Origin of the sequence: Bacillus sp. MUM 13, assembly GCF_001866725.1 — a bacterium.
Taxonomy (GTDB): domain Bacteria; phylum Bacillota; class Bacilli; order Bacillales; family DSM-1321; genus Peribacillus.
Genome location: NZ_MLYQ01000004.1, coordinates 57,672 through 109,819, shown reverse-complemented (window position 1 = coordinate 109,819; position 52,148 = coordinate 57,672). Strand labels below are relative to the sequence as shown.

Below are 52,148 nucleotides of genomic sequence, written 5' to 3'. Positions count from 1 at the left end.
ATAACCAAAAAGGAAGCTGATATGATTCAGCTTCCTTTTTGGTTATTCCTCTATTCTTTTTTCTCCCATCAGCCTTTTATGAATCCATATGGCCGCCTGTGATCCATCACCCATGGAAATGGTTACCTGTTCGGAATGTGCTATTAAATCTCCGCCAGACCAAATGCCGGTAACACTTGTTTCTTTCGTTCTGGGATTCGTTGCGATATGCTGGCTTTCATTGAGCTGCACGCCTGCCTGAATTGCCAGTTCGTTATTCATCTTGTTGCCGCTAAAGCCTGTAAACCCTCTTTCAGCAAGGATTGTCCCGCCGTCCTCAATTGTTACTCCATTAAAGTTTCCTTCATCATCGATGAGTACTTTGGAAATTTTTTTCCAAATAGTAGGGATGCCATTTTTTTTCAGTTTTATTTCAAGACCATCATCTATTTGCTTTTGATCGTGATTGATAAAAACGATGTCATCCGTAAAATAGGTTAAGGTAAGGGCAGCTTCTGCGCCAGTATTTCCTCCGCCCAATACTATCGTTTTTTTATCGGCCACTTCATATCCGTCGCAATCAGGACATACATAGACTGAACGCCCAAGACAGGGGCCAAGATTTTCAAGCTGGGGAAGGCGGTCTATAAGGCCGGTGGCAAGAAAAACGGTTTTGGTTTGGAACGTGCCCTGGATTTCTGCAGTGACTGTAAAATAATCCTTATGATTTTCCAATTTTATGGCTTTGTCTTTTAAAAATTCAACACCGTATTTTTCTGCGTGCCTTTTTCCGAGGTCGCGAAGTTCATTCCCGCTGACCCCATCCGGCCAGCCTAAAATATTATGATACCCTCTGCATATGCTGGAACGGCCATGGCCGGAATCAATGACAAGAATATTATGCTTATATCGTCCTAGCTGTATAGCAGCCTGCAGACCGGCTATGCCTCCGCCAATAATTATGCAATCGTAATTTTTCAAAATTTCACCGCCTATGGATTTAATTGTTTGGCAACATCTAAACAAAATATACCACCGAAGGTCTTGATATAAACTTTCATAGAAGAGGTTAGCGTAAGGGTTAAAAGGGAAAGAAAGTTATGGGGAAGGACCGGAAGATTAAGACTTGTTTGCTGTTTGCTTGTATGCGCATACAATTCAAAAAAAGAGAGACTGTTATTTGTCTCCCTAAAGGTGTTGTATAAAAACATGATGTTATGTTCATGATTCATCATCAATTGAAATCCATTGCTCTGACCATTTCTCGATTTCCCGAATAATGGGTTCAATCGCAATACCTTTTTCTGTTAAAGAATACTCGATCCGGACAGGAGTTTCAGGGAATACTTCCCTCTTTACAATGCCTTCCTGCTCCAGGTCTTTAAGCCGTTCAGATAAAATTCTTCCGCTGATTGGAAATGAAGATTCGATATTGCAGAATCTTTGAGGCCCTTGCAAAAGCTGGCTAATAATCATTCCTGACCAACGTTTGCTGATTATTTGCATGCCTTTTTCAAATCGCGGACATATAGAAGCTATGTTCACAGTTATCACCTCTTGATTAATAGTATACCCTATTTGGTGAAAAAGTAACAATACAACTATTTGAAATAAACTTACTTGACGGAACGAAAAGAAAATACTATACTAACTTACATAAAGTAACCTGTTTATTACGAGTCAGCAGATTGCTTTATGTTAAAAGGGTTTTTCTTCCATTGGTAAAAAAGCAAAAAAAGCGGAAAATAAAATGCAGGGGGGAGAAACCATGGAATTTCATGACAACCGTCACACCCGGGCAGGACATGTGCATCTTGCTGTAAAAGATCTTCAAAACCTAAAGCACTTTTACAAGGAAGTAATTGGCCTGGATATTTTATCAGAAAATGAAAAGGCTGTATATTTTACTGCGGATGGAAGGGTCCCTCTTGTTATTCTTGAAGAAAAGAGGGAGGCAAGTCCCGCAGATAGCAGGGCCGCCGGTTTATACCATTTTGCCCTGCTGCTGCCGGCGCGCAGTGACTTGGCCTCAGTAATGAGACATTTGCTTGAATTCGGATATCCCCTGCGAGGCGCATCTGACCATCAATTTAGTGAAGCTCTTTATTTAGACGATCCTGAAGGCAATCAGATTGAAATATATTGTGACCGGCCGAAAGAAGAATGGGATTGGCAGGACGGAGAGCTTCCATTTGTCAGTGATCCGCTTGATGCTGAAGGCATTTTAAACGAAGGCCAAAATCAAAAATGGTCAGGGCTTCCAAATCAGACGGTTTTGGGCCATATCCATCTTTTTGTTCATGATTTAAATCTGGCAAAAGATTTTTATTGCGATGGATTAGGGTTTGATATTACAATTCCATTCCGCAATAATGCCCTGTTTGTTTCCAGTGGAGGGTATCATCATCACATCGGGCTGAATACTTGGAAGGGCCATGAAGCGCCTGCCCCGGATCCGGAAAGCTTAGGCATGCAATGGTATTCCATTATTTTTGCCGAAAGCGAGGAAAGAGAAGCCGCAATCAGCAGGCTGCAACTTGCCGGCTATGAGGTATGGAATGAGCATGGAATGCCTTTTACTAAAGATCCTTCTGGAAATGTTATAAAGCTTCTTGTCTGATTCTCAGGCAAAATCCTAGGTTTATTTCTGCTTTAAGCAGTAAAATAAAAAAGTCTTTTAAGACAAATAATGAAAAGGTAGGTATTCAACATGTCAACAGTTTTATACATCACTGCACACCCACATGATGAAACAACATCATTCAGCCTTGCTGCGGGTAAATCTTTTGTAGATTCATACCGCGAATCAAATCCTAACGATGAAGTGGTTCATTTGGATCTTTATAAAATGAATATTCCTCATATCGACGCTGATGTTTTCAGCGGATGGGGCAAGCTTCGTTCTGGTTCACAATTTGACCAGCTTTCAAGTGAAGAGCAGGCTAAAGTCAGCCGCCTTGCTGAATTGACTGATCAATTTGTTGCAGCTGATAAATACGTTTTCGTTACTCCATTGTGGAATTTTTCTTTCCCTCCAGTTATGAAGGCGTATCTTGATTCAATTTGTACTGCAGGAAAAACATTCAAATACACCGAGCAAGGTCCAGTAGGACTTCTTGGAGACAAAAAAGCACTTCATATCCAGGCTCGCGGAGGAGTTTATTCCGAAGGTCCTGCAGCTGATCTTGAAATGGGTCACAGATACATTCAAGTCATCATGAACTTCTTCGGTATCCCTTCATTTGAAGGCCTATTTATCGAAGGACATAACCAATTCCCTGACCGTGCTGAAGCAATTAAGCAAGAAGGAATTGAAAAAGCAAAACAATTAGGAAAAACATTTTAATAAGCAAAAACCGCACTGGGCTCTGCTCCGTGCGGTTTTTTTATAGAGAGAATTTATTCAAGGTTTGCAGAAACCCAATAAAGGGTACAAAATCATATCTTGAAATTTAAGGAGGAGGTAAGGATGGCAGAAGCTAAGAGAGTTGGACCTTATGTGTGGCTTGGAGTCGGAATTGCCGGGGGTTCTCTCTTATTGTCTAAAAGCAGCAGGGGTAAAGCTGTAAGCTTTTATAAGGGTATTAAAAATAAGGCAGTAAGCCTTTGGTCCCGGCAGCAGCCGCCCGTTCCCGATGTATTGCAAAAGTCTGGACATCCAGATCCTTATGACACAGAGGATAATAAGATGGTCGATGAAGGCGCCATGTACAGTGTAAATTATTATAATGAAAAGGTTCATCATTAACACTTCACAAAAACGTCTGTCAGGACGTTTTTTTTTTGATCCTTCCTGCAGATTACTGTCTCGTGAAATGAATGAAAGGGCAGTATATCCGCTGCATGCAAATGCGCCGCTGAAATAATGCATTATACAGCAGTTCTAAACAAAGAATAGCATCATACTGCCAGGCAGGTGATGTTAAGATATGGTATGGAAAATTTTTAAAGATGATATAAAAAGTGTGTTTGTAAATTGGGCGGCGTTAATCGTCATTGTTGGTGTTTTAGTGCTGCCATCTCTTTATGCATGGTTTAATATTGAATCTTCATGGGATCCTTACAGCAATACCAAAGGAATCTCTATAGGTATTGCGAATAATGACAGAGGCGCTTACTTAAATGGAAAGCATATCAACTTGGGTGAAAAAGTGGTTCAATCTTTAAAAAAGAACCATGCACTCGGATGGCAATTCACTAGTGAAAAGGATGCTAAAAGCAGAACGGAAAATGGGGAATATTATGCTTGTATTATTATTCCTTCAAATTTTTCCAGCCGTATGACCAGCGTGTTGACGGATCTGCCGGATAAACCTGTCATACAGTATTATGTTAATGAAAAAATAAATGCCGTCGCCCCGAAGATGACTTTTAAGGGAGCTAGCGGGATTGCAGAACAGGTGAGCAGGGAATTCGAAAGAACTGCAAGCACTATATTATTCAGTGTATTTAATGATTTGGGTAATGAGCTGAAGAGGGACCTGCCAATAATACAGCATGTGAAACAAATGGTATTTTGGCTGGAAGGCGAGCTGCCGCATATTCAGTATGCGGCTTCGATAGCTGAAAAGGATACAGTTAAAGCAAGGCAAATGATCTATACCGTTTCTGCGGGGCTTGAAGAGCTTTCACAAATCAATCTGGCTGGGGTAAATCTGAATCATGCAGCCGCAGATTATCTGGGTACTGTTAAGCGGGCTGTTGACCTTATCAAACCGCAGTTTAAAGAAAGTTTAAAAATACTATCTGCGAACTCGGACGGCTTAAGTTATAAATACGGTAAAATGCAGGATCAGTCTGTTTCATCTGAAGATAAACAAGAAATCATTCAATCAGCTGAATCTTTAACCAAAGCCCAATCTAACCAGATATCCGCATTGAAGAATATATTGGAACAGTTGAATAGCAGGAGCGGCGGGCAAAATCTGTCTCCTTTTATCATTAGATTGGATTCCATAATCAGCAATTACCATAATCAGGCACAGTTGCTGGTGGCCTCGAAAGCTGGAGATGCAAACGAGTTGAAAAGGCTGGAAACTCAAAATGGGCAATTGCTGTTTAGTCTGCTAAGTGATTTCGATAAAGCACTTTCACCTGAAATCACAATAGCCTCAAGGAATGCAAAGATACATGCAGATCAGTTAAGGAAAACGATTGATGAACAGCTCAGCGCCATTCCGGAAACTCAAGATCTTCTCCGAAAATCAATCAAGGCAGCTGCAACAAGTGTGAAAGATATAAAACAATTTCAAATGCAGCTCCCATCTATTGAACAGAACATAAGGAATATGGCAAATAGAATCAGGGAGTTTGAAAAAAATAATGATGTGAACCAAATCATTGGCCTTTTAATCAACGATGTGAAGAAGGAAAGCGACTTTTTTGCCCAGCCAGTTTTGCTTAAGGAACATAAAATGTTCCCCATCCCCAATTACGGCTCTGCCATGACACCTTTTTATACCACACTGTCACTATGGGTTGGAGGCTTGCTGCTTGTGTCTATTTTGGCGGTAGACACGGAGGTGCCAGGTGTAAAGCAATATCAGCTATATGCAGGGCGTTTCATGACTTTTTGGATATTGGGGCTTGGACAATCACTAATCGTGACAACAGGGAATATTCTATTCCTTCATATATATGCAAGTGATCCGTGGCTGTTTATATGGTCTGGAATGATCATTAGCTCGGTATTTGTGCTTATTGTTTATACGCTCGTTTCTCTTTTTGGAAATATTGGAAAGGCACTCAGTGTTATTTTGCTTGTTCTCCAAATTTCAGGCTCAGGAGGAACATTTCCAATACAAGTAACACCCATGTTCTTTCAGAAGATAAATCCCTTTTTGCCGTTTACGTATGCGATTGGCTTAATGCGGGAAGCGGTTGGAGGCAGTGTATGGAGGACGGTTTTCTTGGATTGTGCAATACTAATCCTGATTTTTTTCATGTTTGCAGCTGCAGGGGCGCTGTTAAAGAGACCCCTTCAGAAAATGGGTCAGTCGTTTAAAAGAAAGCTCAAAAAATCGAGGTTGATTGAACATTGATTTTTAAAAAGCCTGTTGCTGGCTAGTTCCAGAAACAGGTTTTGCCATTGACTGGATCAGCGTCTTTCTGTGGGACGAATCAGGAATGAAACAGCATAGGAGTATAAGCAAACATTTAGAACTTTTAAATTTTAAAAAATAAAAAACTCTTTATTGTACTTTGAAAAGTTAGGGATTAAGATGGATAAGTGGATTGTATTTAATAAAGTCAAAAAAATGAAAAGGAGTTGATACATTTGAGTAGTAGTTCATATGATCCTGAACCCAGTCAGCACGAGGAAGCCAATATTATCTTGGTTATGCATGATGTGATAGCTACAGGAGTATCAGCTCTTAAAAAGGTAGAATTGCTTCCTCATTAGAAGAGGAGGTTAATGAAATGATTGAAATTTATAAAACAAATGAATCTAGAAATCTTGAAAAAGTAAACGAAATTACAAAAGGCTGCTGGGTGAACATGGTGGCACCATCAGAAGCAGAAATTCAGAAGATTTGCCTGGAGCTCCAATTGCCGCTGGATTTCTTTAAAGATCCTCTTGATGATGAAGAACGCCCAAGAATCGAAAAGGAAGACAAAGATATTCTGATCATAGTCGATTATCCTTATATTACTCATGATGAATCAGGATTTCCTATATATGAAACAATTCCAATCGGAATGATTTTCACAAAGGATTGTTTCATAACTATTTCTTTAAAAGATACCCCGGTTTTAAGCAATTTTAAAAATAACAAAATCAAGACTTTTTATACACATAAAAAAACCAGGTTTGCCCTTCAAATCCTATTTGAAATATCCCTTTATTACCTGCGTTACCTCAAACAAATCAATAAGAAAACAAATGATGCGGAACGTGAGCTTCACCAATCAATGAAGAACAAGGAATTGTATACTTTCCTGGCACTTGAGAAAAGCCTTGTTTATTTCACAACATCCTTAAAGTCCAATAAGGTCGTACTAGATAAAATTCTGCGTTTTAATTATCTGACAATGTATGAAGAAGATAAAGAATTACTTGAGGATGTTATTATAGAAAATACTCAGGCCATTGAAATGGCAGAGGTTTATACATCAATCCTGAGCGGTATGATGGATGCTTTTGCATCAATTATTTCTAATAACGTGAATATAGCCATGAAATTCCTTACTTCAATTACCATCATCCTTACGCTTCCAACCATGGTGGCAAGCTTTTATGGTATGAATGTCGGGCTTCCATTTGCGCACAGCCCGTATTCCTTCATATTCACGCTGCTCCTTTCCGTAGGTTTGGCAGGAGGAACGGCCTTCATATTCTGGAAAAAGAAATATTTCTAAATTAAATCCGGCTTAAATATATAAAGCCTCACTAATTCCATTTCTTTTGGAAAAAGTGAGGCTTTTTATATGTTCATCTGGTTTGTGTGTGTTCTTTTGTTTTATTTTCACCTCAAAATAAGGAGGGATTTGCTACTTGTGAAGGCCTTCGAAGAGGGAAAGATAAGGACAGAAAAGGAGGGGGACTATGGACAATAATGATAAAATTCCAGCAGATAGCCTGTCAGATGACATCATAGATTTAATTAATTCGGCTTATAATGATGAAGGCAGTTCTCAGCAGGACAGCGATAAAAATGAAAAACCAGCCTTAAATTAAACCTTGAAAGCCCAATGAAGAGAATCAATGGGCTTTCAATATCAAGATTTTTTTTGCTTTTTCCCTGAAGAAGGTTTTGATATGCCTATTTCGCGATTTGTGGTGCCTTGTCCCTCAGGCTGTGACGAACCGAGACCAGCTCTAGATGGGTCTTGCTTTGTTTTATGATTCATGTTTTCACCTCCAGAACTTACTTTTCCATTTTGCTTTTCATTGTATACATATACTGTGACCAAATGGAAAGATTACAAAAGAGGAGGTGTTTTATTTGGCTAAAATTGGAGTTGAGCAATCCTTAGCTAATGTACAGCAGGCATTAGTTGAAAAAGGATATGATGTTGTGGCGCTTAATCAGGAATCCGATGCACAAGGCTGTGATTTTTGTGTTGTTACTGGCCTGGATTCGAATGTGATGGGCATGCAGGATACATCTATAAAAGGATCAGTGATAGATGCAAACGGACTATCTGCAGATGAAGTATGTGAGCAGATTGAGCAAAAAATGCAGTACTAAATAACAGGGATTTTGCATGGAAGCTGGATAGGGAAATCCAAATCCGAATGGTTTTTCGCATTTGGATTTCCCCTGGCTTCATTTTTTTGCTGAAGAGATTATTGGATCCACTGCTATTTCGACATTTCCTCTGACTGCCCTGGAAATCATACATGATTCTTCAGCTTTCTCAATAAGTCTTACCGCTTTTTCAACATCTCTGTCAGAAGTGCCGGCTGTCAATACAAGATTAGGACGGTGAATGATCTTTTTATATGTAAACACACCGTTTGTGACATCAACAATTCCTTCAGACTCCATCGTAAGGCTTTCTTTCTCAATTTTGCTCCTCTCAAGCATTGCTGCAAGTGTAATGATGTAACAGGTTGCCGCAGCGCCCAGCAGCATTTCATCAGGATTGGTGCCCTCGCCGGGTCCATCCATTTCAGGGGGTATTGATATCTTTGTTTGGAGATTTCCTGCCTGAATGCTTCCTGTGCCGTTTCTTAGTCCTGGCCAGCTGGCCTTTAAGTGAAAATGATGCTCTGCCATTCATATACCTCCCAATATTAACTTCATTAATAGTGTAAAACAATTGGCCTAAAAAGTATGCCGATTTGCTTTTAGAGTGATTTAAGCTGCAAACTGTAATAAAATGTTTGACAGGAGAGAAAAAAGGGTTATGTGTACAGAAGGGATTAACAATAAGTATGCAAAGAAATAGAGGGAAAGGGGAAAAAGAATGATACGCTTTGAGAATGTGACAAAGCATTACCGTGATGGAGATTATGCTGTCAAAAATCTGCACATGGAAATAAAGGAAGGGGAGCTTTTTGTAATCATTGGCCCGAGCGGAAGCGGAAAGACCACTACGCTGAAGATGATAAATAGGCTGATGGAGGCTTCTTCAGGGACCATTACAATTAACGGGAAAGAGATTTCAAATTACAATATTCATGAGCTGCGCTGGAATATCGGTTATGTTCTTCAGCAGATAGCCCTCTTTCCCCACTTGACGATTGCAGAAAACATAGCAGTTGTGCCAGAAATGAAGAAATGGGGGAAAGAAAAAATATCTTCACGCATTAATGAATTGCTTGATATGGTCGGTCTTGACCACAATACATATAAAAACCGAAAACCATCCGAATTGTCAGGTGGAGAACAGCAGCGGGTCGGTGTGATCCGTGCATTAGCTGCTGATCCTGAAATCCTTCTCATGGACGAGCCTTTCAGTGCTCTTGATCCCATAAGCAGGGAGAAACTGCAAAGTGATATCTTAAAGCTTCAGAAAAAAATCAAAAAGACCATCGTTTTTGTTACCCATGATATTGATGAGGCAATAAAAATGGCAGACCGGATTTGCTTAATGAATCACGGAGAAGCAGTTCAAATCGATACACCGCAGGATCTAATCAGTCATCCGGTCAATTCATTTGTCCGGGAATTTACTGGGGGCAGAGAACAAAAAGAAGAATCATTAAATAGCCCCATTGCTGATTTCCTTCATATTCTATCCGATGAAACTGAAACCAGCGGAAGTATTCCTTCAATAGCGTCCTCTTCTTCGCTCAGTGACCTGATCGGTTTGCTGGCGCATGAAGAAAAACTGGCGGTAGTGGAGGATGGGCGGGTCCTTGGCATTGCGGCGAGGCCGCATGTACTCCAATATATGTCAGGTCAGCTGGCGTCGAAGGGAGAAAAAGGATGAATACATTTACCCAAGTGCTTAATGACCGAAAAGGCGAATTGCTTCAAGCAATCCTTGAACACATTCAAATTTCATTCATTGCACTCTTGATCAGTATCATCATATCCATACCGCTTGGCGTATACCTTACACGGAAAGAAAAGCTGGCAGAATCCATTATTGGTGTTACGGCGGTGCTGCAGACCATACCATCCCTTGCTCTTCTGGGATTGCTGATACCTTTATTTGGAATAGGAAAGGTGCCGGCCATCATAGCTCTTGTAGTATACGCGTTATTGCCGATCATCCGAAATACATATACCGGTATCAAAGAAGTGGATCCTGCCCTTATTGAAGCGGCTGATGCCATGGGCATGAATACAGCAAGAAGGCTTGTGAAGGTAGAACTCCCCCTTGCCATGCCAGTCATTATGGCAGGAGTAAGGACAGCGATGGTTTTAATCATCGGTACGGCTACACTTGCAGCCCTGATTGGAGCAGGGGGGCTTGGTGATTTAATATTGCTCGGGATTGACAGGAATAACACTTCACTGATTATATTGGGCGCTGTTCCTGCGGCAATCCTGGCCATTTTATTTGACCGCGTCCTCCGTATTTTTGAGAGAATTTCATTTAAGAAATCTGCTTCCATTATTGGTGCAGCATTTGCGGCTGCCATTCTCTTATTGATCATCCCGTCAATCACAGAAAATAAAAAAGACTCGATTAGCATAGCGGGAAAATTGGGATCAGAGCCGGAAATTTTAATTAATATGTATAAGCTATTGATTGAGAAGGACACAGATCTTGAGGTAAACCTAAAACCCGGACTGGGAAAAACTCCTTTTGTGTTTAATGCGCTTAAATCCGGGAACGCTGATATTTATCCAGAGTTCACCGGAACGGCCATTTCTACCTTTCTGAAAGAAACAGCAGTAAGTACAGACAGCAAAGAGGTATATGATCAGGCAAGAGAGGGCATGGCGAAAAAATACAGCATGGAATTCCTTAAGCCTATGTCCTATAACAATACGTATGCATTAGCTGTGCCTGAAAGCTTTGCGAAAAAATACAATCTTACTAAAATCTCTGATCTTAGGGCCATCCAGGATAAAATAAAAGCCGGGTTTACATTGGAATTCAAGGACAGGGATGACGGATACAAAGGAATTAAAAAACGATATAAGGTGGATTTCCCGGAAGTCAGAACCATGGAGCCTAAGCTTAGGTACCAGGCTGTCAAATCCGGGGACATCAATTTAGTTGATGCTTATTCAACGGATAGTGAGCTTCGGCAATACAGGCTTAAGGTTCTTGAAGATGACAAACATCTGTTTCCTCCCTACCAGGGTGCTCCGCTCATGAAAAAAAGCCTTGCTGAACAATATCCCGGCATAAAAAAAGCTTTGAACAAGCTTTCTGGAAAAATATCAGATGATGATATGCGTGTGATGAACTATCAAGTTAATGTGGAAAATAAAAGTGCGTTACAGGTAGCCAAGACATATCTGAAAAGCCATGGGATTTTGAAGTAATAAAAATGCTTTAGCAAATATCCTTTCAATTTAAGCCTCTCTTCTTAGGTTTGAACAGAAGAGAGAGCTTATTTTTTGATTGATAAATAAATATGTTTGACAGACTGTTCCTAATCAATTATCTTTAAATCAAGATATTTTTATTGAAAGTAATTTTAGTGTATGAATATTAATGTATTTTAATAAGAAGGAGCTGTGTGAATATGGAATTAAAGGGAATTCACCATGTCTCAGCCATAACAGCAAATGCTGCCGGAAATTTTGAGTTTTACACAAAAACATTGGGAATGAGATTAATAAAGAAAACTGTAAATCAGGATGATGTTAGTGTCTATCATTTATTTTATGGTGATGAAATTGGTACGCCTGGAACAGAATTGACATTCTTTGAGCTGCCGCGTGCAGCTCGGACATATGAAGGAAATAACAGCATTTCTGAAATTTCCCTGCGGACTGCGAGTGACGCGGCACTTGAGTATTGGAAAAAAAGATTTCAGGAAAAAAATGTTGAACATGGGGAAATCGAAATCCGTTATAACCGTAAAGCTTTGCCTTTCAGGGATTTTGAGGGCCAAAGACTTGTTTTGATTTCAGAAGAAAATGAGAATGGTGAAAGTGGAACACCATGGAAAAACAGTCCTGTTCCCGCTGAATTCAGCATTCTGGGCTTGGGCCCAGTTTCTCTTACAGTTCCTGACCTGGAACCGACACATAAGGTTTTGACAGATTTGCTGGGATTTCGCAGAGAGGGCAGCTATCTTTCCAAAAATCATGGTCAGAGTGAAATCGCCGTCTATGCAGCGGGAATAGGAGGCCCTGGAACTGAAATTCATTTGGAAGAAAGAAAGGACCTGCAAAGAGAACGCTTAGGAAGAGGCGGCGTCCATCATGTTGCCTTTCGGACAGCTGACCAGGCCGAACTGCAGGAATGGATAAAAAAAATAGAGAATACAAAATTCATCAATTCAGGTCTCGTGGACCGGTATTATTTCAAATCCCTGTATTTCAGGGAGCCTAATGGAATTTTATTCGAATTGGCAACAGACGGTCCCGGGTTTACTGCAGATGAAGATCTTAGCCAGCTGGGTGAATCGCTTGCATTGCCTCCGTTCCTTGAGCCGAGGCGAAGTGAAATAGAAGGAAAACTCAAGCCTTTGGAAACAAAGTGAAGGAACAGGAATTTTTTTAAAAAAAGGTTTTCTTAAGTTAAGAGGAGGATAAAAAATGAAACATATTTTTCAAAAGGGAAGTTCACCTGATGCACCGGTTTTGCTTTTATTGCATGGAACAGGCGGAACCGAAACAGATTTGCTGCCGCTGGCACAAATGATATCGCCAGAATCCTCTGTTCTTAGTGTCAGGGGAAATGTGCTCGAAAATGGCATGCCCCGCTTTTTCAGAAGACTTTCTGAAGGAATATTTGATGAAGAAGATTTGATTTTCAGGACAAGTGAGCTTCATGAATTTCTGCTTGAATCAGCAAAAAAATATGAATTTGATCCAAGTAATATTGTAGCTGCAGGATATTCGAACGGAGCCAACATTGCCGCAAGTCTTTTATTCCACTATAAAAATGCCTTAAAAGGTGCTATTCTTCATCACCCGATGGTTCCAAGAAGAGGAATTGATTTGCCGTCGATGAAAGATTTACCAGTATTTATTGGAGCAGGAAGCAACGATCCCATTTGTCCCAGGGCTGAAACAGAGGATTTGTCAGCACTTCTGGAAAATGCAGGTGCAAGGGTCCAGGTGCAGTGGGAAAACTATGGCCACCAGCTGACAAGGAGCGAGGCAGAAGCAGCTGCGGAATGGTTTAAAGATATTTTTCTGCAGAAATGATAAGAAATGATGAGTTTGCCCGAAGTGAATCTAAGGGTATGTTAAAGAGAGCTTTAACGATTACTTAATAAAAGTACATGACAGGTGCGAATTTTGCTTTACACTTGGGGAAAGCTGTAAAGGAGAGAGTCCTCTGGAGCCAGGACATGAGACTCGGCCGGACACTCCCTGGAGCCTGTTGTTCTGAAGCTGTTAATCAGCAGGCAGGTTTAACAAAGACGACTATAAATAAAGAGGTGCAGCCCATGATCGCCATTGATCCAGAAAAAATCAGCACTAAGGAGAATTATAAATTTCTTATTGGTAGCATTATACCGAGGCCCATTGCTTTGGTCACTACTCAATCGCATGATGGAATACTTAATATCGGTCCCTTCAGCTATTTTAATATTGTCGCTGCGGATCCTCCAATGGTGTCTGTATCTGTGCAGCGGAAAAATGGCATATGCAAGGACACTGCCAGAAATGCCATGGAAACAAAGGAATTTGTCATTCATATTATCGATGAAGAAATCGTTTCAGATGCGAATGAAACGGCAGCAGAGCTTCCTGCTGGAGAAAGTGAGCTTCCAAGGACACATTTTTCCCTAGCAGAAAGCGATGTGGTCAAAGTTCCGTCATTAAAGGAACCAAAGATCCGATTTGAATGTGTGCTTGAACAGGCAGTACCTCTTGGCGGACATGAAGAGGCGCCTGCTTGTGACCTGCTGATCGGAAAAATTGTCCGTTATCATATTGCTGACGATCTTTATCAAGACGGAAAAATACATGCAGAGAAATTAAAGCCGGTCAGCAGGCTGGCAGGGAATTTTTACTCTAAGCTTGGAGAAATATTTGAGATAGCACGGCCAGAATAAGGACCTAGACCGTATCATTTATTTGGAAATGATGCGGTTTTTTCTGTCATTACACCTCTTGATGAATTAAGATGAAATAAAAGGGGTGTATTTCATGATTATTTTTCAAAATGAACATACAACGGTATTTCAAAGTGCATTATACCAAACTGTCTCTGTATTTATTGAAACAGATCAAGCTGTATTTCTGACAGATCCCACATGGCTTCCCGCTGAAGTGGAAGAGATAAGGAAGTTTGTTTATGAAAAAAGAAATGGAAGGGCACTATATATCATTTTTACACATAGTGACTTTGATCATATTATTGGATATAAAGCCTTTGAGGATGCTATCATCATTGCTTCGCAGGAATTTGCAGAAAGGCCGGACAAAGAAGCGCCGCTTAAGCAAATTAAGGATTTCGACACAAGGAATTATATAACAAGAAATTATGAAATCGCTTATCCTGAAGTGGACATCATGATACATAAAGATTCACAAAGTCTCGACATTGGTGAAGCAACACTCACTTTTTATAAAGCACCAGGTCATACACGGGATGGTTTATTTACAATCGTAGAGCCATACGGAATATTCCTTGCAGGCGATTATTTATCAGACGTGGAATTCCCATTTGTAGAGGATGATTATCAGGACTACATAAAAACAATGATCAAATCAAAAACCTTATTGGAGGAAAACGAAATCAGCCTGCTTGTGCCAGGTCACGGTTCACCTGAAACCTCAAAACAGAACATGCTGAACCGTGTCAGGGAATCGCATGAATACCTTTTGGCATTGAAAAGCGGCGGTCCTGATCCAGAAGTGCTATCAAAAACCTATAAGTTCTTTGAGGGATTAAAGGGTATGCATGAATATAATCTGAAGATGGCAAAGTAACAGTTATGCCTAGTGCTAAAAGGAAGCTGCAGATATAATTTCAGCCTTCCTTTAGCTGGCCATAAAGGTATAGGCTCTTTCTCTGGAGGATGAGGGATTTACAGCGTTATTCTTCTGGAAACAACAATCTTTAAGAAAGGCTGTTTTCGTAAACTTTGCTGCTATGGAACAAGGGGTTGATTTCCGCTACAGGGTGCTTCGCTCCAATCAACATACTTTAACAATGGATTTGCCTTGAAAACTTATTAAATAACAACAACCTATTAAATTAGAAGCTTCAAGAAAGACATTTATAATAAAGGTTAAATTTTCAAGAAACTTATTGAAATCGGTTACATGAAGTGGTATATTATTTATAGTTCCCGAAACGTTTCGGATTTAGGAGAATTTTTATGACAACCATTAAGGATATTGCCAAAGCAGCTGGTGTTTCGGTTACGACCGTGTCGAGGGCTCTTAATGGCTACTCGGATGTTAGTGAGAATACAAGAAGGAAAGTGGCCATGCTTGCCAAAGAACTGAATTACAGCCCCAACACTTTGGCACGCAGCCTTGTCATGAAAAAATCGATGACAATCGGGCTTCTTGTTAACGGCATCAATCAGGCTAGCATAAAGGATAATTTTACTTTTGAGGTTCTCGCGGGAATTAATGAGTATGTAAGCAAAACAAATTATGATCTGGTTTTGTTCAGTACCACATCGACTAAACAGCGTGAAAAATCCTATTCCCAGCTCTGCCGTGAAAGACGGGTAGACGGGGTAATCATCTCAGGTATAAGGACAGATGATTCTTATCTTCAGGAAATACTGCAAAGTGAAATTCCTTGTGTTTTAATTGATATTCCTATCAAGACAGAAAAAGTCGGTTACGTGACAGCAGATAACAAGCTTGGGGCCAATCAGGCAGTCAGCCATTTGCTTCAGCTGGGTCATCGTAATATAGCTTTTGTTAATGGCCATAAATTTGCATTTGTAAGCGAACAAAGGCTTGAAGGCTATCTTGAGGCTTTAGGCAATGCCAAAGTGCCGATCCGTGAAGAATGGATTGTAAATGGAAACTTTAATGAGGATACAGCAGAAGCTGAGGCACTTCTGCTGCTGAAAAACTATCCGGATATTACGGCTATTTTTAGTGCAAGCGACCTTATGGCTTTAGGAATCCTTAAGGCAGCTAAAACATTGGGCATCAAAGTACCCCAACAGCTTTCTGTAATTGGCTACGATGATATTCTGCTGTCATCATATGTTTCTCCGGCATTGACTACTATTGCCCAGAATAAGTACAAAATGGGCCAGGAAGCTGTAAAGTTATTGATTGCAACATTGGAAGGACGGGAAGTTCCGCAGGTGATTACTCTTGAGACAGAGTTGAAAATCCGGGAAACTACATGTGAAATTTAAACATTTAATAAGGTGGTATTGCTCCATCTTATTACGCATCAAATCCAAAACGTTTCGGATAATAGGCTATTTTTTTCAGCTTTTCCAAAACGTTTCGGAAAGAAGGAGGACAAAATGGAATATAGAGTAATTAAGGAAAATGATTTATTTTTATTAACAGATACAATGGGGAATATCCCGGAAAACCATTTATATGGACTAGGGCTTTATAAACAGGATACCCGTTTTTTAAGCAAGCTGGAAATTGATATCAACGGTGAAGCTCCGATCCTATTATCGTCAGAAGCAGAGGAGAATTACATTTCAACCATGCTGCTCACTAATCCCCATATGGAGAAGGATGGAGAACTGATTTTATGGAGAGAGTCCGTAGAAATTGAAAGAAAGCGTTTTATATTTGAAGATGTGCTATACGAAACAATCAGCCTTAAAAACTATTTTCCGAAACAGGTAGAATTTAGCTTCGGAATAACCTTTGATGCTGATTTTAAAGATATGTTCATTGTACGGGGATTTCAATCAGGTAAAGTCGGCACAAAGCAAGACAAGAAAATAGATGGAAATAGCATTGCATACAATTACCAAGGTGCTGACGGCATTTATAGGTCAACAGTGGTCAAGTGGGATGAAGAAGCTGCATCAGTCTCGCAAGACGGAAAAATTTCATTTTCCTTCAGCCTTCAGCATGGAGAAACCCGGAAAATTACTTTTACGGTTGACCCTCAAATAGGAGAAATGCCTGAAAGCAAAAAGTTACAAGATCCAGCATCTGCTCTTTTGTCACTTCAGCAATCTTATGAAAACTGGCAAGGATGCATATCAAAGTTTGAAAGTGATTATGAACCCCTAAATGTTCTTGTAAATCGCGGAATAATGGACTTAAGAGTTTTGCTGACAGATCTGGGACAGGGACAATTCCCGGTAGCTGGCCTTCCATGGTTTGGTGTTCCATTTGGAAGGGATAGCTTGATTGCAGCACTGCAAATGCTGGCATTTAATCCAGATGTTGCACGCGGGACCTTGCTGACATTGGCAGAACACCAAGGAAAAAACTTGGATCCATGGAGAGATGAACAGCCGGGAAAAATCATGCACGAAATCAGGTTTGGCGAATTGGCTAATACCGGCCAGATTCCTTTTACTCCGTATTATGGAACAATTGATGCAACACCTTTGTTCCTGATTCTGCTTACACAATATGTGAAGTGGACAAATGATCTGGAAATAGTGGATAAGCTGCAAAGTAACATAACCGATGCCCTCACCTGGATTGATTCATATGGTGATCGCGATGGCGACCTTTTCGTAGAATATCACCAAGAATCCAGCAAAGGGATAGCTAATCAGGGCTGGAAGGATTCAGGTGACAGCATTGTTCATAGAAATGGGGAATATGCGAAAACCCCAATCGCTTTAAGTGAAGTACAGGGATATGTTTATGATGCAAAATCAGGAATAGCTGACATTAATGAGCGTGTAGGAAAAATGGATGAAGCTAAGCAGCTAAGACTGGAAGCTCAGAAATTAAAAGAAAAGTTTGAAGAAGATTTCTGGATGGAAGAGCAGCAATATTATGCGACGGCCCTGGATCAAGATAAAAAACAGGTTGGTACAATTACGTCTAACCCCGGCCATGTTCTGTTTTCCGGAATGTTAAGCCAAAAGGGTGAGGACGCTGTTGCAAAGATGCTTACATCACCTAAGATGTTTTCCGGATATGGAATCCGGACAATGGGTGAGGGAGAAGCCGGGTATAATCCGATGAGCTATCATGATGGAAGTATCTGGCCACATGACAATAGCATGATTCTGCTTGGCCTTAGCAAGATTAGAAGAACGGAAGAAACTAAAACAGTGATAAAGGGCCTTATTGATGCATCCGCACATTTTGAATATGGCCGCCTGCCTGAACTTTTTTGCGGATACAGCAAGGCGTCAGGAAAAGCTGTTAAGTATCCGGTAGCATGCTCCCCTCAGGCATGGGCAGCAGGAACTCCATTAGTCTTTGTTCAATCGCTTCTCGGTCTGTTCCCGGACAGCTTAAAGAAGGAAGTTCATCTGTCTCCTATTCTTCTTGATGAAATGAACCAGTTTACCATACATGACATTTCAGTTGCTGGCGGACATCTGACAATCGAAGTCAAAAGAGAAGTTCATGAAATCAGTACAAGGATTCTTAAAAACACAACAGGCTTTACTATTATTCTTCATTAATCAATCGCAGGAAATACATCCGCTTTTGATAACCGAAAAATGAAAGGGGTTTTATAAAATGAAAAGCAAGAAGTGGATCGCTGGGTTAGGAATATCGGCCATATTGTTAGGAAGTGTTTTAACGGGCTGCAGCAATGAAAAAAGCTCAAGTGAAGAAAAAGATAAAAAGGTGACAATCACGCTGGCCGGATGGGGTTCTTCACCAGAAGAAACGAAGCTATTAGATTCTGTTTTAAAAGATTTTGAAACTGCTCACCCGAATATTCATATCAAGCACGAAGTTATCCAGGATCAGTATATGGATGTTATGAAAACAAGATTAATAGGCGGGCAAGGCCCTGATGTTTTCTATTTGGATGCCTCTGAAGCCCCGGGATTAATCGACACGGGCGTACTGGAGCCTCTTAATAAATATGAAGATAAGAAATTCGATGAAGGCGACTTTGAAAAACCGCTGCTTAAAGCCTTCCAAAAAGACGGAAAAACATATGGTTTTCCGAAAGGATATTCCACACTTGCCTTATTTTATAATAAAAAAATGCTAAAAGACGCAGGAGTAGAGGTTCCAAAAACCTGGGAGGAATTGCAGGCAGCCTCTAAAAAGCTGACAAAAGGCAAAGAGGTATACGGCTTCGGACAAAACCCTGAACTTGCCAGGACCTACTTTATTGGAGAATCCAATGGGGGAAAAGTGATTAAAGATAATAAAGCCAATTTTTCAGATCCCAAGGTTGTCAGTGCATACCAGCCATATATTGATCAGCACCTGAAAGATAAATCGGCTGCACAGCCAAGCGAAGTAGGAGCGGGATGGACCGGAGAAATGTTCGGACAAGGAAAAGCAGCAATGGTACTTGAAGGAAACTGGACGATTCCTTACCTTCAAAGCACATTTAAAGACCTTGATTACGGGACAGCAGAAGTGCCGACAATCAATGGCAAAAAAGGAACAATGGCCTATACCGTTTCTTATGTAATGAATGCTGCCTCAGAAAAGAAAAAAGCATCCTGGGAGCTTATATCTTATTTAACAGGCAAAGTGGGCATGAAAAAATGGACAGGAACAGGATTTGAACTTCCTTCCCGTAAATCAGTCGCCAAGGAATTAGGCTATGATAAGGATGAATTAAGGGGAGCTCTGGTAGCTGGTGCGCCTTATGCAACAGTTTGGGCAAATGGCACAAACCTTCCAGTTATATTTAACAATTTCAACAACCAGTTCGTCAGTGCTTATTTAGGAAAACGTTCACTTGATGAAGCCCTGAAGGATGGACAAAAAACAGCAAACAAAGAAATCGATTCAAAATGATGAATGAACCGGAAAGAAATATCATCTTTCCGGTTTGAATATTCGTTCTTCCAGATTGAAGATGATTCACCATGCTCTATGAAGGAGTGAGATTCTTGAGGAAAAAGCAGACTAAAAAAGCGATTAAAGAAGCAGGACAGGGCTATCTCTTCATGTCCCCGACATTGTTCGTCCTGCTTATCTTTACGATTGCACCCATTTTCTATGCCATTTTTTTAGCTTTTCACAAGGTACAGCTATTAGGGAACACAAGTTTTGAATTTACCGGATTGTCCAATTTCACAAGATTGCTTGATGATTCCCGTGCAAAAATAGCGCTATGGAATACGGTTAAATATGTAATCATTGTGGTCCCCGTCCAAACATTCCTGGCACTTGTTCTTGCTGCTTCATTAAATGCAGGGCTAAAAGGGGAGAAGTTTTTCAGGATCGTATACTTTTTGCCGACTCTGACATCTTCGGCCGTTCTTACCCTGATTTTTATGTGGATGTATAATCAGAACGGTCTTGTCAATAAAATGCTCGAAACTATTGGTTTGCCCACATACAATTGGATAGGAGATCCTTCTGTTGCTCTTATTGCCATCATGGTGATGAATATATGGTCGACAGCTCCGTTTTTTATGGTCATATACTTAGCGGCCCTGCAAGGAATATCTGAGTCATTATATGAAGCAGCAGATCTAGATGGTGCCAATGCCATTCAGAAGTTTTTCTATATTACCGTACCTAATCTCCGTCCAGTAACATCCTTTGTTGTCATTATGGGACTGATTGGGACCTTCCAGTTATTTGATCAATCCTATATTTTTTCAGGAGGATCAGGAGGACCGAATAATTCAACATTGACGGTTGTATTGCTAGTTTATCAATATGCTTTCAAAAACCTTGGGACTATGGGTTATGCTGCGGCACTGGCATTTGCTCTTGCCATTGTCATATTGATCGCAACACTCATCCAAAGAAAATTCTCCAAGGAGGAATCTCTTTATTAGGAGGCACGAAATGATGAAAAAACGAATGGGTTTTGGTAGGGGTTTGCTTTATACTATTTTGGCAATCTATGCGGCTGTCACGCTGATACCTTTTTTATGGGCATTATCCTCTTCTTTTAAAACGCTGCAGGAAATTGTCAGCGGAGCGATTCATTTCATTCCGCAGCACTTTACATTTGATAACTATAAAACCATTCTTCTTGAGCAAAAGCTTTTCCCGCGCTGGCTATTTAACAGCTTGTTTGTCGGGATATCGGTAACATTGCTGAACCTTCTGTTTAACTCAATGGCGGGCTATGCTTTAGCAAGACTCAGCTTCCCTGGGAAAAAAGCGCTTTTCATTTGTATTCTTGCTGTTTTAATGATTCCTGGACAGGTTACCATGATTCCGAACTACCTGATTCTTAAGGAACTAGGCTGGCTGAATTCCTACCAGGGGTTAATCATTCCAGGAATGATTAATGCAACATTTATTTTTATGATGCGCCAATTTTTCATCAACTTTCCAAAAGAACTTGAAGAAGCGGCCGCCTTGGATGGGCTGGGGAAATTCGGGACATTCTTCAGAATAGTGATGCCGATGGCAAAACCGGCCCTTGCCGCACAGGCCATCTTTGTATTCATGGGATCGTGGAATGATTTCATGAAGCCGCTTATCGTATTATCGGATCCTGAGCTCTTCACATTGCCTTTAGGACTGAATTCTTTCAAAGGCCAGTATATCAGCTATTGGAATTATATTATGGCAGCTTCAATGGTCTTTACGCTGCCCGTCCTTTTGATATATGCTTTCTTTAATAAGTATTTCATGAATGGCATTTCCTTCACAAATGATAAATAATCAGTTGGCCTTGTGACGAGCAGGGCCTTTCTTATGGAAAGAAGGAGTTTTAATTGGCTGATGAAAAGAATTATGCTATTGAGGCAGAAAAGCATGTTCTAGAAAATGCGGAAAAAGGAATAAACAGCCCTTACAAGATGGCGTATCATATCGTACCGCCTGCAAGCTGGATGAACGATCCGAACGGCCTGATTTATTGGGAAGGCTACTACCATGTATTTTTTCAATTTCACCCTTATGATGTGAAAACTGGCTGGATGCATTGGGGCCATGTAAGGAGCAGGGACCTTGTGCATTGGGAAAGGCTGCCGATTGCGCTGTATCCGCTTGATGAGTATGATCGTGACGGCTGTTTCTCCGGAAGCGCTGTAGATGATAATGGTGTACTGACACTCGTGTACACAGGCAACATTTTCATTGATAAAGAATTGGATGATGTGGATGAATGCCAATGCATAGCAACAAGTGCGGATGGCATTCATTTTGAGAAAGATTTATCAAATCCTGTTATCAAAAAACATCCGGAAAACGGGTCTGGTCATTTTCGTGATCCTAAGGTCTGGAAAAAAGACGGATTCTGGTATATGGCTGTCGGCACCCGAAAAGATTATACAGGAAAAATTCTGCTATACCGTTCTGAGTGTCTGAGGAACTGGGATTATATCGGAGTCATGGCGGAAAGTGATGAAGAAAAGGGCTATATGTGGGAATGCCCGGATTTCTTCGAGCTAGAAGGAAAGCATATTTTGCTTGCATCCCCGCAAGGTATGGAGGCTCGGGGAGACAGCTATCAAAATCTCTATCAATCTGTTTATATGATTGGAGAACTGGATTATAAGAGCGGGAAATATAGCTATCATACCTTTGAGGAGCTCGATGGGGGATTTGATTTTTATGCTCCCCAGACATTCATGGATCATAAGGGAAGAAGGCTGATGTTCGCGTGGATGGATATGTGGGAATCAAAAATGCCATCACAGAAATATGGCACGGCAGGATCGCTTACCATCCCAAGAGAGCTCGTAATCCGTGAAAACAGGCTTGTAATGAAGCCGGCAGAAGACTTAAAACTGCTGAGGGGGAAGAAGGCTGAAATTCCTGCTTTCCTATCAAAAGGAGAACATCTCATTCCGGATATTAATGGAGATACCCTGGAAATATGCATTTCGTTTGATTTAGCTTCCTCAGATGCCAGTGAATTTGGACTTAAAGTCAGGTGCTCTGAAGACGGAAGGGAAGAAACGGCAGTCAGCTATAGCCAAAAAGATGGTTACCTGACATTCAATAGAAATAAATCGGGAGAAGGAGATGGCGGTGTAAGAAGAGTGAAGCTTCAGATGCGTGATGCTGCGGCTTTGACCCTGCATCTCTTTTTGGACAGATCTTCCCTCGAGATATTTGCCAATGACGGTGAAGCGGTCATGTCAGGGAGAATCTATCCTAATCAGGAAAGCAGAAATATTAAGGTTTTTTCAGCCAATGGCACAGTTTCTGTAGCCTCCTTTGAGTGCTGGAATCTAAAAGATATCTGGGCATGAACAGGCAGCCAGTCTCTTTTATCATTCTTTTTGAATTCCGCTGCAGGAGTGGACATCTGCAGCGGAATCAACAGTCTGTATTAACAGTGCCGGATTTTAAGGGAATGGCTATTTTGCCTATCAAATAACAATATTCTCCCCCTTTCGCAGCAGGGGCAGTTCTGCTGAAAATAAATCAGGATATTTAATTCCTTGTCCTGTATTCAGGCAGACTACTGTTTCATCTTCTTTTATCCAGTTTCTTTTTCTTAGCTCATATGCCGCTGCAAAAGTTGCAGCACCTTCGGGACAAATGAAATTGCCTTCCAATTCAGCAGCCTGCCGCTGGCTTTTTTGTATACTTTCTTCACTTACAGAAATGGCATACCCGTTTGTTTTATAAAGTGCCTCCAATACAAGAAAATCGCCAATTGCTTTAGGGACATTGATTCCAAAAGCTTTTGTACTGGATTTCTCCCAGAACTCCGACTCTTTTTTCCTTTCCTGCCATGCCTTGACTATCGGTGCACATCCTTCAGACTGGACGGCCACGAGGCGCGGCAGCTTTCCAGTAATCCAGCCTAGTTCCTTTAATTCAAGAAGAGCTTTATATATCCCGATAATCCCCACCCCGCCGCCTGTCGGATATAAAATAACATCTGGCAGATTCCATTTAAGCTGTTCCGCTATTTCATAGCCCATCGTTTTTTTGCCTTCTATCCGATATGGTTCCTTCAGGGTCGATGCATCATAAAATTCATTTTCACAAACAAGCCTAGCCACGGTTTTTCCTGCATCACTGATCAATCCGTCAATAAGATACAGATGTGCACCTGCAATGCTTACCTCTACTCTAGTAACGTAAGGGGCATCCTTTGGCATCACCACATATGCTTCAATTCCAGCACGGGACGAATAAAGTGCCCACGCTCCGCCTGCATTACCGTTTGTCGGCATCGCAAGGGAGCGGACACCGAGTTCCTTCGCTTTAGAAACGCCAACCGAAGCGCCGCGTGCTTTGAAGGAACCTGTAGGAATGATTCCTTCATCTTTCATAAATAAGTTTTTAATGGAATAGCAATGGCCGATATTTTCCGTTTTTATTAATGGTGTAAAACCTTCTCCCAATGTTACAACATGATTCTCATCCAATACAGGAAGAAGTTCATGATATCTCCATAGTGAGAAATCCTTCCGGTTGCTTATCTCATCCTTTGTAACCCTATTTTTTAATTCTTGAAGATGATATTTGACAAGCAGCGGAGATCCGCAATGGCATAATTGATGGATGCTATCGACAGAGAATACAGAATGGCATTTTGGGCAGTCAAGATGCGATGCAAAGCTATAGTTCATTTTTGAAACCTCCTTTGGATTTAGGGGTTTATTTGCGTTATAAAATGACATTGATTAGTTTCTATAGCTGGCTGAATGCCTTCCGCTTGAGGAAGTACCCTTGCAGGCGGGAATAAGAAGGAGCAGCAGAGCCAAATAAAAAAAAGGCTTCCAGCCCAAAACAAAACGGGTCAGAAGCCTTCGGTGGTCCGATTGGCAAAAATCATTTATCTGATAATTCATATTTTAATAGTAAGGAAGAAATGTACATCTGTCAATGTGTATTCATTTAACTTACCGGTTAAGTCTGCATTCGCTTTGAAAAGCTGGACACTTAAAAAGTATTTTTAATAAATGCCATCTAAGCATCTTACGCATAAATACAGCCAGAATGCTGGCAAGATAGAGTACTCAGAACCATATTAGCAGGAATAATGAATAGGGCTTTCAAAAAGCGGTTGACATTTTTGGGAAAAGCAGATAATATATACAAGGTTTATAAAACCAATAGGATTTGTCGGTTTTATAAATAGATACATACTATTAGGGGTGAACAGGTTGAAAAAAAGTCTTATAGGTATCACCAGCGCCATTTTACTTTCCTTGATGTTATCTGCTTGTGCAATGAACAGCTCAAGTGAAAAGGAACCTCAAAGCGGCAGTAATCAGAAAAGCACTGCCAATGTAAAAAGCACGGACTCAAAGAGTTATAGGGCAAATAATATCTCTGCACTGCCAGCTAAATCCAAAGCCAGGAAAGATACATTCATTGCTGGAATTTCAGCACCTGGTGGTGTGTTCCTTCCATATTTCTATGAAAATGGCTGGGATGGAAATGCTACAGACCCAATTTTTGCACCATTGGTTAACCTGGATAAAGACGGAAAGCCAGTTGGTATTTTAGCAGAGAAATGGGATGTTTCTAGCGATCAGCTTACATATACCTTCCATCTGAGAAAGGGCTTAAAATTCAGCGATGGTTCGCCTTTAACTGCAGATGATGTGGCGTTTACATTAACATTGCTTCATGATCCGGCCTATTCAGGCGGACAAGATATTTCCCTTGCCAGCATTAAAGGCGGAAAAGCCTATAAAGAAGGCAAAGCCAAAAGTATAGATGGAATCAAAGTCCTCGATAAAGATACAATCAAAATTACAACGGATAAAGTAAATGCCAAATCCCTTCTTCTTCTGGGCGGCCAGGTTTTATCTAAGTCGTACTACGGAAAAGACTATCAATATGGCAAGCTGGATTATTTGAAAAATCTCTATCCTAAACCGCTTGGCGCCGGACCTTATAAGTTCGAAAAGTATGTTCCAGGCCAGGAAATCCGCTATACGGCTAATGAAAACTATTATTCTGGAGCACCAAAAACAAAACATTTAATCTTCAAAATTATTGATAAATCAACGTCGCTTCAGCTATTTGAGACAGGGGAGCTTGACTATGCCGGGTTCTCTGCTGATGATGATACCGTTGAACAGCTTAAGAGCCTTGGTTTCGCAAATATCCAAGTTTCCCCTGTTAATGATTACGGACTTGTATATGTGAATAACACCCATCCTCAATTTAAGGATAAAGCAGTACGGCAGGCCCTTATTTACGGCCTGGACCGCCAAAAGATCGTGGATGTGAAATTCAAAGGCTACGGACAGGTAGCGAATATCCCTGTATCGCCTGTTTCATGGGCTTACGATGATAAAGGCATTAACCCGTATGAATATAACAGTAAAAAAGCTAAGGAATTGCTTGACGGGGCTGGGTGGAAGAAAGGGAAAAATGGCATCCGGGAAAAAGAAGGCAAGCCATTTGTCATCCACTACCTGACAGCCGATGCAGAAGATCCGTTCATTCCGATTGCCAAAGAAAATTACCAGGATATCGGAATTAAATTCGAGCCTGAAATCATGGATTTTAATGCCCTTGTTTCAAAGCTGAATAAAAAGGATTATGACTTTGCGGCCGTTTCAACCTCTCAAATCCTTGATCCAAGTGATACAGTTGAGGAACTGGCGGCAAATAATCCCAATAATGCTGCAGGATATTCTAATCCAAAGGTGGATGACCTGATTCAAAAAGGGCTTTCTACACTTGATATTGAAAAAAGAAAGAGCATATATCATGAGCTTTATAAAGAATTAAATGAGGATCCTCCATATATATTCTTGAATTATCGCCAAAGTGCACGCGCGGTGAGCGGGAAGGTAGAAGGATTGAATCCTGACAATTATACAGGCATAAGTGCCAGCTTGCCGAACATCTCAATTACTAAATAAAAGGAGAAGTGCCTGGCATAGCCAGGCACTTTCATTATGGAGGAGAGCGTGATGAAACAGTATGTGCTGCAGAGATTTCTGCAGATGATTATCATATTATTCGGAACATCTTTTATCATCTTTTTTCTTTTTGCCATGCTTCCTGGAGATTATATTGATTCAAATATCAATTTGACCCCTGAAAGGGCCCATGAGCTAAAAGCGCTGTACGGCCTTGATCAGCCCGTCCTAAAGCGGTATTTTACATGGCTTGGAAATGCGATTCATGGAGATTTCGGCTATTCTCTCAAGCATCAGGAAAAGGTAACATCCCTGCTGAATAAATATGTCTGGAACTCTTTCATTATCGCTATATTTGCTTTAATCCTTACATGGACCATTGCTTTGCTTACAGGGGTTCTGTCTGCAATCAAGCAATATTCATGGTTCGATGGAATCGTGACTTTCTTTGTGTTTGCCGCGATGAGTTTTCCGTCATTTTTTATTTCCTTGCTATTTATAAAATGGTTTGGGGTAGATCTGCAGATTCTGCCTATAGGAGGCATGATTGATACAGGAAGCGAAGCAAGCGGATTGGCGCATATCCTGGAAGTAGTAAAGCATATGATCCTCCCGGTGGCAGTACTGACCCTTCTATCGATCGGTTCATTGACCCGCTATTTCAGGACAGGAATGCTCGAAGTGGTGCGCCAGGATTTTATTAGAACAGCCCGTGCCAAGGGCCTGAAGGAAAGAACCGTCATTTTTAAACATGCGTTAAGAAACGCAATCCTTCCTGCAATCACGCTGCTTGCATTTGAACTTCCCGGTCTCTTTTCGGGTGCCATCATTATTGAACAGATTTTTAATTGGCCTGGTGTGGGAAAAATTCAGCTTGAATCAGTCGGATTTAGAGACTATCCAGTGCTCATGGCATTCACGCTTTTCCTTTCAAGCTTAACGATTATCGGGAATTTCCTGGCGGATATAACCTATGCAGCAGCAGATCCAAGGATAAGGCTGAAATAAAGGAGGGATAAAGAGTGGAGACAGGTAAAATCATTACACAAAAAGAGAAAAATAGCAGCAAATTGAAAACACCATCATTATGGAAACAAACCTTCAAAAGACTTAAAAAAAATAAGTTGGCCACATTCAGCCTGGTCCTTCTGATCATCATGTTTTTGCTTAGTTTCATAGGCCCGTATTTCTCTCCATATCTGCTTGACAGGACCAATACAGCAGAAATTAACCAGCCTCCAAGCACAACACATTGGTTTGGAACAGATACCTATGGCAGAGACGTTTTGACAAGGCTTATGATGGCTGGACAAATATCACTCACTATTGGTCTCGCTTCCATGTTTTTATCGATTATTATCGGCTCTCTCCTGGGAGCTGTATCCGGCTTTTACCGGGGGATTGCTGATATGGTCATTATGCGCGTGGCAGACATTTTAATGAGCATACCCGGCTTGCCGCTCCTTTTGATCATGGGAGCCATCCTTTCTGAATGGAAGGTACCTGCTGAATACAGGCTTTATATAATCATGATTATGCTAAGCTTTGTTGGCTGGCCAGGTCTTGCAAGGCTTGTCAGGGGACAGATTCTGACATTGAAGGAACAGCCTTTCATGATGGCCACAGAGGTATTGGGGCTTAGCGACAAAAGAAAAATCCTGCATCACCTGATACCTAATACGGTGCCCCTCCTGCTTGTTGTAGCCACTTTGAATGTAGCGGGATCTATTTTAAGTGAATCAGCACTGAGCTTCCTTGGCCTTGGCGTGGTTCCGCCTACTCCTTCATGGGGCAACATGATGGACGCAGCCAATAATTTCATGGATTTCAGAAAACGTCCCTGGCTGTGGATCCCGCCCGGCACTGCGATTTTTTTGACAGTCGTCTCGATTAATCTCCTGGGTGACGGGCTGAGGGATGCTCTTGATCCGAAAATGAGAAGGTAGGGAAATGGAATGGAAGAAATGTTATTGGAAGTGAACGGACTGCATACTAATTTTGATACAGAAGGCGGCACAGTAAGGGCTGTGAATGATGTCAGCTTTTCTATCCGCAAGGGTGAGACGGTTTGTCTTGTCGGTGAATCCGGATGCGGCAAAAGCATCACATCCCTATCCTTAATGCAGCTTATACCGGAAAATGGGAACATTGCAGGAGGAGAAGTTTATTTTAAAGGAAGAAATTTATTAAAGCTCAATAAAAAAGAAATCAGGCGAATCAGAGGAAACGAAATAGGCATGATCTTTCAGGAGCCAATGACGTCACTGAATCCTGTTTTTACAATTGGAGAGCAGATGATTGAACCGCTTCAGGAGCACCTTTTGCTAAGCAAAAAGGACGCATATAAACGGGCCATGGAACTTATTAGTTTAATGGGGATTCCTAATCCTGAAAAAATAATCAATATGCACCCTCATGAACTGAGCGGAGGCATGCTGCAAAGAATCATGATTGCAATCGCAATCAGCTGCGATCCTCAGCTGATTATTGCGGATGAACCAACAACAGCTCTTGATGTGACGATTCAGGCCCAGATTTTAGACATTCTCCGCGGCATCAAAGAAAAATTCCAAACTTCCCTGCTGATGATTACCCATGATTTAGGCGTGGTTGCTGAAATGGCGGATTATGTGGTGGTCATGTATGCTGGGAAGGTAGTGGAAGAAGGAAGCGTGATGGATATTTTTAAAAATCCAAAGCATCCATACACAAAAGGATTATTAAAGGCAAAACCGGTAATTGGCGAAAGAAAAGAGCGTTTGTTTACGATCGCTGGCCAGGTGCCTAATTTAGTAGACCTAAAAGAAGAATGCTACTTCGCTGACCGCTGCGAGCATACCATGGACATCTGCCGCCTGAATCAGCCTTCTTTCAAGGAATTATCGTCAAATCATAAAGCTGCGTGCTGGCTGTATGAAGGGAATGAAAATCATGGCTGAATCCCTGCTAGAGGTTACCAATCTAAAAAAGTATTACTCATCTTCTAAAGGATTGTTTAATAAATCAGCCCTGCCTGTTAAAGCAGTAGACGGAGTCAGTTTTACAATAGAAAAAGGCGACGTATTCGGCCTTGTAGGGGAATCGGGAAGCGGGAAGTCGACTATAGGGAAAACCATTCTCCGTCTTCATGATAAAACAGAGGGTGACGTGAAGTATAAAGGAAAGGATGTGTTTTCACTTTCCAAAAAGGAGCTTAAGAGCCTGCGTGTTCAAACACAGCTGATTTTCCAGGATCCTTTTAGCTCATTAAATCCGAGAATCCGTGTAGGAGATGCCATTGGCGAAGCAATGATAGAGCATGGTCTTGCAACAAAAAAAGATGTGCGGGCCAAGGTGCTTCAAGTAATGGAAATATGCGGCCTGTCTCCATATCAAATAGACAGATATCCTCATGAATTTTCCGGGGGACAAAGACAAAGGATTGTCATTGCAAGAGCCATGGCCCTGAATCCGGAGTTCATCGTCATGGATGAACCTGTTGCAGCATTGGACGTTTCCATCCAGGCGCAAATTATCAATTTATTCAGTGACTTAAAACAAAAACAAGGCTTGTCATACCTTTTTATTTCCCATGATTTAAGTGTAGTCGAACACCTTTGCACTAAAATTGCCATTATGTACTTGGGGAATATCGTTGAGTTTGGCACAAAAGAGGAATTATTCTCAAATCCGCTTCATCCTTATACAAAAGCCTTGCTGTCTGCCGTACCAGTTCCTGATCCTGCAATAAAACGGGAACGCATCATTTTAAAAGGAGACATCCCAAGTCCTGTTGACCCCCCATCCGGCTGCAAATTCAGGACAAGATGCCCGCTAGCAGAGGAAATCTGTGCCAAAGAGGTTCCTCAATATAAAGATCATGGCAATGGCCATTTTGCTTCATGCCATTTTGTCTGAATAGTAAATAGCCACCAGATCCAGATATTGGCGAATGAATAGGAAATTGTAAGGCCTGCTGCTATGGATGATAGATCCATAGCAGCAGGCCTTTTTTTATGTTATGACGCTTTCCGTTAGAACTGGGATAGTGTCATTAATTCCCTCGAGTAAGTTTTGCAGCAGGGAAAAATACTATAAAAATCAAACAAGATTACAGACTTCTCAAGGAAAAGAAAGATTAGGGTGATTGGAATGAAAGAGAAGCTGCATCATATCCATCTGGTTATTTTTATATATACCATCCAGTTTGGTGTCACCATTTTTTCACTTCCGGGAATGCTTGCCAGAGAATTCGGATCCAATGGATGGATTGCGATATTCCTTATTTTTTTCGTAGTTTTGCTGGGCATTTTGCTGATAGGTGCCTGTTATAAACTTTCAGATGGTGACTTTCTAAGTACACTTGAAAATTCATTGCCACGTTTTTTGTCTACATTTCTATTTTTAATATTGGCAGTCATTTGGTCCTTGTATGGCTGCGTGATCGGCAAGCAATATATCATGATATTTCAAATGATTACCTTTCCAACGACATCTCCCATGCTGCTTAAATTTGCCTTTGCTGTTCTGGCGTATCTGCTGGTGATAAAAGGCTTATATAATATTTCGAAAATTGCTACCATTATTTTTTTCATAACCATTTGGATGCTCGTTCTTCTTGTGTATCCGTTTCAGGAAATGGATTTTTTAAGGTTCACTCCATTTCTCTTTAAGGATGGCGGCCATTGGGCAAAGGGGAGTATTTCAGTGTTTGCTTCATTCCTGGGTTATGAGCTTTCCCTTTTATTTTTCCCATTCGTCAATAAAGAAAGCAAATTGGTCCGTTCACTTATACTTGGCAACTTAGTGACAACTATTATTTATGGAATTATAAGCGTTGTTTGTTATGGTTTTTTTGGCTATACATATTTAAAGGTTTTGTTGTTTCCTTTTATGGACTTATTGTCAAATGTCGAATTGCCATTTGTCCAGAGGATTGAAAATCTGCTTTTCGCACTTTTCTTCTTTAAAGTGCTGATTACCTCTGTCATGTATTACTGGGGAGCTAAGGAATGTGCAAAAAGGGTGTTCAAGAAAACAAGCGAAAAAAGAATTTCTTTTGTAATTGTAGCTTTTACCTTTATTGTAGCATTTTATTTTCAGACCATGGATGATGTGGATGCATGGCTCATGAAGCTTTCAAATATAGAAGCGGCTGTCAGCTTCCTGCTGCCTCTTTTAGGAATTTCCCTCCTTTTATACAGGAAAAGAAAGAGGAATCATTATGGATAAACGGATAATCGTCACATTAGCAGCCCTTTTTCTGACCGGCTGCAGCGACCAGAAGATATTGGAGGAGCAGGGGCTGGTTCAGGCGGTTTCGTATGATTTGGCTAAAAAACATCCGGGATCTGATATACAGCCAATACATGTCGGAATAGCCATACCGATTATGAAAGGCGGCAGTTCCTCACAAATAAACCTGGAGGCTGTCGCCAGAAGCAGTAAAGAAGCCAGATCCCTGCTGACTTCACAGACTGAGTGGAATTTAGTCAGCGGCCAGCTGCGGACTGCACTGATAGGAAAAGATGTTGTTGAACAATCAATTTGGAAACATTTGGATACTCTTGAGAGAGAACCTTCTGTCAGCCAAAGGGTAAAGCTGGCTCTAGTAAAACAAAATGCGTATGAATTGATGTCTTCTGATTTTAAAACCGGAAGCGGGACATTCTCTTATCTTGATAAGCTTCTTGAAAAAGGGGTGAAAAACAATGTCATCCCTGAAGTCACACTATATAAATTTGCCAGGGACTATTATGAAGATGGAATTGATCCTGTTATGCCGATACTTGTCAAAAAAAACAGCTCAATTGATTCAGATGGAATAGCATTGTTCCGCGGTGACAGGTATATCACGAGTCTTAAGCATTCTCAAGGGATTACCTTTACCATACTCACAGACCGGATCCATGCAGGCCAGATTAATATAGAAATACCAGGATCTGAAAATTCCCAGGCAGAGTTTGCAGCAATGAGAATAATCAAAAGCTATAAAAAAGCCAAAGTGGTACGGACAAAATCTGCAGAACGTTTTACAGTTCATATTTCTATTAAATTAAAAGGGTCGGTTATTGAGTATTTGGGAAAAAAAGACTTAAGCAGTGAAAAAGACAGAACCTATCTTGAAGCAGAAATGGCAAAACAAATTGAAAAAGACATGGTCAAAATTGCTGAAAAAACAAAGAAATATTCCACAGATAGCCTGGGTATAGGCAGGTATGTTAAAAACAGCATGACGTATAGGGAATGGAAAAACATGGATTGGAGAAAGGTTTTTCCAAAAACGAATGTCGTATTTCACGTTCAAATCATGATCAAGGATTATGGGAAAATAAAATAAAGGAAGAAAGGAGAGGAGGAAATGGATCTCTTTAAGCAGAAAGGCAAAATTCAAGCTGACGCGAAACAAACCCGAAATAAGGCTCCTTCTATGGAAGAAACATTACTTGAATTTAAAGATTGTGCAGATTTAAAAACAGTTTCCGTTCTGCAAGGCAATCTCGAATATGTATATATCGATAATATTGGCAATGAAACAAAGATCAAAGAATATCTTACAGACATCTTCGACTATGGTTCGCAGGATTCGATTGAAAAAGCCCTTAAGGATACAAGGTATAAAGAAATAACACAAACAAGTGAATTATATAAAGACATCTTAAATGGAAATGCTGCTATTTTTCATGGAGGAAAAGCCTATAGTGTAAATATATTTGGGCCGGAAACACGCCCTGTAAATGAATCAGGAACAGAAACGGTTATTACGGGCCCACACGAAGCGTTTAATGAGTCCCCTGGAAAAAGCTTAGGGCTTCTCCGCAGGCGGGTGAAAAGCTCTCATCTAAAGATTGTTAAATTGCAGGTAGGAGAGATTTCAAAAACCGATGTGTATGTTGCCTATATAGAGGATATTGTGAATATGGAATTTGTCGAGCTGCTTAAAAAGAGGCTCCTTAACATAGAAATCGACGGGATTCATGACTCTAACATGCTGTCACAAATGATTGACGAAAATCCTTATTCTGTTTTCCCTCAATACCTGACAACCGAAAGGCCAGACAGCGCGGCTTCTAAATTAATTGCTGGAAAGATAGTTATCTTAATGGAAGGAAGCCCTTCTGTCATTGTCGCCCCAACCAGTTTTTTTGATTTCTTTAATTCGCCTGATGATTATTATCAAAGATGGACCCAGGCTTCCTTTTTAAGGCTCCTGCGCTATATAGCTTTTTTAATTACAGTTTTATTTACAGCTTTTTATGTTTCCATTACCACCTATCATTATGAAATGATTCCGCACGATTTGCTGCTGACCCTGATTGAATCGAGGAGCCGCGTTCCTTTTCCTCCGCTTCTTGAAGCGATCATAATGGAGGTGACAATAGAATTATTGAGAGAGGCAGGCGCCCGGCTTCCTACCAAAATAGGCCAGACTATAGGCATTGTTGGCGGTATTGTTATCGGGCAATCTGCTGTGGATGCAGGTTTTACAAGCAATATATTAATTGTGGTTGTTGCAATATCAGCCATTTCATCTTTTGTTGTCCCCAGTTATATAATGAGCGGTGCAATCCGTCTGATCAGGTTTGGAATCATCCTTCTTGCAGGGATATGGGGAAACTATGGGATTGTAGTGGGTGTTGCCATCGTTCTTATACATATGTCACGCATTACGAATTTAGGCACTTCCTATCTTAATCCAGTTTCTCCTATGTTTTTAAGCGATATAAAAGATGTGTTGATTAGGGCTCCATTTTCCATGATGAAAACAAGGCCTGTATCCTCTAGAACAAAAAACATTAAACGCAATAAAATGAAAAAATAAGAGCATCATCTAAAAGAGATAAAATATACAGAGTGTAATGAAGAGTCCTTTAACGGGGGCTTTTTTCCGTTACATCAAATTAAGGTATTGTAACAAAAAAGTAAACTATATTACAGAAAACATGGACGTTAAAAAACTGTCAATCCTGAGTTTCTGGTGAAAAGATGGCAATAGTTTTAGTGTTTTACCAATTGAAGAAAAAATAGTGAATGAATTAGATTGCTAGAGGAACTGGCTGGAAGCTTGCTAGGTTAACTCTTGCTTCTAGAAAAACAGAAAGTTAGCACTTTCCGCTCTCCGATTTGGTATATTTGTTTTTGCAATGGAAAAAAACGGTCGTTTTATTACAAAAAACGCATGTTACGATAACTGTGCAAGAAACAAACAAACCAAAGAATTAACGGGGAGGAAAATATACATGAAAAAGAAAATGATTTTCTCAGCAGCAGCTGCAGCAGCAGTAATCCTATCGGGAGCAGGCTTTAACCAAGCTAGTGCCGCTACTCAGCCTTGTCCGCAAGCCAAACCGGTTTCATTCCAGGTTACTAATCAGCAGGACATCCAAAAAATATTAAATCAGTATATGAAACAATACAATGTACAGATGCCAGCAAATGCTGCACCACAAGCACAGCAGGCACCACAAGCACCACAAGCACCAAAAGCACAGCAAGCGGCTCCTGCTAAACAGGCAGCTCCAGCACAGCAAGCAGCTCCAAAGCAGGAAGCAGCAAAGCCTGCATCTTCTTCTGATTCTTCTTCTTTAAGCCAGTATGAAAAAGAAGTAGTAGATCTTACAAATGCAGAACGTACAAAGCAAGGATTAAAACCGCTTGCAGTAGATACAGAGCTTAGCAAGACTGCTAGATTGAAGTCTCAGGATATGAAAGATAAAAATTACTTTGATCATAACAGCCCAACTTATGGATCTCCTTTCGACATGATGAAGAAATTCGGTATCAGCTATAAATATGCCGGAGAAAACATCGCTATGGGACAGCCTACTCCTAAAGAAGTTGTAACAGCTTGGATGAACAGCGAAGGCCACCGTGCTAACATCCTAAACGCTAACTTCACTCACATCGGAGTTGGATATGTTGCATCCGGAAACTACTGGACTCAACAGTTCATCGGAAAATAATATTTTAGTAGTGTAAGGAAAGCCAAATCGTCCGCGGTTTGGCTTTTTTTGATGTTTATAAGAAGAGTTCCTGTATAATAAATCCACCATCCTGTATACCAGGATGATGGCACTCGTCATATTTCTTCTAATTCGGAAATGGCCACATCCGATTTTTCTCCTCCAGGTCCTCTTAAATGGACTGTTGCCGTATTTCCATCTTCGCTGATTCCGTCAATCCATACTGAAACACCATGATAATGAACATTAATTTCTGCAGAAGAAGATAATATTTGCTTGATTCGTTTTTGATCCATAATGAACAGCTCCCTATAAAGACATATAACTATTGTTTGAAGTGAAACTGTGTTTTATTCATTTTGAAAAAATGGCTGTTTTCTTAAATTTTGCTGCTATGAAACAAGGTGGTTGATTTCCTCTTCTGGATGCTCGCTTTCCACGCAAGCCGGTAAGCCTCCTCGGCTGGGCCTGCTTAGGTCTCACCCGTTCTGCTCATCCCCAGGAGTGTCTCACCTTACGCTCCAATCAACCTGACTTGACAATGGGAACGCCTCACATAATAAATTAAAAAACGACATCTATAAGAAAAGAGCCAAAAAAATAAAGCAAATGCTTTGACTTTGTAAGCTTGCCTATTCATTATGGTGAATAAGACAGAAAATAAACTTTTTTTACATATGTTTTTTGGCTGTAAATAACAGATGATAATTCGTAGGAGGTAATTATATGAAAAAAATTGGCTGGATAGGACTTGGAAGCATGGGAATGCCCATGGCAAAAAATTTATTAAAAGCAGGATTTGAGCTTTTTGCCTATAATAGGACTGCTGAAAAAGCAGAAGCACTTTCAAAAGAGGGTGCAAAAGCATTGTCATCAGCAAAAGAAACAGCTGAACAATCTGACATTATTATTACCATGCTTGCAAATGCATCAGCTGTTCAAGAGGTATTAGAAGGAGAAAAAGGCATGCTTGCCGGCCTAAATTCTAATAAGATTGTAATTGATATGAGTACCGTGAGCCCGGAAGATTCAATAGTGTTTTCTGAAAAGGTCCGGAAGGCAGGTGCCCATTTTATCGATGCGCCTGTATCAGGATCTGTCAAGCCGGCAGAAGATGGTACGTTATTGATCCTGGCAGGCGGCGACAAACAAGATGTAGAGCAAGTCCAGTATATATTTGATGTATTGGGAAAAAGAACCATTTTCTTTGGGGAAAATGGCAAAGGCAGTGCCGCCAAACTATCCATTAACCTGCTCCTGGGTGTGGCCGTACAGGGGATTTCTGAAGCCATGCTGCTTGCTGAAAGTGCTGGTTTAAGCAAAAATGATGTCATAGAGATGATTTCAGAATCTGCTGTTAATACCCCGATTTTCCAAATGAAAAAAGAATCTTTTTTGAAGGAAGATTTTCCTGCTGCATTCATGCTTGAACTTATGTCTAAGGATTTAGGGCTAATAACAGATGAAGCAGAAAAGAACCATATAGGGCTCCCGCTCGCTAAGGCTGCAGATAAAGTGTATGCATCTGCTAAGGAAAATGGCAAAGGAAAAATGGATCTTGCCGCAGTCTTTCTTGAACTGAAGCAAGGAACACATATTTAATAAATCACAGGCTATTCTTAGCTGACATGCCAGAAACTTTACATTCAGAAAGCTTCAAATGGCAATAAGTGAATCATTGAAAAAGGATTATCAAATTGGGCTATAGGAAAGGGGATCGTATCATGGAAAAACGCAAACTGGGTTCAAAAGGCTTAGAGGTTTCTTCGTTAGGACTAGGATGTATGGGTATGTCTGACTTTTATGCAGACAGAAATGACGATGAATCCATTGCCACCATTCAGTATGCACTGGAGCTCGGAGTTAATTTTTTGGATACTGCAGATATGTATGGGGTAGGGAAAAATGAAGAACTTGTCGGCCGAGCCATTAAGGATCGCCGTAATGATGTGATTCTTGCGACAAAATTTGGGAATGTCCGGGGGGCGGATGGCAGCTTTTTAGGTGTAAACGGAAGGCCGGAATACGTAAAACAGGCTTGTGATGCCAGTCTAAAACGCCTTGGTGTTGATTATATTGATTTGTATTATCAGCATCGCGTAGATCCTGATACGCCGATAGAAGAAACAATCGGTGCGATGTCCGATTTGGTCAAGGCGGGAAAAATCCGCTATATCGGCATGTCTGAAGCTGCTGCTGAAACCATTCGCAGAGCCCATAAAATTCATCCAATTTCTGTTTTGCAGACAGAATACTCATTATGGAGCAGAGATGTTGAAGACGAAATTTTACCGGCCGTCATGGAGCTCGGCATTGGATTTGTTCCATACAGCCCGCTCGGACGCGGCTTCCTGACAGGACAGATCCAAAAGTTTGAAGATTTGGCTGAAGATGATTATCGCAGATTTTCACCAAGGTTTCAAGGCGAAAATTTCAACAAAAATATTAGCTTAGTGAAAAAAATCCAGGACATTGCCAATGACAAAGGCTGTGAAGCTTCACAGCTAGCATTGGCCTGGATCCTTGCGCAAGGCGAGCATATTGTTCCGATTCCGGGAACGAAAAGAAGAAAATACTTAAAGGAAAATGTTGAAGCTGTTAATATCAAGCTAAGCAATGCGGAGCTTGATGCCATAGGTGAAGCTGCCCCAAAGGGAGCTGCAGCAGGACAGCGTTACCCTGAGGCAACAATGAAGGGCGTTAACATATAGTCATAGATAACCTCTCTGGACGGTGATCCAGGGAGGTTTTTTTGCCTAGAGCTAATGAATTTTTTACATTAAGGGAACGTTAATGTTACCATTGAAGCATGAAGGAAAGATTCAGCTGATAAAAAAGTGAAAGGCGGGGGATATGTCTATGAAAACCTATATCATTACCGGCGCTTCAAAAGGCCTGGGAGCTGCTATCGCAGAGCAATGCTTCAATGAGGGCAATCATTGCATTTTAATATCTCGGACAAACAATTTGGATTTAGAACAAAAAGCCAGACAAAAAGCAACGAAGATTACGTACATAGCTGCTGATCTGAAAGAGACGGAAAAGCTGGAAGCACTCATGGACATCGTTTTTTCTGAAGTGGGCAATACAAAGGAGTTATATTTAATTAATAATGCAGGCATTGTAAACCCGATCAAACCTGCAGGATTTTTGGAGCAGGAAAAAATGGAGCTCAGCATGAAGGTGAATTTCCTCGCTCCTGTTATTCTTTCAAATAGTTTTCTAAATAGAACGAGACATATGGATATCAAAAAAATCATTATGAATATCTCATCCGGAGCTGCCAAAAATCCTTATCATGGCTGGTCAGCATATTGCAGCACGAAGGCTGGACTTGAAATGTTTACAAGAACTGCAGCATTAGAACAATCTGGAGAGCAGCATCCAACCATCCTGATATCCTTTTCGCCAGGCATTATGGATACAGAAATGCAGGCGAACATTCGTGAAGCTGACGAGACCGATTTCGCAGAGTCCTCCCGTTTCAAGGATTATAAAGAAAGCGGCATGCTAAGGACACCTGCCCTTGTAGCCGAAAAAGTCATGGACCTGCTTCAATGGACACAGCTTCAAAATGGCAAATTTTACGATATTAAAGAAATGCTTTAACAAGAAGCAACAACCTAATGCCAGAAATTGAGCAATTATGCCTTAAGTGTGCATAATTGCTTTTTTAAAGAGATACAGTCTTTCTTGATTCGTGTCAAGAAGCAGATTCCTGCGGATAAATAGATACAAATAACAAAGCAATAAAGAAACATAAGAACGGAGATTTCAGCGGTTAATAGTCAGCCCCGAAGCATTTCAAATTTACCACTGTAATATGATCCCCCCGCTTAATCCAAGTTATTGTCATACCCCTGGCCACTTTATCCATAAACTTAAATAATACCTATTGCCAGGAGGTGATACTTTGGGAATCCATGTTGTTAAAGCGGGTGATACTTTGTTTGAAATCGCAAAAAAATATCGGAGAGAAATTGCGGAAATCAGGGCATTGAATGGCTTGCCATCCGGAGATGAAATTGTCCCGGGACTTGCCTTATATATCCCTGCATCAAAAGTGGAGAATCGAATATATAAAGTGAAGCAGGGAGATTTCCTTGGGGAAATTGCGGCAAGGTTCGATGTGAAAATTCCTGCCATCCTTAAAGCCAATCCAGGGTTAAAGCCTGATGTTTTAAAAATAGGGCAGCTGCTGAAGATTCCAACCCGGTATAAGCTTCGCCTTAAAACTCTTTCATTTTCATTTCCTGCAACCGGAGGCGAGGTTTTTTCGGCACTTGAAAAGTCTGCAGAGCAGCTCACCTATCTTGCTATCGTCGCTTATTCCTTTACTAAAGAGGGATATGTTTATGTCATTGGCGATGACAGCTCAATGATTGCGAAAAGCAAACAGCTTGGTGTCATGCCGCTTTTGATGATCAGAAACTTTCTTAATGATGAATTCAGCCCGGAACTTGCAGGAGGCGTGCTGGATAATACAGAGTACCGGCAGCGTCTGGTGAGGAGCATCATGTCATATGTGGCGGAAAAAGGCTATGCCGGGGTAAGCATGGATATTGAATTCGTTCCTCCTGCGAGCCGGGCAAATTATGTTTTGCTGCTAAGGGAACTGAAAAAGGCGTTAGGCCGCCTGGTTTTGCAGGTAAATGTTCATGCCAAAACGGAAGATCTCCCGAATAACCGGATTGTTGGGGGACATGATTATAAGGGGATTGGGAAAATAGCTGATATTACTGCTGTAATGACCATTGATTATGGGTACCCGACAGGACCGCCTAATCCAATATCACCGATTTGGTGGATGAAAGATGTTCTTGACTATGCGGTTTCTAAGATTCCAGCGAGAAAAATTATGACTGCCCTCCCGCTATACAGCTATGATTGGGAGGTGCCAAGCAACAAAACTGCAGCAAGCTCTGTGCTTCGCGCCCAAAACCGGGCGATTGAAGAGAAAAGCGATATTCATTTTGACTTGAAGGCAGCATCACCCTGGTATCAATATTGGCCCAAGAAAAAGCAGCATGATGTCTGGTATGAAGATATCAGAAGCATAACGGCTAAATATCAGCTTATGGATGAATACGAAATAGCAGGTACGACTTTTTGGAGATTGGGCTTGGAATTTCCGCAAAATGATGCCTACATAAAGCAAAATATTTTGGTCCTGAAATCATAATTATTTTCAGAAAATATTGAATGTTTAGCGAGATGCATATATAATCCTAGTATCTATGCATTAACCAATAAAAGGAGAAACACCATGATTCGTCGTTTTTATTCCTATTATCTTCCGCATAAAAAATTATTTTTGCTGGACTTTAGCAGCGCTGTCATCGTCGCCCTATTGGAGCTAGCCTTTCCGCTGGCAGTACAGTGGTTTATTGATGATCTGCTCCCAGGAGGGGATTGGGGGTCGATTGTTTCTGTAAGCGCCGGATTGCTTCTATTGTATATATTGAGCACATTGCTTCAGTACATTGTAAATTATCTCGGCCATAAGCTCGGAATCAATATTGAAACTGATATGAGGCAGCAGCTTTTTCAGCATGTCCAAAAGCAGTCCTTCCGTTTTTTTGACAATACCAAAACAGGGCATATCATGAGCCGGATAACGAATGATCTTTTAGACATCGGCGAATTGGCGCACCATGGCCCTGAGGACATGTTCATAGCGGTTATGACATTTATTGGGGCATTCTTCATCATGCTGGCTGTAAATGTGAAAATGGCGGTGCTGGCGATTGCTATCACTCCCTTTTTGATTGCATTGATCATTTTCAGTAATTTAAGTATGAATAAAGCATGGAAAAACATGTACACACAAATCGCTGAAGTGAACGCCCGGGTTGAAGACAGTGTATCCGGCATTCGTGTGGTGCAATCTTTCACAAATGAAAAATTTGAGATTAACAGATTTTCATTAAATAACAAAAATTTTCGCAATGCAAAGCTTCGTGCTTACAAAACAATGAGTTATACCGCATCGGCCATTTATATGATGACTCGTTTTATGACGATTGCGGTTTTGATATATGGTGCATGGCTCTGCTATAAAGACCGGCTTACCAGCGGCGAGCTTGTGAGTTTTGTTCTTTATGTAAATGTTTTATTTAAGCCTATCGATAAAATTAATGCCTTAATGGAGCTTTACCCAAAAGGCATGGCAGGTTTCAAGAGATTTACAGAAATGATTGACATCCATCCTGATGTTGAAGATAAACTGGATGCAATTGAAATGGTTTCGCTTCACGGCGATATTGATTTCCATTCTGTAGCATTCGGCTATGACGCTGGCAAAAGGATTTTAAATGGCATTGATTTAACCATATCCGCTGGAGAAACGGTTGCTTTTGTTGGACCTTCAGGAGCAGGGAAAACGACTATTTGCTCCCTGATTCCCCGCTTCTACGATGTAGATGAAGGCAGTATATCCATCGATGGTATTGATATAAGGGATATGTCCAAAAAATCTCTTCGTTCACAGATTGGCATTGTCCAGCAGGATGTTTTTCTTTTTACCGGCACGCTAAGAGAAAATATTGGATACGGAATGCTTGATGCTACCACGGAACAAATAGAAGAAGCAGCACGGCGGGCCCATCTGGAGAGTTTCATAGAAGGTCTTCCGGAAGGCTATGAAACTCAAATCGGCGAACGGGGCCTAAAGCTTTCTGGAGGGCAAAAGCAAAGAATTGCAATTGCTAGAATGTTCTTGAAAAATCCGCCCATCTTGATTCTGGATGAAGCTACATCTGCTCTTGATACGGAAACTGAAATGATCATCCAGAATGCGCTATCCGAGCTTGCCAAGAACAGGACGACCCTGGTAATAGCCCACCGATTGGCAACGATCAGGAATGCTGACCGAATTGTGGTTGTTACAGAAGAGGGCATTGCTGAGCAGGGCGGCCATGAGGAACTGCTTCAGCAAGGAGGGATCTTTGCAAAGCTTCACCGTGTACAATTTCAGCGTGCATAGACCATTTAAACAGCATTCCATTTGGATTGCAGTTTTTTTTTACAGGAATGTCAAAAAGATTTTGCTGATCATTCATCATTTTTATGGGGAATGGATAATACCGGTACCCCTCGCATAAGCCTTAGGGACTGCATGGACTCCTGCAGCAGATGTTAAATCAATGCGGCAGGTAAAGAAGCAGCGTAATAAAAAAAACGTATCGCTTACAGTGGAGGTTTATGTCGAAAAAATTGAGAGGAAATGCATGGTGTTTTAATTTAAAAATTCAGACATTTGTGTTAGATTTACACTATTGTGATTGAAGTAAGTGATCCGGGCAAGTGAATAAAATAGTGTTCTTTATATGAGGGAGCGGTGTAAAAACATGCAGCAGATTGAGGACTTGCGGAAGCAAGTTGACGAAATGGTGGAAAAGACGGACTTTAACGGATTATGGAACGGCTTTGAGCCTGTTGCATTTGCTATCTATGATAAGGAAAAAGTTTATCTTTGGAATCATCCTGATAACCTGGATGACAACATAACCTTCTTTCCCTGGAATCCCCAATTCAGCGGAGACGACTTAATTTTTTACCGTGATTATCCAACTGCTATTGTATCGACAGATCATTATCCCGTAATAGACTGCCTGTACCCGCGTTTAATGCAGGAGCTGTTCCGCGGCTATCAGTTTTTATTGGGCGAGGCCCGATTTCCTGATACATGGGCTGGATTTCGTTATCCTATTTATCTGGATGCCATTGATTTGAAAATAAAGGAGAGAGTATGTCTGCATGAAGCCTGCATGGAAGAAGATGCAGCTGTAAAAGAAAAAAAGATCTTTGAATTTATATCTTTCAGAAATCGCAGGATTAAACTTATCCAGGAATTTGCTGCTTACGAATTCAGCCTTGAAACCGTTAAAGGTCCAGCATTGTATGTTCAATTTAAAGCACATAAAAGATGCAGCAGAAATGCAGAAAGGCCTCTTCTTAATCAATACACAAGCATCCTTTTTGAACAGGGGCAATCCCTTTTTCATTTAAAGAAAAGCTGTGCCTGCTCTGGCATGCTTATGTGTTTCCTTCTCGATGCCCTCTATAGAAATTGGCAATTTTCATTTATGAGATCTGAAAAAAGCCTATATGACTTTTTTTGCGATTCCCTTTATTCCCTTGAACATCGGGGATTTTCTGCCCTTTAAAACCCGAGTCCAGTTATGCGGCAAATAGGGGAATAAAAGTGCATTGCTTTGAATTTTTCACCTCTGCTAAATGTATTGCTTTACAGCTAAGGCAGTGATGGTATATATTACTTTCTAGATTGTTTACTTGCTGCATGAGGGCATGTTTGTGAATCCCTCCTGCAAAAAAATGCATAGGGGGAGTACAATGAAATTGCGTGTTTCTGCCGTGCAGTATCATCTGCATACCATTTCATCCTTTGAAGAGTTCGCAAGACAGTGCGAACATTATATAAAAACTGCTGAAGAATTTGGTTCGGAGTTTGTTTTATTTCCGGAATTTTTCACAACTCAGCTCCTTTCCATCGGCAGCGAAGATGGCACTTCGCTTACGATAAATGAACTGCCGGGTTTTACAGAGCAATATAAAAGCCTATTTATTCGGCTAGCAGGCGACTATCAGATGCATATCATCGGGGGTACGCATGTTATTCAAAAGGAAGGGAAATTGTACAATACCGCCCATCTATTCTACCCGGACGGACGTATTGAGGAACAGGCCAAGCTGCATATGACCCCCACAGAGACCGAAGAATGGAATATGGATCCTGGGGAGAAGCTGCGGGTTTTTGATACCGAAAAGGGAAGAATCGCTATCATTACCTGCTATGACATCGAGTTTCCGGAAATTGTGAGGATGGCCAGGGCAGAAGGGGCAGATGTAATTTTTTGTCCGTCCTGTACAGATGACAGGCATGGGTTTCACCGTGTACGCTTCACCAGCCATGCCCGTGCCATTGAAAACCAAGTTTATGTAGTAGGAGCAGGAACCATTGGATCGCTTCCTACAGTTGACTTTATGAGAGCGAATTTCGGAAGTGCCGCAATTTTGACTCCTAATGATATACCTTTTCCTCCGGGCGGGATTTTAGCTGAGGGCGAAATGAATTATGATATGATCGTAACTGCAGACCTGGATTTAGAACTGCTGTATAGAGTCCGTGAAAGAGGTTCCGTTACTACATGGCGTGACCGCAGAACTGATCTTTATCCTGACTGGGAAAATAAGAATATACACTTTTAGACAATGTGCTTGTGTGCGGCTTCAGAGCTTGCATGCAGGCTTTTTTTGCATATTATGGTTTCAGCAATTATTTCTTGTTCCACAAAAACGGAAAGTTCCATAATTCCGGAAAATTTTTCACACTGATATTTTCCGGAATTGCGGAAACTCCATTCACAGACGGTTTATTTGTCTCCATTTTCAGGTACGCAAAAGTTGGCATGAAACTTGCAAGTTATAATAGTGTTATCCTTTAAAAATCGGCTTTGTTAACTAGCCAGCTGATTTTCGCTTAAAGAGAGTTTCAATCCGGGTGTGTTTGCCGGGCCACAGCGCCAATAAGCGAATCTCATGATTTAAAACATAACAAAGCCTGACATGAAATGGAGGGAGGACAGGGAAATAGCCTATGCAATTTTATCATATTTTATGAAAACGCTTTCTATAAAAGTTGGAGAAGGAGGAACTATATGGAGTTAGTTGTCATTCTTTTAGCATTAGCTTTGCTTATGTTTGTAGCTTACAGAGGGTTTTCGGTCATTCTTTTTGCTCCGATTTGTGCGCTATTCGCGGTTTTACTGACGAATCCTGATTATGTCCTTCCGTTTTTTTCTAATGTATTCATGGAGAAAATGGTCGGATTCATTAAGCTTTATTTTCCTGTATTCCTGCTCGGTGCCATCTTCGGAAAAGTTGTAGAAATGTCCGGCATTGCCAAAACAATTGCTAAGACTATCATTAAATTGGTGGGAGCCAAGCGCGCTATACTGGCCATTGTCCTCCTTGGCGCCATATTAACCTACAGCGGAGTCAGCTTGTTTGTTGTTGTGTTTGCTGTATATCCTTTTGCAGCAAACTTATTCAGGGAAGCGAATATTCCGAAGCGGCTGATTCCCGGAACCATTGCTTTAGGCGCATTCACTTTCACGATGGATGCTCTTCCTGGTACACCGCAGATCCAGAATGTCATTCCAACTACATTCTTTAAAACAGACATTTATGCTGCACCTATCCTCGGAACTGCAGGAGGCGTATTTATTTTAATTGTCGGCCTGCTCTATCTGGAATACAGGAAGAAGAAGGCTCAGAGAGCTGGAGAAGGCTATTATGGATTCGATGCCTCAGCTGCTGCAGCCGAAGCACAAAAAGAAGTCCTAAATGAGCCGGATCATGTTCTTTCTCCAGGGACACTGTCTGCCGGAAGGCAAATACTTGCTTTTGTTCCGCTCGTGCTTGTAGGTGTGATGAATAAAGTTTTCACTATATATATTCCAAAATGGTATCCGCAAGGCTTTGATTTCACCAAAATAAATCTTCCATTATTCGGTAAAGTGGAGACGTCAGCTGTTGCTGCAGTATGGTCGGTAGAGCTGGCACTTGCTATCGGAATTGTAGGGGCCATATTGTATGATTGGAAAAAAATCAGGGCGAATTTCCAGAGCGGTTTAAACATGAGTATCAGCGGTGCCCTGCTTGCGGTTATGAATACGGGAGCTGAATATGGGTTTGGAGGAGTGATTTCTTCTTTGCCAGGCTTCGGGGCAGTCAGCAAAGGGATATCAGAAACGTTTACCAATCCATTAGTGAATGGTGCAGTTACGACCACAGCATTAGCGGGCGTAACCGGTTCTGCTTCAGGCGGAATGGGAATCGCACTTAGTGCAATGTCTGAAAAGTATGTTGCCGCAATGGCTAAATACGGAATTCCTCCAGAAGTGATGCATAGAGTTATTTCTATGGCATCAGGCGGGATGGATACACTGCCTCATAACGGTGCTGTCATAACATTGCTCGCTGTGACAGGTCTGACTCACAGGCAATCCTACAAAGATATTTTTGCGATCACCATTTTAAAAACAGTGACCGTGTTTTTGATTATTGGTCTTTACAGCTTGACTGGAATCATGTAATTCCACAAATACATTAAGCCCGCTGCAGAAAATGGCAGGGGAGCATAGGCGGAGGCATGAAGGTGAATTCTTTAAAAAACAAAGTGGCATTTATAACAGGAGCAGGAAGCGGAATAGGGCTGGCAATGGCACAGGCCTTTGCCAAAGAAGGGGCAAGTGTCATACTAGCGGATTTAAATGAGGAGGCAAGCGTTCAGGCCTCTTTGGAACTTCAGGAAAAGGGACATGAAACGATGGCACTTACCTGTAATGTGGCCAATGAAAATGATATAAAGGAAGGAATTCAATCAGCGATTGACAGATTCGGAAAACTGGATATTTTGATTAACAACGCTGGCTTACAGCATGTTTCACCAATCGAGGAATTTCCCACTGAGACTTTTGAAAAACTGATAAGCGTTATGCTTACGGCCCCTTTTATGGCAATCAAGCATGCTTTCCCTATCATGAAAGAGCAGAAGTTTGGAAGGATCCTGAATATGGCGTCGATTAATGGATTAGTCGGTTTTGCCGGGAAAGCTGCATATAATAGCGCGAAACATGGTGTAATCGGATTAACAAAGGTTGCAGCCCTAGAAGGGGCAGACCATGGAATAACTGTCAACGCAATTTGCCCGGGTTATGTAGATACCCCTCTTGTCCGCAATCAATTGAAGGATTTGGCATCAACAAGAAATGTGGATGCCGGTAAAGTGCTTGAAGAAGTGATTTTTCCTTTAGTGCCTCAAAAAAGATTGATAGAAGTATCAGAAATTGCAGATTATGCCATTTTTTTAGCAAGTGATAAAGCAAGGGGAATTACAGGGCAGGCTGCCGTTTTGGACGGTGGATATACCATTCAATAGTTATCCTGCTGTAAACCGCTTAAAATTAATTGAATTTTTTGATATTAACGATGGTATGGCTCCATATTTTGTTATAATGAATACACTTATATCATTTTATGGATAAAGGATGAAGTTTATCATGAAGGTTGGCATTGAAATACTTCCGGCAGAATGGATCAGAGAAGTCGTCCATTTAGTGGCGGAAAGGCTAGTAGTAGTAGACCGGACTGGATACATTCGGTATATGGACAGTGCCTATTGTGAATTTCTCGGGATACGCGAGGAGGAAGCAATAGGACGCCACGTCCAGGATGTAATAGAAAACTCGAGGATGCACATCGTCGCTAATACGGGAATTGCGGAATTATCAGCGGTACAGGCAATTAAAGGGAGTGAAATGATTGCCAATCGTTATCCGCTGGTAGTTGATGATGAACTGGTAGGCTCGGTCGGTACTGTTATGTTCAGAAATCCGCAGGAGTGGCTGGATTACTCAAGGAAGATTCAGCCCCTATTGGAGGAGCTGCATTATTACAAAAATAGGCTGGAAAAAGAATTGCAAAGCAAATATACGTTCAAGGACCTGATTGGATCAAACCTTCAATTCATTGAAGCGAAAAAACTTGCTGAAAAAGGATCCTGCAGCAGCTCGTCCATCTTAATTCTCGGTGAGTCTGGTACTGGGAAGGAGCTGTTTGCACACGCCATCCACCAGAACAGTGCCAGATCAAGGTACCCATTCATTCGGATGAACTGTGCATCAATTCCAGAGCATCTTTTGGAATCAGAGCTTTTCGGATATGAAGAGGGAGCTTTTACAGGCGCAAAAAAAGGCGGCAAAAAAGGGAAGTTTGAGCAGGGGCATTTAGGAACTGTTTTTCTTGATGAAATCGGCGATATGCCGCTGCCAATGCAAAGCAAGCTTTTAAGGGTATTGCAGGAAAAAGAAATTGAGAGACTGGGCGGGAATGTTCCGAAAACAGTAGATGTCCGCATTATTGCTGCTACCCATCGCGATCTTGATAAGATGGTAGAAAGCGGTGAATTCAGAAAAGATCTTTATTACAGGCTGAATGTATTGAGAGTGGAGATCCCCCCTTTAAGGGAGAGGAGGGAGGATATCTGGAAGATTGGAGATATTCTTTTGAAAAAACTTCAAAAAAATTTTGGCCGGCCAGAAATTTCTGTCTCAGCAGAAGTGATTGCTTTGCTTGAAAACCACAACTGGCCAGGTAATATCAGGGAATTGGAAAATGTGCTTGAAAGAGCAATCAACATTTTGGATGGGCAGGAAATTCGCCATGAGCATTTGCCATTATATCTTCAGGATCCAGAACTGTACGTAATGGACAACGGGCAGTATGCTTCAGCCATGCCATTACTACAGGATGTGCTGCCGCTTAAAGAAACAGTTGCTGCTGCAGAAAAAAAAGCTATCATGCAAGCCTTGAAGCTTGCAGGGGGCAATAAACTCAAGGCCAGCAGACTGCTGAAAATCGGCAAAACCAGTTTGTATGATAAATGCAGGAGTTACGGTATCCTGGAGGATCAAATAAATAAAAACGGCTATTCATTTGAATAGCCGTTTTGGTTTTCAGGACAAATAGTATCCCAAATTTTTGCTGAATTTTTTTAAAGTCAATTCTTGCGCTTAAGGATTTGTAGACCACATACCTGCAGTTTTTATAAATACACGAGAATTGAGTTTCAACTGTGACACAATGAATTCAGCCAGGTCTTCAGGCTGCATGACTTTTTCAGGATTTCCGTCTGTCAGGTTTGTTTCGATGGCAAGATCTGTTGCTACTGTGCTTGGAGTCAAGGCACTGACACGTATGTTATGTTTCCTGACCTCAAGCATAAGCGACTCAGTCAGTCCTAATACAGCAAATTTCGATGCACTATAGGCACTTGTCACTGGTGCTCCTTTTTGGCCGGCAGATGAAGAAATATTTATAATATCTCCTGATTTTTGTTCAATTAAGCCGGGCAGTACTGCTCTGGTAACGTTGTAAACACCCATTACATTCACCTGAATGATGCGTTCCCATTCTTCAGCTGATAATTCAAGGAATCCGCCGAATTTTGCAATTCCGGCATTATTAATCAGGATATCAATGGAGCCGATATCATTTTTGATATGTTCCACAGCGGAAGTTACTGACACAAGGTCAGTAACATCTGCTACTGCGGCAGAATATTCAACCCCATACTGCTCAAGCTCTGATCCTGTATTTTCAAGATTGCTCATTGTCGTGCCAATCATGCCGATATTAACACCTTCTTTTGCAAGAGCAATAGCAGCAGCACGGCCGATTCCCCGTCCTGCCCCAGTTATTAATGCTGTTTTACCTTTTAATGACGCCATATAGACACTCCTGTCTTGTTTATTATTGAAGCTGCATCTGCAGCCATGGTTATCGTTTAAGCTTTTTTTACTAATTCCTGCATTTTTGCTGCAGCTGCTTTTTTGTTATCCTGTCCAGTGATGCCGCCGCCTACAATGACAAGATCAGGCTGTGCATTGAGGACTTCAGGAAGCGTTTCTAGTTTAATTCCTCCTGCAACAGCTGTTTTAGCATTCTTGACAACACGTTTGATTGCCATTAGATCCTTAAATGAGTTCTGGCCGACTGCCTGAAGGTCGTACCCTGTATGAACACAGATATAATCTGCACCAAGCTCATCAAGCTCTTTAGCGCGTGTTTCTATGTCTTTTACGGCAATCATATCAACAAGGATTTTTTTGCCTTGTTTTTTTGCTTCTGCCACTGCGCCCTTGATCGATTCATTTTCCGCAGCACCAAGGATTGTAATGATATCAGCACCTGCTTCAGATGCTTTCATAACTTCATATCCGGCAGCATCCATGATTTTTAAGTCAGCCAAAACCTTCAATGAAGGAAAAGCTTCTTTAATTTCCTTTACTGCCCTTAATCCTTCGTTGATTACAACAGGCGTACCGATTTCAACGATATCTATATGTTCTTCTACCTCTTTTATTAATTGTTTTGCTTCCTCAATATTTACTAAGTCTAATGCTAATTGAAGTTCCATTTATAACACTCCTCTTATTAGGTCTTTAAAAATCTATTTGCGGAATAGTTGTAAGTGTAACGCGTGATACTTCACATGAGAAGTACGCACTTTTATTTTACATAGTGCTAAAAAGTATACTGTCTAAAGCAGGGGGAATTATCAGTAGTATTGTTTGCAGACTGCGGCAAAAATAGCTGTGGAAAAAAATTATGGTAATTAAATTTGGATGCCAAGCCGTTTTGTTTGACTGCAGTGTTTTTTAGAGGTAAAAATGTGAACATCCCATGCAATTAAAGGGGAATATGAGCAAAGGAAGGAAAGATGTATATGACAACTTTATTAGACACATTTAAGTTAAAAGATCTACAGTTGAAAAACCGCATTGTAATGCCTCCCATGTGCCAGTATTCTGTAACTGAGAAAGACGGAAAACCTAATGAGTGGCATTACTCCCACTACACTAGCCGTGCAATCGGGGGAGCAGGCCTTATCATCATGGAAATGACAGATGTAGACCCTGATGGCAGAATTACCGATTTCGATCTCGGCTTATGGTCTGATGAACAAATACCGGCTTTTAAAAAAATCATTCAATCATGCCAAAGCTACGGAGCGAAAGTGGGCATTCAGATTGCACATGCAGGCCGCAAAGCAGAAGATGCCGAACAGCCAGTTTCCTCTTCCGCCATCCGATTTTCTGAAAAATATAAAGTGCCCCGTGAGTTGAGCACAGACGAAGTAAAAGAAATGGTAGAAAAATTCGAAGCTTCATTCAAGCGCGCTGTTGAAGCAGGAGTGGATGTTATAGAAATCCATGCAGCCCATGGCTATTTAATTCAGCAATTCCAGTCACCTCGCACAAATAAAAGAGAAGATATTTATGGCCAGGACAGAGGCCTGTTTGGCGAGGAAATCGTTAAAGCTGCACGGCGTGTTATGCCTGAATCCATGCCGCTTATTATGCGCATTTCCGCTATTGAATATGCAGAGGATGGATATGGCCTGGAATATAGCATTAAGCTTGCTGAACGTTATAAAGAGGCAGGAGTGGATATTTTCCATGTTTCTTCTGGTGGTGAAAGCACTTCTGGGCCTGCATCAGCCGGTCCGGCCTATCAGTTGGACCTGGCTGATGAAATCCGTAAGCAGCTAAAGGTCCCTGTTATTGCAGTAGGCAGAATGGAAGATATTGAAATCAGCAATGAGGCAATAAAAGAAAACAAAGCAGATCTTGTTGCAGTGGGACGGGGAATGCTGCGCAATCCCTACTGGGCTAATGAAGCATCCTTAGCACTTGGCGGAGATCCTCTGACTCCCAAACAATATCGTAGAGCCTATAATATCAGGGATTAATCTCAGCTCTGACATTAAAAAAGCA

48 protein-coding genes are annotated in these 52,148 nt (G+C 41.1%); 40 read left to right on the top strand and 8 right to left on the bottom strand.

Going from position 1 to position 52,148, the window contains the following annotated elements:
• Nucleotides 1-42 precede the first annotated feature (42 nt).
• Nucleotides 43-960, bottom strand: coding sequence for an NAD(P)/FAD-dependent oxidoreductase (locus tag BIV59_RS02375; RefSeq protein WP_346417295.1), 918 nt, complete (start codon nt 958-960; stop codon nt 43-45).
• A 240-nt stretch (nt 961-1,200) separates the two neighbouring features.
• Nucleotides 1,201-1,485 carry a winged helix-turn-helix transcriptional regulator gene (locus tag BIV59_RS02370; protein ID WP_071349843.1) on the bottom strand — a complete coding sequence of 95 codons (285 nt, stop codon included), beginning with the start codon at nt 1,483-1,485 and terminating at the stop codon, nt 1,201-1,203.
• Between the two features lie 262 nt (nt 1,486-1,747).
• Between BIV59_RS02370 and BIV59_RS02365 the strand changes: the two genes are divergently transcribed.
• The 7 genes from BIV59_RS02365 (at nt 1,748) to BIV59_RS24185 (ending at nt 7,657) form a co-directional block, all read left to right on the top strand.
• Nucleotides 1,748-2,599, top strand: a complete 852-nt coding sequence (locus BIV59_RS02365; RefSeq protein WP_071349829.1) for a VOC family protein — start codon at nt 1,748-1,750, stop codon at nt 2,597-2,599.
• A 90-nt stretch (nt 2,600-2,689) separates the two neighbouring features.
• Nucleotides 2,690-3,325: an FMN-dependent NADH-azoreductase gene (locus BIV59_RS02360; RefSeq protein ID WP_071349828.1), complete on the top strand. Its 636-nt coding sequence runs from the start codon at nt 2,690-2,692 to the stop codon at nt 3,323-3,325.
• Between the two features lie 123 nt (nt 3,326-3,448).
• Complete coding sequence (locus tag BIV59_RS02355; protein ID WP_071349827.1) at nt 3,449-3,727, top strand: hypothetical protein; 279 nt, start codon at nt 3,449-3,451, stop codon at nt 3,725-3,727.
• Nucleotides 3,728-3,908: 181 nt separating this feature from the next.
• On the top strand, nt 3,909-6,020 hold the full coding sequence (locus BIV59_RS02350) for a YhgE/Pip domain-containing protein (RefSeq protein WP_071349826.1): 2,112 nt from the start codon (nt 3,909-3,911) through the stop codon (nt 6,018-6,020).
• Nucleotides 6,021-6,256: 236 nt separating this feature from the next.
• Nucleotides 6,257-6,382, top strand: a complete 126-nt coding sequence (locus BIV59_RS24190; protein ID WP_256213149.1) for a hypothetical protein — start codon at nt 6,257-6,259, stop codon at nt 6,380-6,382.
• Between the two features lie 17 nt (nt 6,383-6,399).
• Entirely contained in the window at nt 6,400-7,338 is a 939-nt protein-coding gene (locus BIV59_RS02345) for a magnesium transporter CorA family protein (protein ID WP_071349825.1), read from the top strand.
• 187 nt (nt 7,339-7,525) lie between these two features.
• Nucleotides 7,526-7,657 carry a hypothetical protein gene (locus BIV59_RS24185; protein WP_276205118.1) on the top strand — a complete coding sequence of 44 codons (132 nt, stop codon included), beginning with the start codon at nt 7,526-7,528 and terminating at the stop codon, nt 7,655-7,657.
• Between the two features lie 41 nt (nt 7,658-7,698).
• Here the strand turns inward: BIV59_RS24185 and BIV59_RS23150 are convergent, their stop codons facing one another.
• A complete protein-coding gene (locus BIV59_RS23150; RefSeq protein WP_139194288.1) occupies nt 7,699-7,830 on the bottom strand; it encodes a YuzL family protein in 132 nt (43 codons plus the stop codon).
• A gap of 95 nt (nt 7,831-7,925) precedes the next feature.
• On the opposite strand from BIV59_RS23150, the gene BIV59_RS02340 reads away from it, so the two are divergent.
• Nucleotides 7,926-8,171 (top strand): YkuS family protein, encoded by a 246-nt coding sequence (locus BIV59_RS02340; protein ID WP_071349824.1) that lies wholly within the window; start codon nt 7,926-7,928, stop codon nt 8,169-8,171.
• 78 nt (nt 8,172-8,249) lie between these two features.
• Here BIV59_RS02340 and BIV59_RS02335 read toward each other — a convergent pair whose 3' ends face one another.
• Complete coding sequence (locus BIV59_RS02335) at nt 8,250-8,702, bottom strand: OsmC family protein (protein WP_071349823.1); 453 nt, start codon at nt 8,700-8,702, stop codon at nt 8,250-8,252.
• Nucleotides 8,703-8,892: 190 nt separating this feature from the next.
• Here BIV59_RS02335 and BIV59_RS02330 point away from each other — a divergent pair, with 190 nt between their 5' ends.
• The 12 genes from BIV59_RS02330 to BIV59_RS02275 all read left to right on the top strand — a co-directional run bounded on the left by BIV59_RS02330 (nt 8,893) and on the right by BIV59_RS02275 (nt 23,251).
• Nucleotides 8,893-9,861 carry an ABC transporter ATP-binding protein gene (locus tag BIV59_RS02330; protein ID WP_071349822.1) on the top strand — a complete coding sequence of 323 codons (969 nt, stop codon included), beginning with the start codon at nt 8,893-8,895 and terminating at the stop codon, nt 9,859-9,861.
• Complete coding sequence (locus BIV59_RS02325; RefSeq protein ID WP_071349821.1) at nt 9,858-11,375, top strand: ABC transporter permease/substrate-binding protein; 1,518 nt, start codon at nt 9,858-9,860, stop codon at nt 11,373-11,375. Before BIV59_RS02330 ends, BIV59_RS02325 begins: the two co-directional genes overlap by 4 nt.
• A gap of 203 nt (nt 11,376-11,578) precedes the next feature.
• The gene (locus BIV59_RS02320; protein WP_071349820.1) at nt 11,579-12,544 is read left to right on the top strand and encodes a ring-cleaving dioxygenase; all 966 of its coding nucleotides are present in this window, start codon (nt 11,579-11,581) and stop codon (nt 12,542-12,544) included.
• Between the two features lie 55 nt (nt 12,545-12,599).
• Entirely contained in the window at nt 12,600-13,214 is a 615-nt protein-coding gene (locus tag BIV59_RS02315; protein WP_071349819.1) for an alpha/beta hydrolase, read from the top strand.
• A gap of 245 nt (nt 13,215-13,459) precedes the next feature.
• The gene (locus tag BIV59_RS02310; protein WP_071349842.1) at nt 13,460-14,071 is read left to right on the top strand and encodes a flavin reductase family protein; all 612 of its coding nucleotides are present in this window, start codon (nt 13,460-13,462) and stop codon (nt 14,069-14,071) included.
• 94 nt (nt 14,072-14,165) lie between these two features.
• Complete coding sequence (locus BIV59_RS02305; RefSeq protein WP_071349818.1) at nt 14,166-14,951, top strand: MBL fold metallo-hydrolase; 786 nt, start codon at nt 14,166-14,168, stop codon at nt 14,949-14,951.
• 392 nt (nt 14,952-15,343) lie between these two features.
• Nucleotides 15,344-16,354 carry a LacI family DNA-binding transcriptional regulator gene (locus tag BIV59_RS02300; RefSeq protein WP_071349817.1) on the top strand — a complete coding sequence of 337 codons (1,011 nt, stop codon included), beginning with the start codon at nt 15,344-15,346 and terminating at the stop codon, nt 16,352-16,354.
• Nucleotides 16,355-16,468: 114 nt separating this feature from the next.
• A complete protein-coding gene (locus tag BIV59_RS02295; RefSeq protein WP_071349816.1) occupies nt 16,469-18,568 on the top strand; it encodes an amylo-alpha-1,6-glucosidase in 2,100 nt (699 codons plus the stop codon).
• A 58-nt stretch (nt 18,569-18,626) separates the two neighbouring features.
• The gene (locus BIV59_RS02290) at nt 18,627-19,877 is read left to right on the top strand and encodes an ABC transporter substrate-binding protein (RefSeq protein WP_071349815.1); all 1,251 of its coding nucleotides are present in this window, start codon (nt 18,627-18,629) and stop codon (nt 19,875-19,877) included.
• A 152-nt stretch (nt 19,878-20,029) separates the two neighbouring features.
• Complete coding sequence (locus BIV59_RS02285; RefSeq protein WP_481747410.1) at nt 20,030-20,872, top strand: carbohydrate ABC transporter permease; 843 nt, start codon at nt 20,030-20,032, stop codon at nt 20,870-20,872.
• A 13-nt stretch (nt 20,873-20,885) separates the two neighbouring features.
• Nucleotides 20,886-21,713, top strand: coding sequence for a carbohydrate ABC transporter permease (locus BIV59_RS02280; protein ID WP_071349841.1), 828 nt, complete (start codon nt 20,886-20,888; stop codon nt 21,711-21,713).
• Between the two features lie 53 nt (nt 21,714-21,766).
• Nucleotides 21,767-23,251, top strand: a complete 1,485-nt coding sequence (locus tag BIV59_RS02275; protein WP_240501838.1) for a glycoside hydrolase family 32 protein — start codon at nt 21,767-21,769, stop codon at nt 23,249-23,251.
• 120 nt (nt 23,252-23,371) lie between these two features.
• Here the strand turns inward: BIV59_RS02275 and BIV59_RS02270 are convergent, their stop codons facing one another.
• Entirely contained in the window at nt 23,372-24,586 is a 1,215-nt protein-coding gene (locus tag BIV59_RS02270) for a threonine synthase (RefSeq protein ID WP_071349813.1), read from the bottom strand.
• 528 nt (nt 24,587-25,114) lie between these two features.
• Between BIV59_RS02270 and BIV59_RS02265 the strand changes: the two genes are divergently transcribed.
• The 9 genes from BIV59_RS02265 (at nt 25,115) to BIV59_RS02225 (ending at nt 35,784) form a co-directional block, all read left to right on the top strand.
• The gene (locus BIV59_RS02265; protein WP_481747408.1) at nt 25,115-26,842 is read left to right on the top strand and encodes an ABC transporter substrate-binding protein; all 1,728 of its coding nucleotides are present in this window, start codon (nt 25,115-25,117) and stop codon (nt 26,840-26,842) included.
• 51 nt (nt 26,843-26,893) lie between these two features.
• On the top strand, nt 26,894-27,850 hold the full coding sequence (locus BIV59_RS02260) for an ABC transporter permease (protein WP_071349812.1): 957 nt from the start codon (nt 26,894-26,896) through the stop codon (nt 27,848-27,850).
• A 14-nt stretch (nt 27,851-27,864) separates the two neighbouring features.
• Nucleotides 27,865-28,788 (top strand): oligopeptide ABC transporter permease, encoded by a 924-nt coding sequence (opp4C, locus tag BIV59_RS02255; protein WP_071349811.1) that lies wholly within the window; start codon nt 27,865-27,867, stop codon nt 28,786-28,788.
• Nucleotides 28,789-28,797: 9 nt separating this feature from the next.
• Nucleotides 28,798-29,781, top strand: a complete 984-nt coding sequence (locus BIV59_RS02250; RefSeq protein ID WP_071349810.1) for an ABC transporter ATP-binding protein — start codon at nt 28,798-28,800, stop codon at nt 29,779-29,781.
• Nucleotides 29,774-30,739 (top strand): ABC transporter ATP-binding protein, encoded by a 966-nt coding sequence (locus BIV59_RS02245; protein WP_071349809.1) that lies wholly within the window; start codon nt 29,774-29,776, stop codon nt 30,737-30,739. The genes BIV59_RS02250 and BIV59_RS02245 overlap by 8 nt, the downstream gene beginning before the upstream one ends.
• Before the next feature lie 234 nt (nt 30,740-30,973).
• On the top strand, nt 30,974-32,053 hold the full coding sequence (locus BIV59_RS02240) for a GerAB/ArcD/ProY family transporter (RefSeq protein WP_071349808.1): 1,080 nt from the start codon (nt 30,974-30,976) through the stop codon (nt 32,051-32,053).
• Nucleotides 32,046-33,161: a Ger(x)C family spore germination protein gene (locus BIV59_RS02235; RefSeq protein WP_071349807.1), complete on the top strand. Its 1,116-nt coding sequence runs from the start codon at nt 32,046-32,048 to the stop codon at nt 33,159-33,161. Before BIV59_RS02240 ends, BIV59_RS02235 begins: the two co-directional genes overlap by 8 nt.
• A gap of 21 nt (nt 33,162-33,182) precedes the next feature.
• Nucleotides 33,183-34,643, top strand: coding sequence for a spore germination protein (locus BIV59_RS02230; RefSeq protein ID WP_083392005.1), 1,461 nt, complete (start codon nt 33,183-33,185; stop codon nt 34,641-34,643).
• 418 nt (nt 34,644-35,061) lie between these two features.
• Nucleotides 35,062-35,784: a CAP domain-containing protein gene (locus BIV59_RS02225; protein ID WP_071349806.1), complete on the top strand. Its 723-nt coding sequence runs from the start codon at nt 35,062-35,064 to the stop codon at nt 35,782-35,784.
• A gap of 116 nt (nt 35,785-35,900) precedes the next feature.
• Here the strand turns inward: BIV59_RS02225 and BIV59_RS02220 are convergent, their stop codons facing one another.
• The gene (locus BIV59_RS02220; RefSeq protein ID WP_071349805.1) at nt 35,901-36,080 is read right to left on the bottom strand and encodes an H-type small acid-soluble spore protein; all 180 of its coding nucleotides are present in this window, start codon (nt 36,078-36,080) and stop codon (nt 35,901-35,903) included.
• Nucleotides 36,081-36,510: 430 nt separating this feature from the next.
• Between BIV59_RS02220 and BIV59_RS02215 the strand changes: the two genes are divergently transcribed.
• The 10 genes from BIV59_RS02215 (at nt 36,511) to BIV59_RS02165 (ending at nt 49,313) form a co-directional block, all read left to right on the top strand.
• Entirely contained in the window at nt 36,511-37,386 is an 876-nt protein-coding gene (locus BIV59_RS02215; protein ID WP_071349804.1) for an NAD(P)-dependent oxidoreductase, read from the top strand.
• A gap of 122 nt (nt 37,387-37,508) precedes the next feature.
• Nucleotides 37,509-38,495 (top strand): aldo/keto reductase, encoded by a 987-nt coding sequence (locus BIV59_RS02210; RefSeq protein ID WP_071349803.1) that lies wholly within the window; start codon nt 37,509-37,511, stop codon nt 38,493-38,495.
• A gap of 142 nt (nt 38,496-38,637) precedes the next feature.
• Entirely contained in the window at nt 38,638-39,393 is a 756-nt protein-coding gene (locus BIV59_RS02205) for a (S)-benzoin forming benzil reductase (RefSeq protein ID WP_083392004.1), read from the top strand.
• A gap of 304 nt (nt 39,394-39,697) precedes the next feature.
• Complete coding sequence (locus BIV59_RS02200) at nt 39,698-40,966, top strand: glycoside hydrolase family 18 protein (RefSeq protein WP_071349801.1); 1,269 nt, start codon at nt 39,698-39,700, stop codon at nt 40,964-40,966.
• Between the two features lie 84 nt (nt 40,967-41,050).
• Complete coding sequence (locus BIV59_RS02195; protein WP_071349800.1) at nt 41,051-42,769, top strand: ABC transporter ATP-binding protein; 1,719 nt, start codon at nt 41,051-41,053, stop codon at nt 42,767-42,769.
• 364 nt (nt 42,770-43,133) lie between these two features.
• Nucleotides 43,134-43,952 (top strand): hypothetical protein, encoded by an 819-nt coding sequence (locus tag BIV59_RS02190; protein WP_071349799.1) that lies wholly within the window; start codon nt 43,134-43,136, stop codon nt 43,950-43,952.
• A 187-nt stretch (nt 43,953-44,139) separates the two neighbouring features.
• Nucleotides 44,140-45,015, top strand: coding sequence for a carbon-nitrogen hydrolase family protein (locus BIV59_RS02185; RefSeq protein ID WP_071349798.1), 876 nt, complete (start codon nt 44,140-44,142; stop codon nt 45,013-45,015).
• A 449-nt stretch (nt 45,016-45,464) separates the two neighbouring features.
• Complete coding sequence (locus tag BIV59_RS02175) at nt 45,465-46,904, top strand: GntP family permease (RefSeq protein ID WP_071349796.1); 1,440 nt, start codon at nt 45,465-45,467, stop codon at nt 46,902-46,904.
• 125 nt (nt 46,905-47,029) lie between these two features.
• Entirely contained in the window at nt 47,030-47,749 is a 720-nt protein-coding gene (locus tag BIV59_RS02170; protein WP_481747409.1) for a 3-hydroxybutyrate dehydrogenase, read from the top strand.
• Nucleotides 47,750-47,870: 121 nt separating this feature from the next.
• A complete protein-coding gene (locus BIV59_RS02165) occupies nt 47,871-49,313 on the top strand; it encodes a sigma-54 interaction domain-containing protein (protein WP_071349794.1) in 1,443 nt (480 codons plus the stop codon).
• 69 nt (nt 49,314-49,382) lie between these two features.
• On the opposite strand, the gene BIV59_RS02160 is transcribed toward BIV59_RS02165, so the two are convergent.
• Nucleotides 49,383-50,099: a 3-ketoacyl-ACP reductase gene (locus tag BIV59_RS02160; protein WP_071349793.1), complete on the bottom strand. Its 717-nt coding sequence runs from the start codon at nt 50,097-50,099 to the stop codon at nt 49,383-49,385.
• Nucleotides 50,100-50,155: 56 nt separating this feature from the next.
• On the bottom strand, nt 50,156-50,788 hold the full coding sequence (gene hxlA / locus BIV59_RS02155) for a 3-hexulose-6-phosphate synthase (RefSeq protein WP_071349792.1): 633 nt from the start codon (nt 50,786-50,788) through the stop codon (nt 50,156-50,158).
• A 309-nt stretch (nt 50,789-51,097) separates the two neighbouring features.
• Between hxlA and BIV59_RS02150 the strand changes: the two genes are divergently transcribed.
• Nucleotides 51,098-52,123: an NADH:flavin oxidoreductase/NADH oxidase gene (locus tag BIV59_RS02150; RefSeq protein WP_071349837.1), complete on the top strand. Its 1,026-nt coding sequence runs from the start codon at nt 51,098-51,100 to the stop codon at nt 52,121-52,123.
• Nucleotides 52,124-52,148 lie beyond the last annotated feature (25 nt).

Coding starts and splice junctions, on each gene's coding strand:
- BIV59_RS02280 (WP_071349841.1), top strand. CDS start 20,886: ATGAAAAAACGAATGGGTTTTGGTAGGGGTTTGCTTTATACTATTTTG.
- BIV59_RS02220 (WP_071349805.1), bottom strand. CDS start 36,080: ATGGATCAAAAACGAATCAAGCAAATATTATCTTCTTCTGCAGAAATT.
- BIV59_RS02170 (WP_481747409.1), top strand. CDS start 47,030: ATGGCACAGGCCTTTGCCAAAGAAGGGGCAAGTGTCATACTAGCGGAT.
- BIV59_RS02290 (WP_071349815.1), top strand. CDS start 18,627: ATGAAAAGCAAGAAGTGGATCGCTGGGTTAGGAATATCGGCCATATTG.
- BIV59_RS02295 (WP_071349816.1), top strand. CDS start 16,469: ATGGAATATAGAGTAATTAAGGAAAATGATTTATTTTTATTAACAGAT.
- BIV59_RS02195 (WP_071349800.1), top strand. CDS start 41,051: ATGATTCGTCGTTTTTATTCCTATTATCTTCCGCATAAAAAATTATTT.
- BIV59_RS02245 (WP_071349809.1), top strand. CDS start 29,774: ATGGCTGAATCCCTGCTAGAGGTTACCAATCTAAAAAAGTATTACTCA.
- BIV59_RS02210 (WP_071349803.1), top strand. CDS start 37,509: ATGGAAAAACGCAAACTGGGTTCAAAAGGCTTAGAGGTTTCTTCGTTA.
- BIV59_RS02235 (WP_071349807.1), top strand. CDS start 32,046: ATGGATAAACGGATAATCGTCACATTAGCAGCCCTTTTTCTGACCGGC.
- BIV59_RS02205 (WP_083392004.1), top strand. CDS start 38,638: ATGTCTATGAAAACCTATATCATTACCGGCGCTTCAAAAGGCCTGGGA.
- BIV59_RS02215 (WP_071349804.1), top strand. CDS start 36,511: ATGAAAAAAATTGGCTGGATAGGACTTGGAAGCATGGGAATGCCCATG.
- BIV59_RS02370 (WP_071349843.1), bottom strand. CDS start 1,485: ATGCAAATAATCAGCAAACGTTGGTCAGGAATGATTATTAGCCAGCTT.
- BIV59_RS24185 (WP_276205118.1), top strand. CDS start 7,526: ATGGACAATAATGATAAAATTCCAGCAGATAGCCTGTCAGATGACATC.
- BIV59_RS02325 (WP_071349821.1), top strand. CDS start 9,858: ATGAATACATTTACCCAAGTGCTTAATGACCGAAAAGGCGAATTGCTT.
- BIV59_RS23150 (WP_139194288.1), bottom strand. CDS start 7,830: ATGAATCATAAAACAAAGCAAGACCCATCTAGAGCTGGTCTCGGTTCG.
- BIV59_RS02185 (WP_071349798.1), top strand. CDS start 44,140: ATGAAATTGCGTGTTTCTGCCGTGCAGTATCATCTGCATACCATTTCA.
- BIV59_RS02270 (WP_071349813.1), bottom strand. CDS start 24,586: ATGAACTATAGCTTTGCATCGCATCTTGACTGCCCAAAATGCCATTCT.
- BIV59_RS02160 (WP_071349793.1), bottom strand. CDS start 50,099: ATGGCGTCATTAAAAGGTAAAACAGCATTAATAACTGGGGCAGGACGG.
- BIV59_RS02225 (WP_071349806.1), top strand. CDS start 35,062: ATGAAAAAGAAAATGATTTTCTCAGCAGCAGCTGCAGCAGCAGTAATC.
- BIV59_RS02350 (WP_071349826.1), top strand. CDS start 3,909: ATGGTATGGAAAATTTTTAAAGATGATATAAAAAGTGTGTTTGTAAAT.
- BIV59_RS02285 (WP_481747410.1), top strand. CDS start 20,030: ATGTCCCCGACATTGTTCGTCCTGCTTATCTTTACGATTGCACCCATT.
- BIV59_RS02260 (WP_071349812.1), top strand. CDS start 26,894: ATGAAACAGTATGTGCTGCAGAGATTTCTGCAGATGATTATCATATTA.
- BIV59_RS02345 (WP_071349825.1), top strand. CDS start 6,400: ATGATTGAAATTTATAAAACAAATGAATCTAGAAATCTTGAAAAAGTA.
- BIV59_RS02165 (WP_071349794.1), top strand. CDS start 47,871: ATGAAGGTTGGCATTGAAATACTTCCGGCAGAATGGATCAGAGAAGTC.
- BIV59_RS02310 (WP_071349842.1), top strand. CDS start 13,460: ATGATCGCCATTGATCCAGAAAAAATCAGCACTAAGGAGAATTATAAA.
- BIV59_RS02330 (WP_071349822.1), top strand. CDS start 8,893: ATGATACGCTTTGAGAATGTGACAAAGCATTACCGTGATGGAGATTAT.
- BIV59_RS02230 (WP_083392005.1), top strand. CDS start 33,183: ATGGATCTCTTTAAGCAGAAAGGCAAAATTCAAGCTGACGCGAAACAA.
- hxlA (WP_071349792.1), bottom strand. CDS start 50,788: ATGGAACTTCAATTAGCATTAGACTTAGTAAATATTGAGGAAGCAAAA.
- BIV59_RS02250 (WP_071349810.1), top strand. CDS start 28,798: ATGGAAGAAATGTTATTGGAAGTGAACGGACTGCATACTAATTTTGAT.
- BIV59_RS02190 (WP_071349799.1), top strand. CDS start 43,134: ATGCAGCAGATTGAGGACTTGCGGAAGCAAGTTGACGAAATGGTGGAA.
- BIV59_RS02320 (WP_071349820.1), top strand. CDS start 11,579: ATGGAATTAAAGGGAATTCACCATGTCTCAGCCATAACAGCAAATGCT.
- BIV59_RS02305 (WP_071349818.1), top strand. CDS start 14,166: ATGATTATTTTTCAAAATGAACATACAACGGTATTTCAAAGTGCATTA.
- BIV59_RS02365 (WP_071349829.1), top strand. CDS start 1,748: ATGGAATTTCATGACAACCGTCACACCCGGGCAGGACATGTGCATCTT.
- BIV59_RS02175 (WP_071349796.1), top strand. CDS start 45,465: ATGGAGTTAGTTGTCATTCTTTTAGCATTAGCTTTGCTTATGTTTGTA.
- BIV59_RS02315 (WP_071349819.1), top strand. CDS start 12,600: ATGAAACATATTTTTCAAAAGGGAAGTTCACCTGATGCACCGGTTTTG.
- BIV59_RS02240 (WP_071349808.1), top strand. CDS start 30,974: ATGAAAGAGAAGCTGCATCATATCCATCTGGTTATTTTTATATATACC.
- BIV59_RS02360 (WP_071349828.1), top strand. CDS start 2,690: ATGTCAACAGTTTTATACATCACTGCACACCCACATGATGAAACAACA.
- BIV59_RS02335 (WP_071349823.1), bottom strand. CDS start 8,702: ATGGCAGAGCATCATTTTCACTTAAAGGCCAGCTGGCCAGGACTAAGA.
- BIV59_RS02150 (WP_071349837.1), top strand. CDS start 51,098: ATGACAACTTTATTAGACACATTTAAGTTAAAAGATCTACAGTTGAAA.
- BIV59_RS02300 (WP_071349817.1), top strand. CDS start 15,344: ATGACAACCATTAAGGATATTGCCAAAGCAGCTGGTGTTTCGGTTACG.
- BIV59_RS02355 (WP_071349827.1), top strand. CDS start 3,449: ATGGCAGAAGCTAAGAGAGTTGGACCTTATGTGTGGCTTGGAGTCGGA.